Source organism: Lysobacter sp. Root667 (assembly GCF_001427715.1).
Lineage (GTDB): Bacteria > Pseudomonadota > Gammaproteobacteria > Xanthomonadales > Xanthomonadaceae > Lysobacter.
The window spans coordinates 1-54,712 of record NZ_LMHF01000005.1; the positions used below are offsets into that span (position 1 = coordinate 1).

A 54,712-nucleotide genomic window follows, 5' to 3' on the forward strand; every position below is an offset into this window, starting at 1 on the left:
AAGGGTAAATTCGAGCGCACCAAGCCGCACGTGAACGTGGGCACCATCGGCCACGTGGACCACGGCAAGACGACGCTGACCGCAGCGCTGACCAAGGTGGGCGCGGAGCGTTTCGGCGGCGAGTTCAAGGCGTACGACGCGATCGACGCGGCGCCGGAAGAGAAGGCTCGCGGCATCACGATTTCGACCGCGCACGTGGARTACGAATCGGCGAACCGCCACTACGCCCACGTGGACTGCCCGGGCCACGCCGACTACGTGAAGAACATGATCACGGGTGCGGCGCAGATGGACGGCGCGATTCTGGTGTGCTCGGCCGCTGACGGCCCGATGCCGCAGACCCGCGAGCACATCCTGCTGTCGCGTCAGGTCGGCGTGCCGTACATCGTCGTGTTCCTGAACAAGGCCGACATGGTGGACGACGCCGAGCTGCTCGAGCTGGTCGAGATGGAAGTGCGCGAGCTGCTGACCAAGTACGAGTTCCCGGGCGACGACACCCCGATCATTCACGGTTCGGCGCGTCTGGCGCTGGAAGGCGACCAGTCGGAGATCGGCGTGCCGTCGATCCTGCGTYTGGTCGAGGCGCTGGATACGTTCATYCCGCAGCCGGAGCGTGCGATCGACAAGCCGTTCCTGATGCCGGTGGAAGACGTGTTCTCGATCTCGGGCCGCGGCACCGTGGTGACCGGCCGTATCGAGCGCGGCATCATCAAGGTGGGCGACGAAATCGAAATCGTCGGTATCCGTCCGACCCAGAAGACCACGGTCACGGGCGTSGARATGTTCCGCAAGCTGCTGGACCAGGGTCAGGCGGGCGACAACGCCGGTCTGCTGCTGCGCGGCACCAAGCGTGACGACGTCGAGCGCGGCCAGGTGCTGGCCAAGCCGGGTTCGATCACCCCGCACACCGAGTTCGAAGCCGAAGTCTACGTTCTGTCGAAGGACGARGGCGGCCGTCACACCCCGTTCTTCAAGGGTTACCGTCCGCAGTTCTACTTCCGCACGACCGACATCACCGGTGCGGTGACGCTGCCGGACGGCGTGGAAATGGTCATGCCGGGCGACAACATCAAGATGGTRGTGAGCCTGATCAACCCGGTGGCGATGGACGAAGGCCTGCGTTTCGCGATTCGCGAAGGCGGCCGTACCGTCGGCGCCGGCGTGGTGGCCAAGATCATCAAGTAAGATGTGAGCCTGATCAACCCGGTGGCGATGGACGAAGGCCTGCGTTTCGCGATTCGCGAAGGCGGCCGTACCGTCGGCGCCGGCGTGGTGGCCAAGATCATCAAGTAAGAGACGGAGTCCGGGGTTCGCGCCCCGTTTCCGGGTCCTCCGGGCCGGCCCTTTGAAGAGGTGTCGGCCCGGGCATCGACCGGTCGGGGCGGGGCGCTTGCGTCCACCCCGGCAATACGGTTAGAATGCGCGACCACCGTGCCAGTCCTGCTTATTTGGGCCGGCACGACCAGCGAAATGAGGAGCAGGAAGCGCCTCGTATTCGCCAGACAGGGACATGTCGCACGGCAGCGCTCCGTACGTTCCGGGCCCCGAACTGCAAAGTTCAAGGCTTCCAAGGAACGCTACACGGGGCCCTTCGTGCGTTCCACTCCGTCTGGGCGGGCCGGGTAACCGGTCTGCCTTAGTTTTTTCCAGGCAAGGAAGCTCCGGGGCAAGGGTGCTGCTCTGGAGTGTTTGCGTTTTCGTGGGGTTCGGCACACCCAGAGGCCGGCCCGTCGCTCTTTTAACCAAGGAATTCCGTCATGGCGGACCAAAAGATCCGGATTCGGCTGAAGGCGTACGATCATCGTTTGATCGACCGTTCGGCCAGCGAGATCGTCGAGACGGCTAAGCGGACCGGCGCGCAAGTGCGCGGCCCGATCCCGCTGCCGACCAAGATCGAGCGCTACACCATTCTCGTTTCCCCGCACGTCGACAAGGACGCGCGCGACCAGTACGAGACCCGCACGCATAAGCGCGTGCTCGACATCGTCGACCCCAACGACAAGACCGTGGACGCGCTGATGAAGCTCGAACTCGCGGCTGGCGTTGATGTGCAGATCAAGCTGACCTGAGGCCACCACTATGACCGCGAAGAAATATTCGTTGGGCATCGTCGGTCGCAAGGCCGGCATGAGCCGCTTCTTCACTGAAGACGGCAAGTCGATTCCGGTGACCCTCATCGAGGCGACCCCGAACCGCATTACCCAGATCAAGACCACCGATACCGACGGCTACAGCGCCGTGCAGGTGACGGTCGGCGTGCGCCGCGCTGCGCTCGTCAACAAGCCGGAAGCCGGTCACCTCGCCAAGGCGAAGGTCGAAGCCGGTCGCGGCCTGTGGGAGCTGCGCGTGGAAGCCGACCAGATCGGTGCTTTCGAAGTGGGCGGCGAGATCAAGGCCGACATCTTCGAGGCCGGCCAGATCGTCGACGTCCAGGGCATCACCAAGGGCAAGGGCTTCCAGGGCACGATCAAGCGCTGGAACTTCCGCATGGGCGATGCGACGCACGGTAACTCGCTGTCGCACCGCTCGCCGGGTTCTATCGGCCAGCGCCAGACGCCGGGTCGCGTTTTCCCGGGCAAGAAGATGTCCGGTCACATGGGTGCCGTCCAGCAGAGCACGCAGGGCCTGGAAGTGGTCAAGGTCGACGCCGAGCGCGGCCTGATCGCCATCAAGGGCGCAGTGCCGGGCGCGCCGGGCGGCGACGTGATCGTCCGTCCGACGACCAAGGGAGCATAACGATGGAACTTGCCATCAACGGTAGCGACAAGAAGCTGTCGGTTTCCGACGCCATCTTCGATCGCGAATTCAGCGAAGACCTGGTCCACCAGGTTGTTGTGGCCTACCGCAACGCGGGCCGCGCCGGCACCAAGGCGCAGAAGACGCGTTCGGAAGTCAACGGCACCACCAAGAAGTCGAAGAAGCAGAAGGGCGGCGGTGCGCGTCATGGCGCGCTGACGGCTCCGATCTTCGTCGGCGGCGGCGTGACCTTTGCGGCCAAGCCGCGCAGCTTCGCGCAGAAGGTCAACCGCAAGATGTACCGCGCAGCGATGGCTGCGATCCTGTCGGAATTGAACCGTCAGGGCCGCATCACCGTCGTCGAGACGCTGGACATCGACTCGCCGAAGACCTCGGGCATGGTCGCCAAGCTGAAGTCGCTTGAGATGGGCCGTCGTCCGCTGCTCGTCACCGAGGAAGCGTCCGAGAATCTGTACCTCTCGGCGCGCAACCTGCCTTACGTTGAAGTCCGCGACGTGCAGGGACTCGATCCGGTTGCCCTCGTCGGCGCCGATTCGATCGTGTTCACGACCGATGCGGTCAAGAAGATCGAGGAGTGGCTGGCATGAACGACGCCAAGCTCTACAGCATCATCCGTGCGCCGCGCGTGTCCGAAAAGACCGCGCGTCTGCAGGAAGTTTCCAACCAATACGTCTTCGAAGTCGCGACGGACGCTACCAAGGCCGACATCAAGGTCGCCGTGGAAAAGCTGTTCGACGTGAAGGTCGAGGCGGTGAATGTGGTCAACGTGAAGGGCAAGAGCAAAGCCTTCAAGTTCCGCATGGGCCGTCGCGCCGACTGGCGTAAGGCGTACGTGAAGCTGGCCGCTGGCCAGTCGATCGACGTGATTGCCAAGCCCTGAGGAAAGACCCATGGCATTGATGACTTTCAAGCCCACTTCCCCCGGCCGCCGTAGCGCGGTCCGCGTGGTGACGCCGGGCCTGCATAAGGGCGCGCCGCACGCGGCGTTGGTCGAAAAGCAGAGCAAGAGCGGCGGCCGTAACCACCACGGTCGCATCACCACCCGCCACATCGGCGGTGGTCACAAGCAGCATTACCGCATCATCGACTTCAAGCGCGACAAGGTCGGTATCCCCGCCCGCGTCGAGCGGATCGAATACGATCCCAACCGCACCGCGCACATCGCGCTGCTGTGCTACGTCGATGGCGAGCGCCGTTACATCATCGCCCCCAAGGGCCTGAAGGACGGCGACCAGGTGATCGCGGGCCGCGACGCCCCGATCCGCGTCGGCAACACCCTGCCGCTGAGCAACATCCCGGTCGGCACCACCGTGTGCTGCGTCGAGATGAAGCCGGGCAAGGGCGCCCAGCTGGCCCGTGCGGCCGGCGCCAGCGCCTACCTGGTGGCTCGCGAACAGGGTTACGCCACGCTGCGTCTTCGCTCCGGCGAAATGCGCAAGGTGCCGTCGGAATGCGGCGCCACGATCGGCGAAGTCGGCAACGACGAGCACAGCCTCGAGAAGCTCGGCAAGGCCGGTGCGAAGCGCTGGCGCGGTATCAAGCCGACCGTTCGCGGTGCGGCGATGAACCCCGTCGACCATCCGCACGGCGGTGGTGAGGCCAAGGCTGGCCAGGGCAACCCGCATCCGGTCACGCCGTGGGGCGTGCCGACCAAGGGTTACAAGACGCGTAAGAACAAGCGTACGCAGCAGTTCATCGTTCGCGATCGCAGGAGCTAATCGGCCATGGCACGTTCACTGAAGAAAGGCCCGTTCGTCGACCACCATCTGATGAAGAAGGTGGAAACCGCGGGTAACAACAAGAAGCCGATCAAGACCTGGTCGCGTCGCTCGATGGTGCTGCCGGACATGGTGGGTTTCACCATTGCCGTGCACAACGGCAAGAACCACATCCCGGTGTTGGTCAACGAAAATATGGTTGGCCACAAGCTTGGCGAATTCGCCCTGACCCGTACGTTTAAGGGTCACGGCGGCGACAAGAAGTCGGGCAAGTAAGGAGATGACCATGGAAGCGAAAGCCATCCTGCGCACCGCGCGCATCTCCCCGCAGAAGGCCCGCCTGGTCGCCGACCAGGTGCGTGGTCTGTCCGCCGAGCGCGCCGTCAACCTGCTGAAGTTCTCGGACAAGAAGGCTGCTGCACTGATCCGCAAGGTCGTGGAGTCCGCCATCGCCAACGCCGAGAACAACCAGGGCGCCGACGTCGACGATCTCAAGGTCAAGACCATCATGGTGGACGAGGGTCCCGCACTGAAGCGCTTCATGGCGCGTGCGAAGGGCCGCGGCACCCGCATCCTCAAGCGCACCAGCCACATTACTGTGGTTGTGGGCGCGGGCAAGTAAGGCGGAGTCAGACAATGGGTCATAAAGTACATCCGACCGGTATCCGCCTTGGTATCTCCAAGGACTGGAACTCCAAGTGGTTCGCCGGCAAGAAGCAGTACGCCGAGTACCTGGCTGCCGACCTCAAGGTCCGCGAGATGCTTCGCAAGAAGCTCGCGCAGGCCGGTATCTCGAAGATCTTCATCGAGCGCCCGGCCAACAACGCCCGCGTCACGATCCACACCGCCCGTCCGGGCGTGGTGATCGGCAAGCGTGGTGAGGACATCGAGAAGCTGCGCAAGGAAGTGAGCACGCTGATGGGCGTTCCGGCGCACATCAACGTGACCGAGGTCCGCAAGCCGGAACTCGACGCGCAGCTGGTCGCCGAGTCGATCGCTCAGCAGCTCGAGCGCCGCATCATGTTCCGTCGCGCGATGAAGCGCGCTGTGGGCAACGCGATGCGCCTTGGCGCCCTGGGCATCAAGGTCAACGTCGCCGGCCGCCTGAACGGTGCCGAGATCGCGCGTTCGGAGTGGTACCGCGAAGGTCGCGTGCCGCTGCACACCCTGCGCGCCGACATCGACTATGGCTTCGCTGAAGCCAAGACGACGTACGGCATCATCGGTATCAAAGTCTGGGTCTACCGCGGCGAAATCTTCGATTTCTCGCACGTCGGCCAGGAAAAGCAGGACGATTCGCCGCGCAGCGATCGTGGTGACCGCGGCGACCGCGGTGATCGTAACGACCGCCCGGGCCGTCCTGCCCGCGAACAGAGGTAATCCGCCATGTTGCAACCCAAGCGAACCAAGTACCGCAAGGTACACAAGGGCCGCAATGAGGGCCTGAGCTGGAACGGCAATGCCGTCAGCTTCGGCGAGTACGGCCTCAAGGCGACCGCACACGGTCAGCTGACCGCGCGTCAGATCGAAGCGGCCCGCCGCTCGATCAGCCGCTACGTCAAGCGCGGCGGCAAGATGTGGATCCGCGTGTTCCCCGACAAGCCGATCACCAAGAAGCCGATCGAAGTCCGAATGGGCTCCGGTAAGGGCAACGTCGAGTACTGGGTCGCTCAGATCCAGCCCGGTCGCATGATTTACGAGATCGAAGGTGTTGCTGAAGACGTCGCGCGTGAAGCGTTCCGTCTGGCGGCCGCCAAGCTCTCGGTGACCACCACTTTCGTTACCCGGACGGTGCGCTAATGGAACTCAAGCAACTGCGCGACAAGTCGGCTGACGAGCTCAAGGCTCACCTGGTCGACCTGCACAAGGAGAGCTTCGCTCTGCGCATGCAGAAGGCCACCGGCCAGCTCGCCAAGACCCATGAGGCCCGCCGTGTTCGCCGCGAGATCGCTCGCGTGAACACGTTGCTGGGTCAGAAGAAGTAAGGACCCGCCATGACCGACAACAACACAGAGAAGGCGCTGCGCACGGTTGAAGGCCGGGTCGTCAGCAACAAGATGGACAAGACCGTCACCGTGCTCGTCGAGCGTCAGGTCAAGCACGCGCTGTACGGCAAGTACATCCGTCGCTCGACCAAGCTCCACGCCCACGACGCCGAGAACGCTTGCAAAGAAGGCGATATCGTGCGAGTGAAGGAAATTGCGCCGATGTCGAAGACCAAGAACTGGAGCGTGGTTGAGATCGTCAGCCGCGTGGCCGAATAAGAGGAGGCTGAACCATGATCCAGATGCAAAGCTACCTCGGAGTGGCCGATAACTCCGGTGCGAAAGAAGTGATGTGCATCAAGGTGCTCGGCGGCTCCAAGCGCCGTTACGCGCACATTGGCGACATCATCAAGGTCACCGTCAAGGACGCGATTCCGCGCGGCAAGGTCAAGAAGGGCGACGTCTATGACGCCGTCGTGGTCCGCACCCGCAAGGGCGTTCGCCGCCCGGACGGCTCGCTGATCCGCTTCGATGGCAACGCTGCGGTGTTGCTCAACAACAAGCATGAGCCGATCGGCACCCGTATCTTCGGGCCCGTGACTCGCGAGCTGCGCTCGGAGAAGTTCATGAAGATCGTCTCGCTCGCGCCTGAAGTGCTCTGAGCGGAGGAACTAGACCATGAACCGTATCAAGAAGGGCGATCAAGTGATCGTCACCGCCGGCAAGGACAAGGGCAAGAAGGGCGATGTGGTGCGCGTACTCGGCGAGAAAGTCGTCGTGTCGAACATCAACATCATCAAGCGCCACACCAAGCCGAATCCGCAGGCCAACCAGCCGGGCGGCGTGATCGAGCGCGAAGCGCCGATTCACATTTCCAACGTCATGCTGTTCAACCCGGCCACCGGCAAGGGCGAACGCATCGGTATCAAGGTGCTGGAGGATGGACGCAAACTGCGTGTGTTCCGCTCCAGCGGTGAGGCGGTTGACGCCTGAGGAATGCTGAAATGACCACCCGGCTCGAAGAGTTTTACAAGAAAGAAGTGGTTCCTGCCCTGACCGAGAAGTTCGGTTACAAGAACCCGATGCAAGTGCCGCGCCTGTCCAAGATCACGCTGAACATGGGCGTGGGCGAGGCTGCGACCAACAAGAAGATCCTGGAAAATGCCGTCGCCGACATGACCAAGATCGCCGGCCAGAAGCCGATCGTGACGAAGACCCGCGTGTCGGTCGCTTCGTTCAAGATCCGCGACGGTTGGCCGATCGGCGCCAAGGTCACCCTGCGCCGCGCCAAGATGTACGAGTTCCTGGACCGCCTGGTCAACATCTCGCTGCCGCGCGTGCGCGACTTCCGCGGTGTGTCGGGTCGTTCGTTCGACGGCCGTGGCAACTACAACATGGGCGTCAAGGAACAGATCATCTTCCCGGAAATCGATTTCGACCAGGTCGACGCGCTGCGCGGCATGGACATCGCGATCACCACGACCGCGAAGACCGATGCCGAGGCCAAGGCCCTGCTCGAAGCCTTCCGCTTCCCGTTCCGCAACTGAGTCTAGGATTGCACAATGGCTAAGACCTCCATGGTCAACCGCGACATCAAGCGGACCAAGCTGGCGAAGAAGTACGCCGGCAAGCGCGATGCGCTGAAGAAGATCATCGCCAACGACAGCTCCTCGTACGAGGAGAAGCTGGAAGCGGCCGTCAAGCTGCAGAAGCTGCCGCGCGACTCTTCGCCGTGCCGTCAGCGCAACCGCTGCGTCCTGACCGGCCGTTCGCGCGGCGTCTACAGCAAGTTCGGCCTGGGCCGCAACAAGCTGCGCGAAGCCACCATGCGCGGCGACGTGCCTGGTCTTCGCAAGGCAAGCTGGTAACATAGTCGGCTCTCCTGCTGTACCGCCGCGGCCCTCGGGTCGCGGCGGCGCTGTTGAAGAAAGTGTAAGTCGTTGTATCTATTACTGAAATTCGCAATCCCGCGGATATCGGTGCTACTCATAGGTGATATTCAATGAGCATGACTGATCCCATCGCCGACATGCTGGTCCGCATCAAGAATGCGGCCGCGGTTCGGAAGCAGACGGTGAAGATGCCGTCGTCCAAGGTGAAGGTGGCCATCGCCGCCGTGCTGAAGGACGAGGGTTACATCCTGGACTCGCGCGTGACCCAGACCGGTCCGGGCAAGGCCGAACTCGAAATTTCGCTGAAGTACTACGAAGGCAAGCCGGTGATCGAGCGCCTCCAGCGCTACTCCCGTTCGGGCCTGCGCCAGTACCGCGGCAAGGACGCGCTGCCCAAGGTCCTCGGTGGCCTGGGCGTCGCCATCATCTCCACCTCGAAAGGCATCATGACCGATGCGCAGGCGCGCCAGCAGGGCGTCGGCGGTGAAGTCCTGTGCTTCGTGGCCTAAGGGAGTAACCGCAATGTCCCGAGTTGCCAAGAAGCCGGTCGCCCTCCCGAAGGGCGTCGAACTGAATATCCAGGCCGACCACGTCAGCGCCAAGGGCCCGAAGGGCACCCTGTCGATCGCGAAGCCGGCCGCCATCAACCTGCAGATCGAAAACGGCGAAGCCGTGTTCACCACCGAGGACGCCGCGCTGATCCCGTTGACGGGTACCCTGCGCGCCATCCTCGCGAACATGGTCAAGGGCGTCTCCGAAGGCTTCGAGCGCAAGCTCGAGCTGGTCGGCGTCGGCTACCGTGCCTCGATGCAGGGCCAGGACCTGAACCTGGCGCTGGGTTTCTCGCACCCGGTGCTGTTCAAGGCCCCGGAAGGCATCACCATCGCTACCCCCACCCAGACCGAGATCCTGGTCCAGGGCGCGGACAAGCAGCGCGTCGGTGAAGTCGCCGCCAAGATTCGTGGTTTCCGTCCGCCGGAGCCCTACAAGGGCAAGGGCGTGAAGTACGCCGGCGAAGTCATCATCCGCAAGGAAGCCAAGAAGGCCTAAGGAACGCAACGGCCCCAGCGGGCCCTGCCGACCATCCTTCAGCTTTCGGAGATCAGAACATGAACAAGAACATTGCCCGTCTGCGTCGCGCCAAGTCCACCCGCGCGCACATCCGCGAACTCGGCGTGCCGCGCCTGTCGGTGCTGCGCACCGGTCAGCATCTGTACGCCCAGGTCTTCACCGCCGACGGTTCCAAGGTCCTGGCTGCCGCCTCGACCGTCCAGGCCGACGTCAAGGAAGGCCTGAAGAACGGCAAGAACGCCGACGCCGCCGTCAAGGTCGGTCACGCGATCGCCGCCAAGGCCAAGGCCGCCGGCATCGAGAAGGTCGCGTTCGACCGTTCGGGTTACCGCTACCACGGTCGCATCAAGGCCCTGGCCGATGCGGCTCGCGAAGGCGGCCTGCAGTTCTAAGCTTGAAGGCGAGGGGATGCGTCCCCACGCCTGAATGAGACAGCTGCCGGCGCGGTTTGCGCCGGGCGCCAGGACGGGTTCCCGTCCTGGTCGCGTCACCCGATCCATATCACAACCATAAGCGGCGACGCCGCAAATCCCATAAATCAACGAGATATCGAAATGGCTGAAGAACAGCGTGCACCGCGGGGTCGTGATCGCGACCGTAACCGCGAAGAGATCGACGACGGCATGATCGAGAAGCTGATCGCGGTCAACCGCGTCAGCAAGACCGTCAAGGGCGGTCGCCAGTTCACCTTCACCGCACTGACGGTGGTGGGCGACGGCAACGGCAAGGTCGGCTTCGGCTACGGCAAGGCGCGCGAAGTGCCGGTCGCCATCCAGAAGTCGATGGAATACGCCCGCAAGGCGATGAACAACGTCGATCTGAACAACGGCACCTTGTGGCACGCCGTGAAGTCGGGCCACGGCGCGGCGCATGTGTTCATGCAGCCGGCGTCGGAAGGTACCGGCGTGATCGCCGGCGGCGCGATGCGCGCCGTGCTCGAAGCGGTCGGTGTCAAGAACGTGCTGGCCAAGGCCACCGGTTCGCGTAACCCGATCAACCTGGTTCGCGCCACGCTGAAGGGTCTGACCGGCATGCATTCGCCGGCCAAGATCGCTGCCAAGCGCGGCAAGAAGGTGGAGGATCTCAACCATGGCTAAGGCTGAGAACAAGCCCGTCGAAGGCGGCACGGTCACCGTGCGCCTGGTCAAGGGTCTGCGTGGCTGTCAGTCGCGTCACCGCCTGTCGGTGAAGGCGCTCGGCCTGAACAAGCTCAACGACGTGCGGACGCTGAAAGACAGCCCGCAGGTTCGTGGCCTGATCAACACGGTCCACTACCTGGTTCAGGTCGAGGGCTAAGGAGAACATCATGCGTCTCAATACACTCAAGCCGGCTGACGGCGCCCGCGAAGACCGCAAGCGCGTCGGTCGCGGTATCGGTTCGGGCCTCGGCAAGACCGCGGGCCGCGGCCACAAGGGTTCGTTCGCTCGTTCGGGCAAGGGCAAGATCAAGGCCGGCTTCGAAGGCGGCCAGACCCCGATGCAGCGTCGTCTGCCGAAGATCGGCTTCCGCTCCAAGACCGCCAAGGACACCGCCGAAGTGCTGTCCTACCAGCTGGACAAGCTGGAAGCCGGTGAGATCGATTTCGCCAAGCTGCTCGCGGCCAAGCTGGTTCCGACCACGGCCAAGCAGGCGAAGATCGTCAAGAAGGGCGAGCTGAACAAGGCGTTCGTGCTCAAGGGCGTGCTGGCCACGGCCGGTGCGAAGGCCGCGATCGAAGCGGCCGGCGGCAAGGTCGAGGAGTAAGCGATACATGGCGCGGAGCAGCAACGCGATGGCCGGTCTCGGCGGCGGACTCGGTAAATTCACCGAGCTTCGCCAACGTCTGCTGTTCGTAGTCGGCGCATTGATCGTCTATCGCATCGGTTGCTACATCCCGGTGCCGGGCGTCAATCCCGAAGCGATGCTCAAGCTCATGGAGTCGCAGAAGGGCACGATCGTGGACATGTTCAACATGTTCTCGGGCGGCGCCCTTCACCGTTTCAGCCTGTTCGCGTTGAACGTGATGCCGTACATCTCGGCGTCGATCATCGTGCAGCTGCTGGTGCAGATCGTGCCCAGCCTGAAAGCCATCCAGAAGGAAGGCGAGTCGGGCCGGCGCAAGATCAACCAGTGGTCGCGCATGGGTGCGATCCCCCTGGCCGTGTTCCAGGCCTGGGGTATCGCGACGGCCTTGCAGGCCGGCGGCGCGAGCCAGGGCATTCCGGTGGTCTATAACCCGGGTCCGGGCTTCATCCTGACCGCGGTGCTCGCGTTGACCGCGGGCACCATGTTCCTGATGTGGATCGGCGAGCAGGTGACCGAGCGCGGTATCGGCAACGGCGTGTCCTTGATCATCTTCGCCGGCATCGTCGCGGGCCTGCCTGCCGCGGTGGTGACGATGTTCACCCAGATCAACGACGGCACCATGAACCCCATGACCGCGATCGCGGTGGTGGCTATCGTCCTGGTGTTCACCTACCTTGTGGTGTTCGTCGAGCGCGGACAGCGCCGGATCACGGTGAACTACGCCCGCCGTCAGGGCGGTCGTAACGCCTACATGAACCAGTCCTCGTTCCTGCCCCTGAAGCTGAACATGTCGGGCGTGATCCCGGCCATCTTCGCCTCGAGCATCGTGATGTTCCCGGCGACGGCGGCGACCTGGTTCAGCCAGAGCAGCTCGGCGACCTGGTTGCAGCGGGTCAGCCAGTGGCTGAATCCGGGCGAGCCGCTGCACATGATCCTGTACGCGGCCCTGATCATCGGCTTCGCCTTCTTCTACACGGCGCTGGTGTTCAACTCGCAGGAAACGGCCGACAATCTGAAGAAGTCGGGCGCGCTGATTCCGGGCATCCGTCCGGGCAAGGCGACGGCCGACTATGTCGACGGCGTACTGACCCGCCTCACGGCGGCCGGTGCGGCTTATCTGGTGATCGTCTGTCTCCTCCCGGAGATCATGCGCACCCAACTGGGCACCTCGTTCTACTTCGGCGGCACCTCGTTGCTGATCGTCGTGGTCGTGGTGATGGATTTCATCGCTCAAATCCAGGCTCATCTGATGTCCCATCAGTACGAGAGCCTGTTGAAGAAGGCGAACTTGAAGGGCGGCTCGCGCGGCGGTCTCGCGCGCGGGTGAGCCAGGACCATTCCGCGCGCCAGAGTAGCGCGCGGGGCGAGTAGGGCGGGATCGCCCTATTCAGCCAGTCCTGGTTCGTCGCCGGAGCATGGGCACACTCCCCATGCCGTGGTTCCGTGGCGTCCCTGACGCCGCGGGGCTTCCTATTAACCCGAGACCTTGTTAAAATTTCCAGTTCACTCGCCGGGGTTAATCCGCCCTGGCCGCCAAACTCAGTTGGAGATCGCGTTATGGCGCGTATTGCGGGCGTCAACTTGCCTGCCCAGAAGCATGTCTGGGTCGGGTTGCAAAGCATTTACGGCATCGGCCGTACTCGTTCGAAGAAGGTCTGCGATGCCGCGGGCGTGAATTCTTCGACGAAGATTCGTGACCTGTCCGAACCGGAAGTCGAGCGCTTGCGCGCCGAAGTCGGTAAGTACGTGGTTGAAGGCGACCTGCGTCGCGAGGTCGGTATCGCTATCAAGCGTCTGATGGACCTGGGCTGCTACCGCGGCCTGCGTCACCGCCGCGGCTTGCCGCTGCGCGGTCAGCGCACGCGTACCAATGCACGTACCCGCAAGGGTCCGCGTAAGGCCATCAGGAAGTAAGGGGTCAAACCATGGCTAAGCCGGCAGCTGCAAAAACCAAGAAGAAGATCAAGCGCGTCGTCACCGACGGCATCGCCCACGTCCACGCTTCTTTCAACAACACGATCATCACGATCACCGACCGCCAGGGCAATGCGCTCTCGTGGGCGACTTCGGGCGGCGCGGGTTTCCGCGGCTCGCGTAAGTCGACCCCGTTCGCAGCCCAGGTTGCCGCCGAAAAGGCCGGCCGTGCTGCGCTCGACTACGGCGTGAAGTCGCTGGAAGTGCGCATCAAGGGCCCGGGTCCGGGTCGTGAGTCCGCCGTTCGTTCGCTGAACAACGTCGGTTACAAGATCATGAACATCATCGACGTGACGCCTATCCCGCACAACGGGTGCCGTCCGCCGAAGAAGCGTCGCGTCTGAGGAGCTGAAGAAAAATGGCTCGTTATATTGGTCCCACCTGTAAGCTCGCTCGTCGCGAAGGCGCCGACCTCGGCTTGAAGTCGTCCGCTCGTGCACTCGATTCGAAGTGCAAGCTCGAGCAGAAGCCCGGCCAACACGGCCCCACCGCCCGCAAGGGCAAGCTGTCCGACTACGCCACCCAGCTTCGCGAGAAGCAGAAGGTCAAGCGTATCTACGGCCTGCTGGAACGCCAGTTCCGCAACTACTACAAGAAGGCCTCGACCAAGAAGGGCAACACCGGCGAGAACCTGCTTCAGCTCCTGGAGACGCGTCTCGACAACGTGATCTACCGCATGGGCTTCGCAGTGACCCGTCCGGCCGCCCGTCAGCTGGTCTCGCACCGCGGCGTCACGGTCAACGGCAAGTCCGTCAACCTGCCGTCCTACCAGGTCAAGGCCGGCGACGCGATCGCGCTGTCCGAGCGTGCCCAGAAGCAGCTGCGCGTGCAGGAATCCCTGACCGTGGCTTCGCAGATGGATCTCTCGCCGTCGTGGGTCGAGGTCGACAGCAAGAAGTTCAGCGGTGTGTTCAAGGCTGTGCCGGATCGTGCCGATCTGCCGGCCGATATCAACGAAGCGCTGATCGTCGAGCTGTACTCGAAGTAATTATCTTTTGAAGCCCCGGTCCGCCGGGGCCTCGCAGGAGACACCGAAACATGACGGTTACCGCCAACCAGGTACTGCGTCCGCGCGGTCCCCAGATCGAACGCCTTGCCGGCAATCGCGCCAAGGTCGTGATCGAGCCGCTGGAACGCGGCTACGGCCACACCCTCGGCAATGCGCTGCGCCGTGTGCTGCTGTCTTCGATCCCGGGTTTCGCCATCACCGAAGTCGAAATCGACGGCGTGCTCCACGAATACACCACCGTTGAAGGTCTCGAAGAGGACGTGCTCGAAGTCCTGTTGAACCTCAAGGACGTCGCCATCCGCATGCACACCGGCGACGCGTCCACCCTGTCGCTGGCCAAGCAGGGCCCGGGCATCGTGACCGCGGGTGATATCAAGACCGACCACAACGTCGAGATCCTGAACACCGAGCACGTGATCTGCCACCTGACCAAGGATACGGCGATCAACATGCGTCTGAAGATCGAGCGTGGTTTCGGCTACCAGCCGGCCGCCGCGCGTCGTCGTCCGGACGAAGAAACCCGCACCATCGGCCGCCTGATGCTGGATGCCAGCTTCTCGCCGGTCCGTCGCGTCGCCTATGCCGTCGAAGCCGCGCGCGTCGAACAGCGTACCGACCTCGACAAGTTGGTGCTGGACATCGAAACCAACGGCACGATCGACGCTGAGGAAGCCGTGCGCACCGCCGCCGACATCCTCACCGACCAGCTGTCGGTGTTCGGCGATTTCACCCACCGCGACCGCGGTGCGGCGAAGCCGGCCACCAGCGGCATCGATCCGATCCTGCTGCGTCCGATCGACGATCTCGAGCTCACCGTTCGTTCGGCCAACTGCCTCAAGGCCGAGAGCATCTACTACGTCGGCGATCTGATCCAGAAGACCGAAGTCGAGCTGCTCAAGACCCCGAACCTGGGCAAGAAGTCGCTCACCGAGATCAAGGAAGTGCTGGCTCAGCGCGGCCTGTCCCTCGGCATGAAGCTGGAAAACTGGCCGCCGGCCGGCATCGCCCAGCACGGCATGATGGGGTGAATCTCAGCCTCGCCTGCGCGGCACTGCCGCGCGGCTGGGGCGAACGCCCGGCGCGCTGCGCCGGGCAGGGGAACGCAGAGAGTCCACGCCGAAGCTAGCCGAAGCGTGGCCTCTCGATCCATCGGCAAGGTTCGCATCACCGCAATACGCAACGCCGCAACACACACGTCGACGCGCCCGAAGGCTCGCGACGATGCCCGATCAGGACGACCGGGCTCGGACCAACCGCAGTCCATGCAACAACGCCATGAAGGCGACAGCGAATCTCAATAGCGACAGCATTCATTAGGAATCACGACCATGCGCCACCAGAAGTCCGGACGTAAGTTCAGCCGCACCAGTGCCCATCGCGATGCGATGTTCACCAACATGGCTGCGTCCCTCATCAAGCACGGCCTCATCCGCACCACCCTGCCCAAGGCCAAGGAACTCCGTCGCGTTGCCGAGCCGCTGATCACGCTCGCCAAGACCGACGGCGTCGCCAACCGCCGCCTGGCTTTCTCGCGCCTGCGCGACAAGGAAGCCGTGGGCACGCTGTTCACGACCCTGGGTCCGCGCTACCAGTCGCGTCCGGGCGGTTACCTGCGCATCCTCAAGTGCGGTTTCCGCGCTGGCGACAACGCGCCGATGGCCTACGTCGAGCTGGTCGATCGCCCGGAAGCCGCCGAGTAATCGACGGCCCGATCCATCGCAATAAGCCGCACCGTCGCGCAAGCGGCGGCGCGCGTGAAAGCCCCGGCCCAGGCCGGGGTTTTTGCATTTTGGGGACGGTTACGACGGCAACGGTTTCGCGGGCAACGACCCAGGCAACTTTCGCCGCCTGTCGGAGTCTTCTGTCGTCATAACCGAACCGGCGCCGCTGCGGCTAGGCACGGCGCTGCCCACGACGTAAGGTGATAACCATGACCGCCAGTCCGCTGTCCGCCTCGTTCCGCCGCCAGTACCTGCTGGGCTTCCTCGCCTGCGCCGGGCTACTGGGCTATGCGTTCTACCTGCAACTGCACGACGGCCTGGAGCCGTGCCCGCTGTGCATCTTCCAGCGCGTGGCGTTCTTCGCCCTGGGCCTGGTGTTCCTGGTCGGCGCGATCCACGGTCCCAAGACCGCGCGCGCCCGCAAGACCTACGGCGTGTTCTCGCTGCTGGCCGCGCTGGGCGGGATCCTCGTCGCCGGCAACCACGTGCGCCTGCAGCACCTGCCGCCGGACCAGGTGCCCGCCTGCGGCCCCGGCCTGGACTACATGCTCGAGGCCATGCCGATCACCGGCGTGATCCGCAAGGTCATGACCGGCTCGGGCGAATGCGCGGCGGTCGACTGGACTTTCCTGGGCCTGGCGATGCCGGCCTGGAGCCTGATCTGCTTCCTCGTGCTGGCCGCCTGGGCGGCCTACGCTTCGTTTCGCAAGCGCGCCGCCGCCTAAGCGCCGCCGCGCCGTTCGCGAAACCCTCCCGCACTTTCGCCCCGCAACCACTGGATCCAAGGAAATGAGCGCCACCGACCGCAACCTCCGAGCCGTCAATCTGCCCGCCAACTGGACCCCGACGTCCTGGCGCGAGCGCACCGCGCTGCAGTTGCCGACCTATCCGGACGCGGCCGAGCTGTCCGACGCTCTGCAGGAGCTGCGCAACCTGCCGCCGCTGGTGACCTCGTGGGAGATCCTCGCGCTCAAGCAGCAGCTGGCCGAGGCCCAGGAAGGCAAGCGCTTCCTGCTCCAGGGCGGCGACTGCGCAGAGAGTTTCGACCAGTGCTCCTCGGACGTGATCTCCAACCGGCTCAAGGTGCTGCTGCAGATGAGCCTGGTGCTGGTGCACGGCATGCGCAAGCCGGTGGTGCGGGTCGGGCGTTTCGCCGGCCAGTACGCCAAGCCGCGTTCGGCCGACACCGAGACCATCGGCGAGGTGACCCTGCCCAGCTACCGCGGCGACATGGTCAACGCGCCGGCCTTTACCGAGGCCGCGCGCCGTCCCGATCCGCGCCGCATGATCAAGGCCCACGCGCGCTCGGCGATGACGATGAATTTCGTCCGCGCCCTGATCGACGGCGGCTTCGCCGACCTGCACCATCCCGAGTACTGGAACCTGAGCTGGGTCGGCCACTCGCCGCTGGCCGACGAGTACCGGCGCATGGTCAACGCGATCGGCGACGCGGTGCGCTTCATGGAGACGCTGTCGGGCTCGGAGGTGCACAACCTCAACCGGGTCGACTTCTACACCTCGCACGAAGCGCTGCTGCTGCCCTACGAGGAGTCGCTGACCCGGCAGGTGCCGCGTCACTGGGGCTACTTCAATCTCAGCACCCACTACCCGTGGATCGGCATGCGCACCGCCGCGGCCGATGGCGCCCACGCCGAGTACTTCCGCGGCATCCGCAATCCGATTGCGCTCAAGGTCGGTCCGTCGGTCACCCCGGACCAGCTGCTGCGCACCATCGACCTGCTCAATCCCGAGGACGAGCCGGGCCGGCTGAGCTTCATCCATCGCATGGGCGCGAGCACGATCGCCGACAAGCTGCCGCCGCTGCTGGACGCGGTGCGCCGCGATGGTCGCCGCGTGCTGTGGGTCTGCGACCCGATGCACGGCAATACCGAAAGCACCAGCAACGGTTACAAGACCCGCCGTTTCCGCAACATCCGCAGCGAGATCGAGCAGGCCTTCGAACTGCACGCCGCGGCCGGCACCCGTCTGGGCGGCGTGCATCTGGAACTGACGGGCGAAGACGTGACCGAATGCCTGGGCGGTGCGCGCGAGATCACCGAGAGCGATCTGGAACGCGCCTACCACTCCACCGTCGATCCGCGCCTGAACTACGAGCAAGCGCTGGAAGTGGCGATGCTGATCGTGCGCAAGCAGGCTCAGATCGCCGCGCCGGCTTGATCGCTCGATGAAGCGGTAATGCGAAGCCCGCCGATCGGCGGGCTTCGTGTTTGTGGCGTCCGAAAATGCCGGCTTGCGCTACGCCGTCGCCGCGAAACTCCGGCATTCAGACCGGCCGGGCCCAATCGCGCAAGACGCGCGCGCCGGCATCGGTGACGTCGAGGCTGCGCGAGTTGCGCCGCCGACGCAGCAGTCCCTGGGCCAGACAGGCATCGAGCAGATTGGTGCCGAGTTGTCCGCCGATGTGCGGGCGGCGTTCGCTCCAATCCAGGCAAGCGCGCAGGCCAGGACGGCGTCGATTCGGATCGGGTAGGGCGATGCCGAGGCGTGCGATCCGTTCGCCGCCGGCGGGCGTCAAGGTCCAGCCTTGCGCTTGCGCGGCGATCCAGCCGTTGCGTTGCCAGGCATCGGCCACGGCCACCGCGAGTTCGCCGGCCAGATGGTCGTAGCAACTGCGCGCGTGACGCAATGCAGCGTCCTTGGGGCCGAGCGCGATCGCGCCAGATTGCCGAGCGGTCAGATTTCCGCTCAGGCCCAGCAGGGCTTCGACCGCATCGGCGACTTCGCTGGACGCGAGCCGGTGATAGCGGTGCCGGCCCTGTTTTTCCGTGTCGATCAGCGCCGCCGCGGCGAGCCGGGCGAGGTGGGTGCTGGCGGTCTGCGGCGCGACGCCAGCAGCGGCGGCCAGTTCGCCCGCGCTGCGGCTGCGGCCGTCGAGCAAGGTCACCAGCATCGATGCGCGCGCCGGGTCGCCGATCGCGGCGGCGATCTCGGCCAAAGCCTGCTCGGATCTGGCGTGTTCGGATGTGGCCTGCGCCATGGCGGCGGGACGTGCTCGCATGGTTCGATGTTGGTCGAAGCGTTGCCGTGGCGCAAGTGCGCACAATCGCGGCACTTCCCGAGGCGGTGGCTACGATGAAACGACGCGATTTGATGCGCTTGCCGATGCTGGCGATGGCGATGTCGGCGCTACCGGGCGCGGCCGCCGGCGTACCCGCGCGCCGCGAACGCTGCTCGGTCGATTGGATTCACGACGGCCGCACGCTGCGCTTATCGCTGCTGCGCCAGTCGGCCGCCGGTCCTGTGGCGCTGTATGTGCACGGCGCGACGTTCCCTTGCGATTTATCGGTCGGTTGGCGGATGCAGGGCGTATCGTGGCTGGATCATCTGCAGGCGCAAGGCTTCGACGCCTGGGGTTTGGACTTCGCCGGTTATGGCGAATCCGAGCGGCCGCCGGTGTTCGGCGCCGATCCGCACTCGGCGCCGCCTTGGGGCGACTACCGCATGGCCGCCGCGCAGATCGCGGCGGCGATCGCCGCGATCCGCCGGCAACGTCCGCGCGCGCCGATCCATTTGATCGCCCATTCCTGGGGCACGCTGCCGGCGCGGCAGGCGGCGATCGAGCATCCCGAGGCGGTGAGCAAACTGGTGTTGTTCGGCCCGGTGGCGACCCGCGAAGGGCCGCGAGAAGAAGCGGCCGCGCCGGCCTGGGCGCTGATGGGCTCGGCGGAGCAACGGCCGCGTCAGCGCTCCGGGCTGCCGGCGGACGCGCCCACACCGGTGAGCGCGGAGGAGATCGAACGCTGGTGCGCGGCGTATCTGGCCACCGATCCGGAATCGGCCACGCCCAGCCCGCCGTCGGTGCGGATTCCGAATGCGCCGATCGCCGATATCGACCGGCTGTGGGCCGGCGAGAATCTGGTCGACAACGCCCGCGTGCGCCAGCCGATCTTGATCGTGCGAGGCGAGTGGGACCACGTCACCACCGATGCCGATGCGGCTCGTTTGTTCGCCGAGCTCAGCGGCGCGGCCGAACGCCGCGACGTGAAGATTTCCGGCGGCAATCACTGGCTGCATCTGCAGCCACGGCGGACCGCGTTGTGGTCGACGACCAGCGCGTTCTTGCGCGACTGATCGCCGCGAACCCGGCGCTCACGGGCTAAGCGTCGACCGATAACGCGGCGGCGTGCGTGCCTGGGTGGCTTGTTCGAAGGCGTAACCCAGCGACAGCAAGCGCGCGTCGCTCCAACGCGGGCCCATGAACACCAGCCCGAGCGGCAGGCCCTGCGCGTCGCCCATCGGCACGGTCAGGCTGGGATAACCGGCGACCGCGGCCGCGCCGTAGCCGGCCCCATTGAAATGATCGCCGTTGATCGGGTCGACGATGAAGCTCGGGCCGGTGGCGGGCGCGATCAGCGCGTCCAGCTTATGCCGCTTGAGCACGGCGTCGATGCCCTCCGCTCCGGCCAGCCGGCGCGCCTTGGCGGCGGCCTGGCGATAGCGCGCGTCGCTCAGCGGGCCGCGCTTGGCCGCGCGTTCGAAATGCTCCTGGCCGAAGTAGTGCAACTCCCGATCGGCGTGGGCACGGTTGAACGCGATCACTTCGTCCAGGCTGCGCAGCGGTGCGTTGCTGTCGCGCAGATAGCGCTGCAGGCCGTCCTTGAATTCGTACAGCAGCACTTCGTACTCGGCCTCGTCCCATTGCCCGGCGGTCGGGATCTCGACGTCGATGACGGTGGCGCCGGCCTTGCGCAGGGTCGCGATCGCGCGTTCCAGCGCGGCGTTGAGTTCGCGCTGGTAGCCGACGCCGGACTCGTGCAGGAAGCCGATGCGCGCGCCCTTGAGCGCGCCGGGATCGAGCGCGCTGGTGTAGTCGTCCAGTCGATGCCCGCTCGCGGCTTTCGCAGCCGCATCGCCGCCGGCGTCGGCCGCGGCCATCACGCTGAGCAAGCGCGCGGCGTCGGCGACGCTGCGGGTCATCGGGCCGGGGGTGTCCTGACTGGCCGAGATCGGAATGATGCCGGCGCGGCTGATCAGGCCCACGCTGGGCTTGAGGCCGACCAGGCCGTTCATGGCCGCGGGGCAGAGGATGCTGCCGTCGGTCTCGGTGCCGACGCCGACCGCGGCCAGGCTGGCGGCGATCGCCGAGCCGGTGCCGCTGCTGGAGCCGCAGGCGCTGCGGTCCAGCGCGTAAGGGTTGCGGGTCAGGCCGCCGCGCGCGCTCCAGCCCGACATCGAATGGGTGGAGCGGAAGTTGGCCCATTCGCTGAGGTTGGTCTTGCCCAGGATCACCGCGCCGGCGCTGCGCAGCGCGACGACCAGCGGCGCGTCGGTCTTGGGCCGGTGCTCGGCCAGGGCCAGCGAGCCGGCCGAATTGACCATCGGGGTGGCGTCGATGTTGTCCTTGATCAGCACCGGGATGCCGTGCAGCGGCCCGCGCAACTTGCCGGCCTTGCGTTCGGCGTCGAGGCGGCCGGCTTCGAGCAGGGCGTTGGGGTTGAGTTCGATCACCGCGTTGAGCGTGGGCCCGGCGTCGTCGAGCGCGGCGATGCGGTCGAGGTAGGCCTGGGTCAGCTGGACGCTGCTCAATTTGCCGTCGCGTTGCAGGGCGGCGAGCTGCTCGATGTCGGCTTCGGCGATGCCGTGCGGATCGGCGACGACGCTGGTCGCGACGGCTTGGTCGGCCGCGGATTCAGCGGGAGCGAGGTTGCCCGCGGCCGGCGCCATCGCGCAGGCGCTCAGTACCAGCGCCAGGGTCGGCGCGGCGAGTCTCGACAAGAACGGCATCGGCATTCCCCAGCCCTGGACTGGGCGGAGTATGCCCGAGCGCGGGCAGCGTGCGGCTTTGGGGGGAAGGCGAGGGCGCCGCTTCAGTGGCGGCGTTTGAACAGGTCGCGGCCCAGCACCCAGACCACGATCAGGTTGATCGCCAGCACCGCCACCGCGATCCAGCCGGGGTGCTTGTACAGGGCGTAGAGGTCGAAAGGCAGATAGGCGGCGGCGCCGATGCAACCCAGCCACGAGGCCCAGGCCTTGGCGCGCCATAGGCCCCAGGCTTCGACCACGTGCAGCGCGCCGTAGGCCAGCACCACCGCCGCGGCCAGGTGCACCGAGTGCGGACTGATCGCATCGGCGAACTTGGCCAGTCCACCGTGTTCGGGATTGAGGTGGAAGCGCGCGATCAGTTCGTGGATCCAGCGCTGCAGCGGCGCCGGACCCAGCAGTTCCAGGCCGCTCGCGGCGAGCAGCGCCAGCAGTCCCTTGCCGGCTTCGACCAGGGCGATCACGTGCAGGCCCGGGTGGGCCTGCGGTCGCGGGTCGTAGTGCGTTTCTTCGCTCACGCGGTGCGTTCGGTTGCGCCGCCTGGCCGCGATCAGGCCGCGCGCGAAGCGCGCTTGCGATCGCTTTCGGTGAGGAACTTCTTGCGCAGGCGGATTTCCTTCGGGGTGACTTCGACCAGCTCGTCGTCCTCGATGAAGTCCAGGGCCTGTTCCAGCGTGTATTTGATTGCCGGGGTCAGCTTGATCGCGTCGTCCTTGCCCGAGGCGCGCATGTTGGTCAGCGGCTTGGGCTTGATCGCGTTGACGGTCAGGTCGTTGTCCTTGGAGTGGATGCCGACCAGCTGGCCTTCGTACACCTGGTCGCCTTCGGCGGCGAACAGGCGGCCGCGCTCTTCCAGCGGTCCGAGCGAGTAGGCCGGGGTGGTGCCGGCGGCATTGGCGATCATCACGCCGTTGATGCGCTTGGCGATCGCGCCGGTTTCCTTCGGACCGTAATGGTCGAACACGTGGAACAGCAGGCCCGAACCCTGGGTCAGGGTGCGGAACTCGTTCTGGAAGCCGATCAGACCGCGGGCCGGGATCATGTAATCCAGACGCACGCGACCCTTGCCGTCGGACTCCATGTTCTTGAGCTGGCCCTTGCGGACGCCGAGCTTCTCCATGACGCCGCCCTGGTGCTGCTCTTCGATGTCGACCACCAGTTGCTCGACCGGCTCCATCAGCTGGCCGTCGATTTCCTTGATGATGACTTCCGGGCGCGACACCGCCAGCTCGAAGCCTTCGCGGCGCATGTTCTCGATCAGCACCGACAGGTGCAGCTCGCCGCGGCCGGAGACCAGGAACTTGTCCGGATCGGAACCTTCCTCGACCTTCAGCGCCACGTTGTGCAGGGTTTCGCGCTCCAGGCGCTCGCGCAGCTGGCGGCTGGTGAGGAACTTGCCGCCGCTGAGCTCCTTGTGGCCGGCGAACGGCGAGTTGTTCACCTGGAAGGTCATGCTGATCGTCGGCTCGTCCACGGTCAGCGCCGGCAGCGCCTCCGGAGTGTCGAGCGCGCAAACGGTGTCGGAGATGCTCAGGTCGGCCACGCCGGAGATCGCGACGATGTCGCCGGCCTCGGCTTCCTCGGTCTCGATGCGTTCCAGGCCCATGAAGCCGAGCACCTGCAGGACCTTGCCCTGGCGCTTCTTGCCTTCGCGGTCGACCACGCTGACCGGCATGTTGCGGCGGACCTTGCCGCGCTGGATGCGGCCGATGCCGATCAGGCCGACGAAGTTGCTGTAGTCCAGCTGGCTGATGCGCATCTGGAACGGACCGTCGAGGTCGACCTGCGGCGGCGCCACGTGCTTCATGATCGCTTCGTACAGCGGGGTCATGTCGCCGTCGCGGGCGCTGTCGTCCAGGCTGGCGTAGCCGTGCAGGGCCGAGGCGTAGACGATCGGGAAGTCGAGCTGCTCGTTGGTCGCGCCGAGCTTGTCGAACAGGTCGAACACCTGGTCGATGACCCAGTCCGGACGCGCGCCCGGGCGGTCGATCTTGTTGACCACCACGATCGGCTTGAAGCCCATCGCGAAGGCCTTCTGGGTGACGAAGCGGGTCTGCGGCATCGGGCCGTCCATCGCGTCGACCAGGATCAGCACCGAGTCGACCATCGACAGCACGCGCTCGACCTCGCCGCCGAAGTCGGCGTGTCCCGGGGTGTCGACGATGTTGATGCGGTTGCCCTGCCAGGTGATGGCGGTGTTCTTGGCCAGGATCGTGATGCCACGTTCCTTTTCCTGGTCGTTGCTGTCCATCGCGCGTTCGGCCAAAACCGTACGTTCCGACAGGGTCCCCGACTGCTTGAGCAGGCAGTCGACGAGCGTGGTCTTGCCATGGTCGACGTGAGCGACGATGGCGATATTGCGAAGGTTTTGGATGGACATGCGAAGAGCGCTCTTTGTGAAGAGCGTGAAGGCCGGAAGAAGCCGACCATTATACCTGTCTATAGCTAAAGCTGCCCATTCAGCTGAACGGGGTGGGGTATGCTTGGGAATTGGCCGGTCCGTCGCCATGTCGGCGGCAGGTTTCCGGACCCGACACCCCCATCCACTGCCCAGGAGACGGCTATGAGCCTGATCGCCACTTTCGACACCGACCGCGGCCCGATCCGCATCGAGCTCGCCGCCGACAAGGCGCCGCTGACCGTCGCCAACTTCGTCAATCTGGCCCAGCGCGGCTTCTACGACGGCCTGAACTTCCATCGCGTGATCGCCGACTTCATGGTCCAGGGCGGCTGCCCGCAGGGCACCGGCACCGGCGGCCCCGGCTACCGCTTCGAAGACGAGACCCGCAACGGCCTGCCCCACGAGCGCGGCGTTCTGTCCATGGCCAACGCCGGCCCGGGCACCAACGGCAGCCAGTTCTTCATCACCCACATCGCCTGCCCGTGGCTGGACGGCAAGCACACCGTGTTCGGCAAAGTCGTCGAAGGCCTGGACGTGGTCGACGCCGTCAAGCAGGGCGACAAGATCAATTCGGTGAAGATCGAGGGCGATGCCGCCGCCGCGCTGGCCGCCAAGGCCGACCGCGTCGCCGAGTGGAACAAGATCCTGTCGGCCTGATCTGACGGGCCTGATCTGACGGGCCTGATCCTACTGGCCTGATTCGACGGGCCTGATTCGACGGGCCAGATCTTGCCGGTTCGCCAGTATCTTGAGGCACCAGGCCCCGCGGTCGATCCGGCCGCGGCGGCCCGCCGGCACCGCCCGGCTTCCTGTGGGAGCGGCGTAAGCCGCGATCGAGGCCCCAGGGCGGGTCGAATCGCGGCTTACGCCGCTCCCACAGTGTTTTCCACCGCGGCGCAGTCTCACCGCGGCCGCGAGTGGAGTTTCCGCGCCGTCCCGCACCGATAAGCGGTCGAGTCCCGCCGGCACCCACGCAGGCACCGTCGCCGCTGGCGTCGCCAGCCCGCGCCGGCCGGCGCGCGGATGCCGCTGTGCTACCATTTTGGGGCTCGATTCCGGTGGTTCCGGATGCATTCGGACACCGAACGCAGCTCGTTCGTTCGCACCCCTCCCCGCATCCGTCGTACACCACCCCACGAGGTTTCACGATGCCCCAGCTTGCCCGGCGCATCGGTCGCGCCAAGCCCAGCGCGATCATGCAGGTCGCCGAAAAGGCCAAGCGGCTCAAGTCCGAAGGCCGCGACATCATCAGCTTCTCGATCGGCGTTCCCAACTTCCTGCCCGGCGAGCACGTCTACGCCGCCGTGCGCGAGGCGCTGAGCAAGGACAGCGGCCAGTACGGCAGCAACCGCGGCGCCGACGCGCTGCTCGACGCCTTCCTGGAGCACATCGGCAAGATCGGCCTGACCGGCTACGGCCGCGTCAACGTCGCCACCGGCATCGGCGCCAAGCACGTGATCTACAACATCGCCGAGGCGCTGTTGGACGAAGGCGACACCATCGTCTTCCCGACCCCGTACTGGACCAGCTATCTCGACATCGCCGAGATCGTCAACGCCAAGATCGATCTGCTGCCGTGCCCGGCCGAGCAGGACTACAAGCTCACCCCCGCGCAGCTCGACGCCGCGCTGGCGCGCAAGCCCAGGGTGTTCCTGTTCAACAACCCGTCCAACCCGACCGGCATGGTCTACGGCAAGGACGAGATCGACGCGCTGGCCGATGTGCTGGTGAAGTATCCGGACACCTGGGTCATCACCGACGACATCTACAACCGCATGGTGTTCGACGGCGTGGGCTACCACAACTTCGTGCACGCGCGCCCCGAGCTGCGCGACCGCGTGATCTTCCTCGACTCGCTGTCCAAGACCTACGGCATGCCGGGTTGGCGCGTGGGCTTCATGGCCGGTCCGGAGTCCGTGGCCCAGGCTCTGACCACGATGAATTCCAACCACATCACCAACATCCCGGAGATGGTCACCGCGGCCGCGGTCGCGGCGCTGAACGGTCCGCAGGACATCCCGACCCAGAAGTGCGCGGAGTTCCAGGCCAAGCGCGACCAGGTCATGGCGGTGATGAACGCGATCCCGGGCGTGGTCTGCCCGCGTCCGCAAGGCGCGTTCTACGTGTTCCCGGACATCAGCGTCGCGTTCGGCAAGACCCACGCGCCCAGCGGCCTGAAGATCGGCAACGACATGGACTTGTGCAACGCGCTGCTGGAAACCAAGGGCGTGGCCTGCGTACCGGGTTCGGCGTTCGGCGAGCCGCGCGCGCTGCGCATCAGCTACACCTGTCCGACGCCGCAGCTGGCGCCGGGCCTGCAGCGCTTCCAGGAGTTCTTCGCCGAACTCGTCTGAGTCCGGCGCGGAACCGTCAGCGGCGATCGAAGAAGGAATTCCGGCATGCGCGTGGTCACCGTCCTGTGGATCGCCGGCGCGCTCGCGCTCGGCGTGGTCGGTTACAAGGCGCTGGGCGGCGACGTCGCGGCGATGCTCGGCGCCGGACCGCAGCAGCTGCATCCGGACGACCCGCGCCAGCTCACCGGACAGACCAAGATCGTGATGCTGGCGGCGGAATGGTGCGGCTACTGCCGCAAGCAGCAGAAGGACTTCGAGCAGGCGAACGTGCGTTATCGCGTGCTCGACGTCGATACACCGGAAGGCGAGCGCGCGGCGCGTGCGCTCGGCTCGAACGGCGTGCCGGTGACCGTGATCGGCCAGGACGTGATCCACGGCTACCAGACCGACGCGCTCAAGGAAAAACTGACCCCTCTGGGTTACTCCATTTACTGAAGCGGGTTCGCCCGCATCTCACTCCAGCGTAAGGAACCACCCCCATGAAGACTCCCGTCCGCGTTGCCGTCACCGGTGCTGCCGGCCAGATCGGCTACTCGCTGCTGTTCCGCATCGCCTCCGGCGAAATGCTGGGCAAGGACCAGCCCGTGATCCTGCAGCTGCTGGAGCTGCCGCTGGACAAGGCCCAGGCCGCGCTCAAGGGCGTGATGATGGAGCTGGAAGACTGCGCGTTCCCGCTGCTGGCCGGCATGGTCGGCACCGACGACGCCGAAGTCGCATTCAAGGACGCCGACATCGCCCTGCTGGTCGGCGCGCGTCCGCGCGGCCCAGGCATGGAGCGCAAGGACCTGCTGCTGGAGAACGCCAAGATCTTCACCGCCCAGGGCGCCGCGCTGAACAAGGTCGCTTCGCGCAACGTCAAGGTGCTGGTGGTCGGCAACCCGGCCAACACCAACGCCTACATCGCCATGAAGTCGGCGCCGGACCTGCCGGCCAAGAATTTCACCGCGATGCTGCGCCTGGACCACAACCGCGCGCTGAGCCAGCTCGCCGCCAAGGCCGGCGTCGCCGTGGGCGACATCGAAAACCTGATCGTGTGGGGCAACCACAGCCCGACCATGTACCCGGACTACCGCTTCGCCACGGTCAACGGCCAGTCGCTGAAGGACAAGATCGGCGACGCCGATTGGAACGCCAACACCTTCATCCCGCAGGTCGGCAAGCGCGGCGCGGCGATCATCGAAGCGCGCGGCCTGTCCTCGGCCGCTTCGGCCGCCAATGCCGCGATCGACCACATCCGCGACTGGGTGCTGGGCAGCAACGGCAAGTGGGTGACCATGGGCGTGCCGTCCGACGGCAGCTACGGCATCCCGGAGACGGTGATGTACGGCGTGCCGGTGATCACCGCCAACGGCGAGTACACCCGCGTCGAGGGCCTCGAAGTCGATGCCTTCAGCCGCGCCGCCATGGACAAGACCCTGGCCGAGCTCGAAGAAGAGCGCGCCGGCGTCGCCCACCTGCTGGGCTGATCCTGCGGACCGGTTCCACCGCAACATCGCGACATCGCAGGGCGGCTTCGGCCGCCCTGTTTTTTTGCGCGCCGCGCAGCCCCTGCGGCGGCCGGCGTGTAGGATCGGACTGCGCCGAGCGGGCGCGCGGAACCACCCACCGATGGACACCAGCCTGCGCCTGCTGATCGCCGACGACCACCCGATGTTCCGGGCGGCGTTGCGGCACGCGCTGGCCGCGATCGCGCACGGCGCGCAGATCGCCGAAGTCGCCAGCCGCAGCGCGCTGGAAGCCGCGGTCGCCGGCGGCGAGCCCTTCGATCTGGCGATGCTGGACCTGACCATGCCCGGCGCGATGGGGTTTTCCTCGCTGGTCTACCTGCGCGGCGAACGCCCGGAGGTGCCGGTGCTGATCGTGTCCTCCGACGACCACCCGCGTACGATCCGCCGCGCCCAGCAGTTCGGCGCCGCCGGTTTCGTGTCCAAATCCGCGCCGGCCGAAGCCCTGCACGAAGCCGTGACCACGGTGCTGGCCGGCGGCCTGTGGTTTCCGCCGCAGCAGGCCGAGCGCAACGAGGCCGATGCGCAGCTCGCCGAACGCCTGGCCCAGCTCACGCCGCAGCAGTTGCGGGTGCTGATGCGCATGGCCGACGGCCTGCTCAACAAGCAGATCGCGCACGAACTGTCGCTGGCCGAGAACACGGTCAAGATCCACGTCACCGCGGTGCTGCGCAAACTCGGCTGCCATTCGCGTACGCAGGCGGCGGTGCTGGTGAAGGGGCTGTCGCTGGAGAGCGGGGCAGGGGCGTCGGATGACGACGTCAGTGGATAAGGGAATTACTCGCGCGGCCCACGCATCGCCAATGCGCGTGTGATCAAGGCCCGCAATGCCGCCGGCCGCAGCGGCTTGGGCAGGAAGCTCCAGCCCAGTTCTTCCGCGCGTTGCCGCAGGCCCGGGTCGGCGTCGCCCGACATCAGCACGATCGCCGGCAGCGCCTGCCAGGCGCGGTGCAGGCGCGGCGCCAGGGCCATGCCGGTGTCCTCGCCGAGGCGGTAGTCGAGCAACAGCAGTTCCGGCATCGGCGCGATCCGCGCCTGCATCTCCGCATCCGCGGCCGAACGCGCCGAAGTCACCGCGCAGCCCCAGTCCGTGAGCAGGCGCGTGGCGGCGTCGCGCGAGGCCGGATCGTCGTCGACGACCCAGACCCGGCGGCCCAGCAGCGGCGAATCGTTCGCTTCCGCGCTCGGCTGCGGCGCGGCGACCGCCGCCGCATCGCCGTAGGGCAGCTCGACCGAGAACACGCTGCCGCGTCCCGGCCAGGAGCGCACGCGCACCGGGTGTTCGAGCAGCAGCGCGATGCGGTGCACGATCGCCAGGCCCAGGCCGGCGCCGCGCGCGGGCGCATCCATGCCGGTGTCCAGGCGCTGGAACTCCTCGAAGATGGTTTCGAGCTTGCTTTCCGGAATGCCGGTACCGCTGTCCCATACTTCCACTCGCACACCGGTGGACGTGCGGCGCGCGCCCAGCACGATGCGGCCGCCGCGCGGAGTGAACTGCAGCGCGTTGGAGACGAAGTTCTGCACGATCCGGCGCAGCAGCGCTTCGTCGCTGTCGACCACGGCGCGGCTGGCGAGCACATGTAGGCGCAGGCCGCGGGCCTGGGCCAGGATCCGGAACGGGCCCTCGATGGCCGCGAACAAGTGCGCCAGCGGGAACGCGCCGCGCCGTACCTGCAGCGCGCCGGACTCCAGACGCGCGATGTCGAGCAGGCTGGCCAGGATGTCGTCCTGCGCCGACAGCGCCGCATCGATATGCTCGATCACCTCTGCGCTCTCGGCGTCGACGCGCCGGCGCAACGAAGACAGGTACATGCGCGCGGCGTTCAGCGGTTGCAGCAGATCGTGCACCGCGGCGGCGACGAAGCGGGTCTTGGAGCGATTGGCGCGCTCGGCTTCGCCCTTGGCCTCGCGCAGATCGCCGGTGCGCTCCTCGATCCGGCGTTCCAGGCTGTCGGCGAGCGTGCGCAGATCGCGTGCGGCCTGCTTGTAGGCGGTGATGTCGGCATAGCTGGTGACGAAGCCGCCGCCGGGCATGGGGTTGCCGCGGATCTCGATCACCGTGCCGTCGGCACGCTCGCGCTCGTGCAGATACGGTTGAGCGCGTTGCAGGTGTTCGAGCCTGCGCCGGATCGCGTCTTCCGGATCGTCGCCGAGCAGGCCACGGCGCGCGTTGTAGCGGATCAGGTCCTCGATCGGCCGCCCGACCTGGAGCAGATCCGGCGGGTAGCGGAACAGTTCGGCGTAGCGTTGGTTCCAGGCCACCAGGCGCAGTTGCGCATCGACCACGCTCACGCCTTGCGGCAGATGCTCCAGGCTCTGGCCTTCGCCGATGCTGGCGCGGTGCGCGGCCTGGACCACGCCGTCCTGGGCGGTGCGTAGCGCCTGGGTGTGCTGTTCGACCAACTGCTCGAGTTCCTGCCGGCTGCGCAGGCGCAGGCGCGCGATGCGGTGGCGCTGCCACAGCAGCAAGGCCAGCGAGACCAGCAGCAGCCAGGCGCCGGCGGCGACCGCGCGTGCGATCCAGGCCGCGCGCACGCTCGGGCCGGCGTCGCGCAGCAGGTGCAGGGTCCAGCCTTCGCGCGCCAGCTTCAGCGATTGCCAGACAAGGTCGCGGCCGCCGCCGAGCTCGCGCACGCGCACCACGCGCGCGTCCGCGCCCAGCGCGCGCTGCTGCGTCACCGCGACCGGCTGCAGGCGTTGGCCCAGATACTGCTGGGTGCGTCGCAGTTGTTCGCGTTGCGCAGCGTTCAAGGGCGCGAGCATGCGGTAGCGCCATTCCGGGCGCCCGGTCAGGAACACGATGCCGTTGGCATCGCTGAGCAGGACCAGGTCGCCGCGTTCGCTCCAATCGGACTGGATGTCGTCCAGCACCACTTTCACCGCGACCGCGCCGATGGCCTTGCCCTGAGAGTCGCGGATCGCGCGCGCGATGAAGTGGCCCGGGCGCTGGGTGGTGACGCCGATCGCGTAGAACTCGCCGCTGCCGCGCGCCATCGCCTGCTGGAAGTAGGGGCGGAACGCGTAGGAGTGGCCGACGTTGCTGCTGGGCAGGGTCCAGTTGCTCGCGGCGATACCGACGCCGTCGCGATCGATCAGGGTCAGCGTGCTGGTGCGGTTGGCGAAGTTCAGCTGGACCAGGCGCTCATTGGCGCGCTGGTGCTGGGCCTGGTCCTGCGGGTCGAGCAAGGTCGCCTTGAGCTGCGGATCCAGCGACAGCACCGCCGGCATGATGCGGTAGCGGTCGATGTGCTGTTCCAGGGCCTGCGCGCGCTGGACCAGCAAGGCGCGCGCTTCCGCGGCCTGCGCCTGCAGGGCGCGCTCGTAAGCGATGCGGCCGGCGACCAGCATCGACAGCAGCATGACGGCCAGGATCAGGGCGATCCACAGGGCGGTGTGCAGTTGGCGGCGGCGCGGGATCACGGTCGGCGTTGGTCGGTGGCGGCCCTGGGCCAAGACTAGCGGCTTTTGCGCGCGGCTTTTGCCCGCGAATCCCGGCCCGGTCCTCGCCTCAGAAGTTGAGCTGCGCGCGCAGCTCCAGCACGCGCGGATCGGCCGCCAGCACGCCGCGTTCGGCGGCCACCCGCACGTAGTTGGCCTGGAACTTGAAATGCGTGCTCACGTACCAGTTCAGGCCCAGGGTGAGATCGCGCTGGTGGCCGCCGGCGATGCCGGCATGGTCGAGGTCGAGTTCGCCGTAGCGCAGCAGCGCTTCGACCGCGCCGTAGCGGTGCTCGGGTTTGACGTTGCCGACGTTGCCGGCCGCGTAAGGCCGGGTCTCCCCGGTCAGCACCCAGCTGCCGGTGGCGTAGTAGCCCGAGGCGCTGTAGTCGGCCAGTCCGTTCTCGCGCTCGGCCGTCGCGTGCAGGTATTCGGCCTGCAGCGACAGCGGTCCGTCGATCCACAGCGCTTCCAGGCCGTTGCGCACGATGCGGTCGACGCCGCCCAGGGTGCCGCTGTCGACCAGCCGCGTCGTCGTCAGTCCGGCCAGCGGCCGCGCGCGGAAACGCGCCGACGGCCCGAACCAGACATCGCGCCCGTCGCGATGCCCATGCGGGTTCTCGACCGAGCCCGACATGGCCAGATGCACGACGCGGTCCTTGTCCTTGATCGGCGTCCAGATCGCGCGCATCGCGGCGGTGGTGCCGGGGTTGTCGCCCTGCAGGTCCTTGCCGAAAAAGTAGGCGGCGCTGAGGCCGTAGCGCGGCCGGTCCAGCGACCATTCCACGCCGGTGCGGCGGCCTTCGTAGATCGCCTGCGAGGCGGCCGAGGCTTCCAGCATGCTGGAGGCGCGCGAAGCGGCGATGCTTTCCATGCTGACCGGGGTCTTGAAGTAGCCGATGCGGATCTTGCCGTAGTCGCGATCGAACAAGGCGCGCGTCTCCATGCGCAGGGCCACGTCCAGCCAGAGCTTGGACTGGAAATCCATGACCGCGGTGAAGTCGTAGACGTCCTTCTTCTTGACCACGATCCCGAACTCCTTGCGCCGGTTCGTGTGCGCATCCTCGAGCGAGGTCGCGGCGGTGCCGTAGCCGTCGTCGCCGGAGAAATCGTTGAGGTCCCAGGCGTAGTTCATCGTGCCCGACACTTCGGTGCCGTCGTCCAGCGCGAACTTGGTCGGCCAGTCGTCGCCGGCGTGGGCGGCGCCGGCGGCGAATGCGAAGACGAGCAGGCAGGCGCGGCGGGGCAGGATCGTCATGGTCGGTCTCCGATGCGCGGCGCGCAGGCGCGCGCCGCCGACGGGCGTGGCGACGCCCGGGCTTGCGGGTGGGTGGTGAGGGCGCGGGCCGGGCCCGCGCGGATGGATCGGGCTAGACGGCGCAGCCTTGAAGTGCGCGCATCAGCTGCCGGTTTCGGGTGCGCGCACGCTGCGCTCCAGGGCGAGATCGTCGTCGAGATCGGCGACGCTGGGCGGATTGAGCAGTTCGCTCTGCAGGCGGTCGCGATCGAGCTCGTTTTCCCAGCGCGCGACCACGATGGTGGCGACGCCGTTGCCGATGATGTTGGTCAGTGCGCGCGCTTCGCTCATGAACCGGTCGATGCCCAGGATCAGCGCCAATCCGGCCACCGGTACCGAGGGCACCACGGTCAGGGTCGCGGCCAGGGTGATGAAGCCGGCGCCGGTCACGCCCGAGGCGCCTTTGGAGGTCAGCATCGCCACCGCGAGCAGGGTCAGTTCCTGGGCCAGGGTGAGATCGACGTTGAGCGCCTGGGCGACGAAGATCGCGGCCATGGTCAGGTAGATGTTGGTGCCGTCGAGATTGAACGAATAACCGCTGGGCACGACCAGGCCGACCACCGGCTTGGAGCAGCCCAGGCGCTCGAGCTTGCGCATCAGCGGCACCAGCGCCGACTCCGAGGACGAGGTGCCCAGCACCAGCAGCAGCTCGTCGCGGATGTAGCGGATGAAGCGCAGGATGCTGAAGCCGGTGAAACGCGCGATCAGGCCCAGCACCACCAGTACGAACAGCGCGCAGGTCAGGTAGAAACTGCCCATCAGCTTGAGCAGCGGCCCGAGCGAATCGATGCCGAACTTTCCGATGGTGAAGGCCATCGCCGCGCCGGCGCCGATCGGGGCCAGCTTCATGATCATGCTCATGATGCCGAAAAAGGCTTTCGACAGCGTCTCGAACAGGTCCATGACCTTCTCGCCGGCCTTGCCCATGTGCAGCAGGGCGAAGCCGAACAGCACCGCCAGCAGCAGCACCTGCAGCAGGCTGCCTTCGCCGGTGAAGGCGTCGGTGAAGGTCTTGGGAATGATGTGGAGCAGGAAATCGACCGTGCTTTGCTCTTCGGCCTTGTGTGCGTAGCCGATGGCCTCGGCGACCTTCTTGGGGTCGAGATCGGCCACGTTGGCGTTGAAACCGGCGCCGGGCTTGAGCGTATTGACCACGATCAGGCCGATCACCAGGGCGAAGGTCGACACCACCTCGAAATAGAGAATGGCCTTCGCGCCGACACGGCCGACCTTCTTGACGTCGGCCACGCCGGCGATGCCCAGCACCACGGTCAGGAAGATGATCGGCGCGATCAGCATCTTGATCAGGCCGATGAAACCGTCGCCCAGCGGCTTGAGCTTGACGCCGAAGTCGGGGAAGAAGTGGCCGATGACGCCGCCCAGCACGATCGCGCCGAGCACCCAGAGATAGAAACGCGAGCCGGGAGATTTCATGGACGAGGGTTCCGAGGCGTGGGCGGGTTCAGTCGCGGTCGATGTGCGAGGTCTTGCGGGTGTCGGGCATCAGCGCGTAGACCAGCAGCGAGCAGGCGATGCAGGCGCTGACGTACCAGAAGAAGCCGCTTTCCATGCCGAGTTGCTTGAATCGGATCGCGATGGGCTCGGCGGTGCCGCCGAACAAGGCCACCGTCAGCGCGTAGGGCAGGCCCACGCCGAGCGCGCGGATCTCGACCGGGAACAGTTCGGCCTTCACCACCGCGTTGATCGCGGTATAGCCGCTGACCGCGCTGAGCAGGATCATGATCAGCCAGAACGCCTGCATCGGCGTCTGCGCGCTCTGGATCAGGTGCATCACCGGCACGGTCAGCACCGAGCCGAGTACGCCGAACGCGATCAGCAGCGGGCGCCGGCCGATGCGGTCGGACAGGGCGCCGACCAGCGGTTGCATCAGCATGTAGACGAACAGGCTGCCGGCGTTGATCAGCGAGGCGGTTTCCTTGTCGAAACCGGCGCTGAGGGTGAGGTACTTCAGCATGTAGTTGGTGTAGGTGTAGAACGCCAGCGTGCCGCCCATGGTCAGGCCGACCACGGTCAGCACCGCATGCGGATGCCGCATCAGCGTGCGCAGCGAGCCCTCGCGCGACTTGGCCGCGGCGTTGCCCTGGAGCTTGGTGAAGGATTCGGTTTCCTGCATGTTGCGGCGCAGGTAGAGCGCGATGATCGCGGCCATGGCGCCGATCGCGAACGGGATGCGCCAGCCCCAGGCCTTGAGCTGGGCCTCGTCGAGCACGAACTGCTGCAGCACGATCAGCACCAGCAGAGCCAGCAGCTGGCCCATGATCAGGGTCACGTACAGGAAGCTGGACCAGAAGCCGCGGTTCTTGCGCGTGGCCATCTCGCTCAGATAGGTCGCCGAGCTGCCGTACTCGCCGCCGACGCTCAGGCCCTGCAGCAGGCGCGCCAGCACCAGCAGGATCGGCGCGAGCACGCCGATGGTCTCGTAGCCCGGGGTGAAGGTGATGATCAGCGAGCCGCCGCACATCAGCAGCACCGACAGCATCAGCGCGGCCTTGCGGCCGTGGCGGTCGGCGTAGCGGCCGAACACCCAGCCGCCCAGGGGCCGCATCAGGAAGCCGACGGCGAAGATCGCCGCGGTGTTCAGGGCCTGCGACAGGCTGTCGCCCGCCGGGAAGAAGGTCTTGGCGAAGTACAGCGAAAACGCGGTGTAGACGTACCAGTCGTAGTACTCGACCAGGTTGCCGATCGAACCGCTGAAGATCGACTTCAAACGCTGCCCCGCGCTCATCGGCACGGCCTGGGGGAGGGCTGGCTCGGCGGTGCTGATGGCGCTCAAGGAGGGCTCCTGCTCGGTTGCGGGCGGGCGGACCGGGCCCAACGCCGGGGACGATGGTGGACGCTGGGGGCAGGGCGGCCAATAGCACCTTAAGGCTAGCCGGAACGGCTTAGTAGGCAATGGGGCGCGGATTGCGGGGCTGGGCTTCCCTAGACCAAGGTCGTAACGCGCCCTTGCGCGCCCTGGTCTAGCCTGCCGCTGGACCCGAGCGTAAAGGCGCCGTATGAGCTACGAGGACTTCTACCGCCGCTCGATCGAGGAGCCCGAAGCCTTCTGGGCCGAACAGGCGCACGCGATCCACTGGCACAAGCCGCCCGAGCGCATCCTCGACTACGGCCGCCCGCCGTTCCGGCACTGGTTCGCCGGCGGCGAAACCAACCTTTGCTACAACGCCCTCGACCGCCATCTGGACGAACGCGGCGACCAGCTCGCGCTGGCGACCGTCTCCAGCGAGACCGGGCAGACCCGCGAGTTCAGCTACCGCGAACTGCATCGCGAAGTGAACGTGTTCGCCGCGGTGCTGAAGTCGCTGGAGGTCGACCGCGGCGACCGCGTGGTGATCTACATGCCGAACATGGCCGAGGCGGTGTTCGCGATGCTGGCCTGCGCGCGCATCGGCGCGGTGCATTCGGTGGTGTTCGGCGGTTTCGCTGCGCACAACCTGGCGCTGCGCATCGACGACGCGACCCCGAAGCTGCTGATCTGCGCCGACGCCGGCATGCGCGGCGGCAAGGTGATCGCCTACAAACCGCTGGTCGATGCGGCCTGCGCCGAAGCCGCGTCGCCGCCGCCGCGGGTGCTGGTGGTCGATCGCGGCCTGGACCCGGATCTGGCGCTGATCGCCGGCCGCGATCTCGACTACGCCGCCCTGCGCGCGCAGCACGAGGGCGCCACGGTCGAGGTCGAATGGCTGGAGTCGAACGAGCCCAGCTACCTGCTCTACACCTCCGGCACCACCGGCAAGCCCAAGGGCGTGCAGCGCGACGTCGGCGGTTATGCGGTCGCTCTGGCCCTGTCGATGTGGTCGATCTACGACGTGCGCGCCGGCCAGGTGATGTTCTCGACCTCGGACGTGGGCTGGGCGGTGGGCCATTCCTACAACGTCTACGGGCCGCTGATCGCCGGTGCGACCTCGGTGCTGTACGAGGGCCTGCCGACCAATCCCGACCCCGGCATCTGGTGGCGCATCTGCGAGCGCTACGGCGTGCGCACCATGTTCTCCTCGCCGACCGGCATCCGCGTGCTCAAGAAACAGGACGCGGCCTGGTTGAAGAAGCACGACCTGTCGCGGCTGCACTGGCTGTTCCTGGCCGGCGAGCCGCTGGACGAGCCGACCGCGCACTGGATCACCGACGGCATCGGCAAGCCCATCATCGACAACTATTGGCAGACCGAGACCGGCTGGCCGGTGCTGGCGCTGATGCCGGGACTGGAGATGAAGCCGATCAAGTTCGGCTCGCCCGGACTGCCCACGCCGGGCTATCGCCTGCGCGTGATAGACGAAGCCACCGGGCGGGACGTCGGCGCCGGCGAGAAGGGCGTGCTGGTGATCGTGCCGCCGCTGCCGCCGGGTTGCATGACCACAGTCTGGAACGACGACGCGCGCTTCCTGTCCAGTTACTTCGGCCACTTCAAGGAACTGCTGTACAGCTCGCTGGATTGGGCGATCCGCGACGAGGACGGCTACACCTTCATCCTCGGCCGCACCGACGACGTGATCAACGTCGCCGGGCATCGCCTGGGCACGCGCGAAATCGAGGAATCGGTGGCCTCGCACCCGGCGGTGGCCGAGGCCGCGGTGATCGGCGTGCGCGACGAGCTCAAGGGTCAGGTGCCGGTGGTGTTCGCCACCCTCAAGCAGGCCGGCGATCAGGACCCCGCGCGCGCCGCGGCCGGGATGCGCCAATGCGTGGTCGACCAACTGGGCGCGGTGGCGCGGCCGGCGCGGGTGTACGTGGTGGCCGCGCTGCCCAAGACGCGCTCGGGCAAGCTGTTGAGGCGCTCGATCCAGGCCCTGGCGGAAAGCCGCGACCCCGGCGATCTGTCGACCCTGGACGATCCGGCCGCCCTGGACGAAGTGCAGCGTGCGCTGGAGCGCGGTGCCGATGCCTGAGGCCGGCCACGGCACGGCGGATTGAGCAAAACCGGCGGGCGGGGCCGGTCGCGTAGCGCTTGACAGCGCCTTTCACCGCGCTCCGCTACCATGAACGCCCCTTTGGGACGGAGCGGGAGCGACGATGGAGCGCCAAGAGGATCAGGCACCTGGCTGGGACGCGATCGACCGCGCCCTGGCGCCGCTGTACGCCGAGCAGGAGCCGCGCCACTACGGCACGCTGATCAAGCGCTCGCTGGGCGGCAACGATCCGCTCGACGGCATCAGCGCCTACAAGCGCGAGGAGCCGGTGCCGCACTGGCATTTCGTCACCTACGGCCTGTCCGAGCTCTACGCCAAGGAATCCGACGATCCCGGGCACAGCGGCTGGGGCTTCGAGCTGACCTTCCGCCTGCGCGACGACAGCGATGCGACCGAGCCGCCGGTCTGGGCCTTGAACTTCCTGCAGAACCTGGCGCGTTACGTGTTCGACAGCGGCAACGCCTTCGCCGACGGTCATTACCTCAACGCCAACGGCCCGATCGCCGCCGACAGCGACACCCGTATCCGCTCGGTCGCCTTCGTGCGCGACCCCGAACTGGAACCGGTCGACAGCGCCCACGGCCGGGTCGAGTTCCTGCAGGTGGTCGGCCTGACCAACGAGGAAGAACTCGCGCTCAAGCGCTGGTCGACGCGCAAGGTGCTGCAGGCCTTCGAGCCGCACATGCCGCTGTGGATCACCGACCTGGAACGCGCTTCGCTGATGCAGGAATCGGAGATCGCCGCCGAGATCGCCGCCGGCACCGCCAGCGAGGGCTCCGACACCGGCTTCGTGTTCGTCGACGGCCTGTCCTGGGAACAGCAGGCGCGGCGTTGGCGCAAGCCGCTGACTACGGTCGTGCTGGGCGCGCGCCAGGTCGGCGAGCTGATGGCGCTGCTGCCGCTGCGGCTGCCGTTCGACAAACCGTTCTCGTTGATCGGCGCGGAGAGCCGGGTGCTGTTCGCGAGCGGCCGCCGCAACGCCGTCCAGGCCGACGGCGAGGACCTGCGCCTGACCCTGACCGCCGAGACCCTGCGCGAGCTGATCGCCACCCTGCAGGCGCGCGAGGGCCATTACGTCCTGCGCAGCTTCGACATCCTGGGATTCACCGTGCGCAAGAGCCAGATCAAGGACGCCGACGGCCGCGTGGTCCAGACCATAGGCTGAGGCGGCCGGGCCGGACGGGTGGGGTAAAATGGCCGGATCGCCCCTGAGTCCCGGGGCCGATCACAACGGAGCCAGCATGAGCCATCCTTCCGCCGGCGCGCAGTTCCGCGCCGCTCTAGCCGCCGAATCGCCGTTGCAGGTGATGGGCGCGATCACCGCCTATGCCGGCCTGATGGCCAAGCGCACCGGTTACAAGGCCCTGTACCTGTCCGGCGGCGGCGTCGCCGCCAATTCGCTGGGCGTGCCCGACCTGGGCATCAGCACCATGGAAGACGTGCTCACCGACGCGCGCCGCATCGTCGACGCCACCGGCCTGCCGCTGCTGGTCGACATCGACACCGGCTGGGGCGGCGCGTTCAACATCGGCCGCACCATCCGTTCCTTCATCAACGTCGGCGTTGCCGCCGTGCACATGGAGGACCAGGTCGGTCAGAAGCGCTGCGGCCACCGTCCGGGCAAGGAAGTGGTGAGCAAGCAGGAGATGGTGGACCGGGTGAAGTCCGCGGTCGATGCGCGCACCGACGAGCAGTTCGTGATCATGGCGCGCACCGACGCCGCCGCGGTCGAGGGCATCGACTCGGCGATCGAGCGCGCAGTGGCATACGTCGAGGCCGGCGCCGACATGATCTTCCCCGAAGCCATGAACACGCTCGACGACTACCGCCGCTTCAAGGCCGCGGTGAAGGTGCCGATCCTGGCCAACCTGACCGAATTCGGCTCAACCCCGTTCTTCACCACCGACGAGCTGCGCGACGCCGGCGTCGACATCGCCCTGTACTGCTGCGGCGCCTACCGTGCCATGAACAAGGCCGCGCTGAACTTCTACGAGACCGTGCGCCGCGAAGGCACCCAGAAGAACATCGTCGACACCCTGCAGACCCGCGCGCAGCTGTACGACTTCCTCAATTATCACGCGTACGAAGACAAGCTCGACCAGCTCTTCGCGCAGGACAAATAACAAGGAATTCCGATGAGCGACAACACCACCCAAGTGCTACCCAAGGCCAAGAAGTCGGTCGCCCTCAGCGGCACGGCGGCCGGCAACACCGCGCTGTGCACGGTCGGCCGCAGCGGCAACGACCTGCATTACCGCGGCTACGACATCCACGATCTGGCGACCAAGTCGACCTTCGAGGAGGTCGCGCATCTGCTGGTCCACGGCGCGCTGCCGACCGCTTCGCAGCTCAAGGCCTACAAGCTCAAGCTCAAGCGCCTGCGCGGCTTGCCGGCGATCGTGACCGAGGCGCTGGAACTGGTGCCGGCCAACGCCCACCCGATGGACGTGATGCGCACCGGTTGCTCGGTGCTGGGCACGGTGCTGCCCGAGCGCGAAGGCCATCCGGCTAGCGAAGCGCGCGACATCGCCGACCGCCTGATCGCCAGCTTCGGCTCGATGCTGCTGTACTGGTGGCACTTCACCCGCAACGGCCGCCGCATCGACTGCGAGACCGACGACGACAGCGTCGCCGCGCACTTCCTGCACCTGCTGCACGGCGAGGAGCCCAGCGCGCTGCACGCCGACTCGCTGGACAAGTCGCTGATCCTGTACGCCGAGCACGAGTTCAACGCCTCGACCTTCACCGCGCGCGTGATCGCCGGTACCGGTTCGGACCTGCATTCGTGCATCACCGGCGCGATCGGCGCGCTGCGTGGCCCCAAGCACGGCGGCGCCAACGAAGTCGCGATGGACATCATCTCGCGCTACTCCAGTGCCGACGAAGCCGAAGCCGACATCCGCGCACGGGTGGAGCGCAAGGAGATCGTGATCGGCTTCGGCCACCCGGTCTACACCATCGGCGACCCGCGTAATCCGATCATCAAGGAGCTGTCGCGCGCGCTGTGCAAGGACGGCGGCAACCAGGTCCTGTTCGATGTCAGCGAGCGCATCGAGACGCTGATGTGGGACCTGAAGAAGATGTTCCCGAACCTGGATTGGTACTCGGCCTCGGCCTATCACATGATGGGCATCCCGACCCCGATGTTCACGCCGCTGTTCGTGATCGCGCGCACCACCGGCTGGGCCGCGCACGTGATCGAGCAGCGCGAGGACGGCAAGATCATCCGTCCCAGCGCCAACTACACCGGCCCGGAAGATCGCGCCTACGTGCCGATCGAGCAGCGCTGAACGGCGCGGCCCCCGCGCCGCGCACCGCAGCCTGAACAGGCCGCGCTCATGCGCGGCCTGTTCCGTTTTGAGAGGTACGTCTGAGAGGTACGTCTGAGAGGTACGTCTGAGAGGTACGTCTGAGAGGTACGTCTGAGAGGTACGTCTGAGAGGTACGTCTGAGGTACGTCTGAGAGGTACGTCTGAGAGGTACGTCTGAGAGGTGCGTCTGAGAGGTGCGTCTGAGAGGTGCGTCTGAGAGGTGCGTTTGAGAGGTACGTTTGCGAGGTGCGTTTGTCAGGTGCATCTGCGAGATGCATCTGTGAGGTGCATCAGCGAAGCGCGATGGCACCTAGGCGGGCTCCAGCCCATCATCCCGAACCTCCCGCTCCCGCCCTCCGCACCTGCCCGGCGCAGGAGGCGCCTCGTACTTTGGTCTAAGCCGGCGCCGGCGGACGCGGCGGCGGCGCAGGCGCATGGCATAGTCGGGTAGACGCCCGGAAATCGCGAACCGCATCGCATCGCGGGCGCGCCGATCGGCGTAGCGTCGAGGGGCGGCCGGCCGTTGCCGGCCCTGCCGATGCGTGCCGGAGGGGGCCATGCGCGAAGACGACATCCTGAGCAAGACCGAGGCCGGGCGCGAGGAGATCGAGCGCCGCACCCGCAAGTTGCCGACGGTGCTGCGCTCGCTGCTGCTGGTGGTCGACGGGCAGCGCGACGTGGCCCAGCTGCGCGCGGTCGCGGCGGGCCTGCACGGGCCGCCGGATGCGCTGGAGCAACTGGTCGGCTTGGGTTTGATCGGTGTGGGCGGGCAGGCGTCCGTGTCCGCGCCGGTGCGCGCCGCGGCGCCGGTGGCGGCTACGCCCGCCGCGCCCGTGTCACTGCCCGGCGTGGGCGACGCGTCCAGTCGCTACGGCGTGCTCTATGCCCTGATGTCGGATGCGGTGCGCGAGCAGTTGGGGCTGCGCGGGTATTTCCTGCAACTCAAGATCGAGCGCTCGGCGGACTTGGCGGAGCTGGCGCAGCTGTTGCCGGATCTGCGTGCGGCGGTCGCCAAGGCGCGTGATGTGGCGTTGGCGGATGAGTTGGATCGGAGGTTGCGGATGGCGGCGCAGTTGTAGCGGGGGAGGTTGGTGTCCGCTTCGTCTTCTGCTTTCTGTAGGAGCGGCGTGAGCCGCGACCGCGAACATCGCCTGCCGACGGAGGCTCCGCTTTCTGCTTTCTGTGGGAGCGGCGTGAGCCGCGATTGCGAACTCCGAGGGTCGGCGATGGATTCGTTTTCTCTTGCCACTCGCCTTGGGGTAGGAGCGGCGTGAGCCGCGACCGCGACCTCGGGCTACTACGCAGATTTCGATAGGGATCGGCTCCGCTTTCTGTGGGAGCAGCGTGAGCCGCGATCGCGAATTCCGTTTGCTGCGTTGGTTTCGTGCTTAAGCAACAGCTTCCGCCCGCTGCGCGTGCGAGTCACTTTCTCTTGCCACTCGCCTTGGGGTAGGAGCGGCGTGAGCCGCGACCGCGACCTTCGGCTGCTGCGCGAGTTTCGATGCGGATCGGCTTCGCTTTCTGCTTTCTGTGGGAGCGGCGTAAGCCGCGATCTCGAATTCCGTTTGCTGCGTTGGTTTCGTTCTTAAGCAACGGCTTCCGCCCGCTGCGCGTGCGGGTCACTTTCTCTTGCTAGCCCAAGAGAAAGTAACCAAAGAGAAGGGCTTGCCTAGACAACCCTCCCGTGCGAGATCGGAGGAAGGAACATCCTGTTCCTCGAAAAACGGCGCGCGTCCTGCGCGCCGCCCTTCGGGTCTACGGTTGTTCGTCGTGGTGCGGCTCAATGGATTTCAATGCAACAGCAACAGCAACAGCAACAGCAACAGCAACAGCAACAGCAACAGCAACAGCAACAGCAGTGGCAACAGCAGTGGCAACAGCAACGGCAACGGCAACGGCATGGCTTTTGCCGTCATCCCGGTGCAGGCGGGGATCACATGCTTCAGCGCGTTTGCGCGATGTGCAGCATCGTTCAGCCGTGGCCGTATCGAGCGCGCAACAGCCTCAGGCCAAACCTTCCGCCTGCAACGCCTTGCGCACGCCCTCATCGGTCTCCATCCGCCGCTTGAACGCAGCCAGATTGTCCAGCCCGCCGAGGTCGATCTTCTGCCCGTCGGCCCAGCGCAGGGTGATGTAGAGATAAGGGTCGGCATAGCTGCGGAAACCGGCCAGCCACTGCTTGCCTTCGAGTTGGCGGTCGGCGCTTTCGAACAGCGCGCGCAGGCGTTTGTGCGCGGCTTCCTTCAGTGCGGCGTGGTCGCTCGTGTCTTCGGAGAAGCGCGCCGGTGCGAACAGCGGCAGGAACGCGGGGTGCAGGTCGGAGTTCACGAACGCGAGCCAGCGCGCGGCGGTCGCGCGTTGCTGCGGGCTGCCGTCGCCGGCGAGTTGCGCGGCCGGATAGTTGTCGGCGATGTAGCCCATGATCGCGGCGTTTTGGGTGAGCACGAAGTCGCCGTCTTCGATCGCAGGCACCGCGCCGGCCGGATTGATCGCGAGGAACGCGGGCGCCTTCATCGCGTCGCGCGTCATCACCTGCACTTCGAACGGTTGCCCGGTCCATTGCAGCGCGATGTGGTCGGCGGTCGAACACGCGCCGGGCTTGGTGTAGAGCTTCATGGGCGGACTCCGGATACGAAAACAAGCCGGCGACTATCGCCGACCTGCGCTCTATCCTCAATCAGGAGTCCGCAACGCAGCGTCACGACGCTGCGTATTGCTACGGCCGCGCCTCAGGACTTGCGTGGCTTGAGCTTCTGCACCTGGTAGAAGGTGTGGTCGCCGATGGTCGCGACCTGGTAAGCGTTGCGCCAGCTCGGGCTGGCGATCGCATGGGCGGCGAAGTGGCTGGCGCCCGGCACGATTTCCTTGCGCTGACCGGCGGGCAGGGCCCAGTTGCGTTCGGCTTCTAGGGCGATCTGCACCGACTCGGCCCAGGCCTCGGTGTTGTTCAGGCGCGTGCCCGGCGAGACCAGGGTCGGCGCGAACTGCTTGCGGGCGGTGACCACCTCGCAGACGGAGTCTCCCCACAGACCGCTGTCGCGGCGACGCAGGGCGACTTCGGCGACGGCCTTCTGGCCGCGGATGGACTGGTCGCGGGCTTCCAGATAGACGGTGGTGCTCAGGCACAGCGAATCGGCGGGTTGCGGCGGAAGCACAGAGGCCAGCCACAGGATCCAGGCGAGTTTCATATTGACTCCTTGCTCCGTTGCGCCGGACCGCACTGGGACCTCCGTCTCCTCCTATCGGAAGACGGCTGACACGGCATGGACCGGCATGGCGTACTGGGGAGGGCAGCGGCTCTGCGGCGCGCTTTTGCCCCGTGCCGTGGACCGCGTGGACGACGCGGGCGGCGAGGGTTGCCACCTGAAGCGGCGGCGTGAAAGTTGGCGCACGGTAGCCGCGGTTAACTAAACGCCCGCTGAATCTCAAAACCTAAGTGCGCGAAAAAACTCAAGTTTTTACTCTGAATAGGCGCTAAGGCCTTGCCAGTTAAGGGTATCTGCCGGGCGCGAGACGCTGCGGCGAACGTGACGCGCAACACTGTTCAGGTTCGCTGAAAACGCTTTACAGCGCCGCCGCGACCCGGCTGCCCTGGGCGATGGCGCGCTTGGCGTCCAGTTCGGCGGCCACGTCGGCGCCGCCGATCACGTGCACCGGGCGGCCGTTGCCGGCCAATTGCGCGGCCAGCGGCTTGAACGGCTCCTGGCCGGCGCAGATCACCACGTGGTCGACCGCCAGGACCTGCTCGCTGCCGTCGACGCGGATGCGGAAGCCTTCGTCGTCGACGCCGAGGTACTCGACCCCGCCCAGCATGCGCACCTGCTTGGCCTTGAGGGTGGCGCGGTGGATCCAGCCGGTGGTCTTGCCCAGGCGCGCGCCGGGCTTGCCGGCGCTGCGCTGGAGCAGCCAGACCTGGCGTGCGGGCGGTTCCGGCCGCGCTTCGGCCAGGCCGCCGCGGTTGTCGCCGTAGCCCAGGTCCACGCCCCATTCGGCGCGCCAGCGCGCCGGGTCCAGGCTGGAGCTGGCGTGGCCGGCCGGGTGCACGAGGTATTCGGCGACGTCGAAGCCGATGCCGCCGGCGCCGACGATCGCGACCTTGGCGCCCGCCACCACGCCGCCGCGCAGCACGTCGAGGTAGCTCAGCACCTTGGGGTGGTCGGCGCCGGGGAAATCGACTGCGCGCGGGGCGATGCCGGTGGCCAGCACGACCTCGTCGTAGCCGGCCAGCGCGGCCGCGTCGGCGCGGGTGTTCAGGAGCAGCTCGACGCCGCTGGTTTCGATCTTGCGGGCGAAGTAGCGCAGGGTCTCGTGGAACTCTTCCTTGCCCGGAATCCGCTTGGCCAGATTGAACTGGCCGCCGATCTCATGGGCGGCATCGAACAAGGTGACACGATGGCCGCGTTCGGCCGCGACCGTGGCGCAGGCCAGGCCGGCGGGGCCGGCGCCGACCACCGCCACGCGCTTGGGCGCCGCGGCCGGGGTGTAGTTGAGTTCGGTCTCGGCGCAGGCGCGCGGGTTGACCAGGCAGCTGGCGTGCTTGTTCTCGAACACGTGGTCCAGGCAGGCCTGGTTGCAGGCGATGCAGGTGTTGATCTCGTCGCTGCGGCGGTCGCGGGCCTTGGCGACCCAGGCCGGGTCGGCCAGCAGCGGCCGCGCCATCGACACCATGTCGGCCTCGCCCTCGCGCAGGATGCGTTCGGCGACGTCGGGCATGTTGATGCGGTTGGTGGTGATCAGCGGCAGGCCGACGTGCGGCTTGAGTCGCGCGGTGATGCCGGTGAAGGCCGCGCGCGGCACCGAGGTGGCGATGGTCGGGATGCGCGCCTCGTGCCAGCCGATGCCGGTGTTGATCAGGGTCGCGCCCGCGGCCTCGACCGCCTTGGCCTGGGCGATCACGTCCTCCCAGGTCGAGCCGCCGTCGACCAGGTCGATCATCGACAGCCGGTAGACGATGATGAAGTCGGGGCCGCAGGCCTCGCGGATGCCGCGCACGATCTGGGTCACGAAGGCGATCCGGCGCGCGGCGTCGCCGCCCCAGGCGTCGTCGCGCTTGTTGGTGCGCGGCACCGTGAACTGGTTGAGCAGGTAGCCTTCCGAGCCCATCACCTCGACGCCGTCGTAACCGGCTTCGCGCGCGAGTCTGGCGCTGTTGACGAAGGCGCGGATCTGCGAGCGCACCCCGAAGCCGGACAGGGCGCGCGGGGTGAACGGGTTGATCGGCGCCTTGAGCCTGGACGGCGCGACCTGCAGCGGGTGGTAGCCGTAGCGGCCGGCGTGCAGGAGCTGCAAACAGATGCGGCCGCCGTGTGCGTGCACGGCCTGGGTCACCTGGCGGTGCTTGCCGACTTCCCAGCGCCAGCTCAGCTTGCCGCCGAAGGGCTTGAGCCAGCCGACGATGTTGGGGGCGAAGCCGCCGGTCACGATCAGGCCGACGCCGCCGGCCGCGCGCTCGCCGAAATAGGCCGCCAGCTTGGGGAAGTCGGCGGCCTTGTCCTCCAGCCCGGTGTGCATCGAGCCCATCAGCACGCGGTTGGGCAGGGTGCAGAAACCCAGGTCCAGCGGCTCGAACAGCTTCGGATACATCGGGTGCGGAGCGGCGGGGCTTGCGGGCGGGGAGCTGGCGGCCGTCATGCTGGAATACGCTGGCGTATGGAGCGCGCACGATGCCGGGAAATCGGCGGCGATACAACCATAGCGGCTCCCGTCCCCTCGGCAGCAGGCCGGCGCGGGCGTATCCGGGCCGCAACGCAGTGTCCCGGGCGGCACGCCGGCGCGGCCATTGACTCCGATCCGGCCGCCCCTACTCTATGTCCACCACACACCCGGCCCAGCCGCCCATGACGCAGTTCCCGCTCCTGATATTGCAGCATGCCCAACGCGAGAGCGTGGGCCGGGTGCGCCTGCCTCCTGTGATTCGCGGTGCCGCGTCGAGCTGATTCGACCGGCCGCGGCCACACCGATACAGAGCACCCGCAAGGGTGCTTTTTTATTGCCCGCGTTTTATCCAGCCTCCGGCGCATCGCCGCCGCCGCCTTCCACCGCAGTCCCGGAAACCGAAGGAGCACGTGTCGTGAATACCACGGAAGACACTCAAGCCTAGCCGCGCGCCTTGTCGCCAACAGGGGCGCGCGGCCTCCCGTGTTGGCAACCAAGAAAGCGAATCCGTATGAACACCACCACTGTTTCCCGCTGGCGCAACCTCGGCATCATTGCCCACGTCGATGCGGGCAAAACCACCCTGACCGAACGTCTGTTGTGGAAAACCGGCGCGATCCATCGCACCGGCGAAGTCCACGACGGCGCCGCCACCACCGACTTCAACCCGATCGAGCAGGACCGCGGCATCACCATCGGCGCCGCGGCCGTGCAGACGCGCTGGACGCCGCAGGGTCAGGCCGAGCACCGGCTGACCGTGATCGACACCCCGGGCCACATCGACTTCGCGATCGAGGTCGAGCGCTCGCTGCGTGTGCTCGACGGTGCGGTCGCCGTGTTCAGCGCGGTTGACGGCGTGCAGCCGCAATCGGAAACCGTGTGGCGCCAGGCGCGCCGGCACGGCGTGCCGCTGATCGCGTTCGCCAACAAGATGGACCGGGTCGGCGCCTCGCTGGAGCTGGTGCTCGCGCAGATGCGCGACAAGCTCGACGCGGTGCCGTGGCCGCTGGGTCACGCCTTGGGCGCGGAAAGCGAGCTGCACGGCTGGGTCGACTACGTGGCGCGCGAGATCGTGCTGTGGGATGCGGCCGACGTGATGTCGCGCCGGCCCTGGAGCGCCGAGGAAGCGCGCGAGTACGAACCCTTGCGCCAGCGCCTGGTCGAAGCCGTCGCCGATCACGACGACGAACTCGCCCAGGCCTATCTGGAGGCGCGCGCGATCGATGCCGGGGCGCTCAAGGCGGCCCTGCGTCGCGGCACGCTCAGCGGCGCCGGCACGCCGGTGCTGGGCGGTTCCGCGTTCAAGAACAAGGGCGTGGAAACCTTGCTGGACGCGATCGTCGACTACCTGCCGTCGCCCTTGGACCGGCCCTGGGTGCGCGCCGAAAGCGAGCACGGCGAGGTCGCGCTGGCGCCCGACGCTGCGGGTCCGCTGGCGGCGCTGGTGTTCAAGATCGCGCACCAGGAACACGGCGCGCTCTCGTTCGTGCGCCTGTACTCGGGCACGTTGCGGGTCGGCGACACGGTGTGGGCCTCGCGGCGCGGCAAGCCGCAGCGGGTCGGACGCCTGGTCGTGGTCCAGGCCAATCGTGGCCGCGATGTCGAGGTGGCGTACGCCGGCGAGATCGTCGCGGTGCAGGGTTGGAAGGACGCGGTCAGCGGCGAGACCCTCAGCGGCAGCGACCGCAAGCTGGTGCTGGACGCGATCCAGGCCCAGCCGGCGGTGTTGTCGTGGCGCCTGACCGCGGCCAAGGCCGGCGACCTGATCCGTCTCGGCCAGGGCTTGGCGAGTCTGGCCCAGGAGGATCCGTCGTTCCGCGTCGGCAGCGACCAGGACACCGGCGAGACCCTGGTGTGGGGCATGGGCGAGCTGCACCTGGACGTGATGGTCGAGCGCCTGCGTCAGGAGTGGAACGTCGAAGTCCGCACCGGCTCGCCGCGCGTGGCCTACCAGGAAACCCCGAGCCGCGCGGTAACGCGCGTCGAGGGCAAGCTGTCGAAGCAGAACGGCGGCAGCGGCCAGTTCGCGCGCGTGCTGATCGATGTCGAGCCGCGCGAGGACGGAGGTTTCGAGTTCGTCGACCGCACCACTGGCGGCGTGGTCCCGCGCAACTTCGTCTCCGCGACGGAGAAAGGGCTGCGCGCCGCGCTCACGGAAGGCCCGCGCGGCTATCCGGTGGTCGGGCTCACGGTGAGCCTGGTCGACGGCGAGACGCATGCGGTGGATTCGTCCGAACTCGCGTTCCAACGCGCGGCGGGCGAGGCCCTGAAGGCGGCGCTGGCGCTCAGCGGCACGACGCTGCTGGAGCCGGTGATGGCGCTGGTCGTGGACACGCCCGCCGGCAACGTCGGCGACGTGGTCGGCGATCTGCAGCGGCGTTCCGGCCGGGTCGTGGCGATCGACGACAAGGGCACGCGCGCCGATGTCAGTGCGCGCGCGCCGTTGGCGCAGTTGTCGGGCTACACGACCGCGCTGCGTTCGCTGACCCAGGGACGGGCTTCGGCGTCGGTGGTCTTCAACGGCTACGAGGCCGCGCGCGACGCCTGAGTGGGCAACAACTGAGTACGCAACACCTGAGTGCGCAACACGCAGGGGAAAACCGAGGGGCCGGCATTGCCGGCCCCTTTTTTTGTCTCGTCGCCCGCTTTGCTCAGACCGCGGCCGGCCGCAGCCGCAGCAGGCCCACGCCCATCGCCGCGAAGCCCGTGCCCAGCGCGCGGTTGAGCCAGCGCGCGCGGCGCGGTTGCGCGAACCAGCGCCGCAGCACCCGCGCCAGCGCGACGTAACACAGATGCGAGAGCACCGTGCAGGCGGCGAAGCTCAGGGTCAGGGCGAAGAACTGCGGCAGCAGGGGCGCGTCGGCGCGCATGAACTGCGGCAGCAGGGCGGTGAAGAACAGGATGCTCTTGGGGTTGGTTGCGGCCACCAGCAGGCCCTGCAGGAACAGGCGTCGCGGCGAACTCACGGCGGCCGGTGCGGGCGCGCGCGCGAACAGATCGTCGCGCGCGCGCCATTGGCGGATGCCGAGCCAGATCAGGTAGGCCGCGCCGGCCAGCTTGAGCGCGCCGAACAGCCAGGCCGAGGTCTTCAGCAAAGCGCCCAGGCCCAGCATCGCCGTGGCCGCGACCAGGAACACGCCCAAGGCGTTGCCGGCCGAGCCGAGCAGGGCGCGGCGCGCGCCGTGGGTGGCAGCGTTGGACACCGCCAGCAGGACCGCAGGCCCGGGGCTGAACGCGGTCAGCAGCGCCAGCGAGCAGAACAACAGCCAGGAAGTTGCGCTCATCTCTGGGTTTCCCTATGGCTTACCAGCCGGCCAGAGTCAGCTTGCCCACGGTCGTTCCCGACTCCAGACGGCGATGCGCCTCGCGCAGATTGGCCGCGTCGATCTTGCCCAGGGTTTCGCTGTGGGTGCCGCGCAGTTCGCCGGCGTCGATCAGCTTGGCGACGCGGTCGAGGATGCGCGCCTGTTCGACCATGTCGCCGGTCTGGAAGCGCGGCCGCGCGAACATCATTTCCCAATGGATGCCGATGCACTTGGCCTTGTACGGGTCGCCGATCCGCAGCGCGCCGCTGGGTTCGACGATCAGGCCGACATGGCCCTGCGGCGCCAGCAGTTCGCCGATCGCCTCCCAATAGCGGTCGGTGTCGGCCAGGTTCAGCACCGCCTCGACCTGAGCGTGGCCCAGCGCCTGCAACTGCGGCAGCAGCGGCTGGCGATGGTCGACGACGTGGTGCGCGCCCATTGCGCGGCACCAATCGACGGTCTCCGGGCGCGAGGCGGTGGCGATCACGTTGAAGCCGGCGCGGCGCGCGAGCTGGATCGCGATCGAGCCGACGCCGCCGGCGCCGGCGATCACCAGCACGGTCTTGCCGACGCCGCCCTTGTCGGCGTCGAAGGGCATGCGCTGGAACAACAGCTCCCAGGCGGTGATCGCGGTCAGCGGCAGGGCCGCGGCCTGGGCCGCGTCCAGGGACTGCGGCGCGTGACCGGTCACGCGTTCGTCCACCAGCTGCAACTGCGCATTGCTGCCCGGGCGGGTGATGTCGCCGGCGTAGTAGACGCGGTCGCCGACCTTGAAACGGGTGACCGCCTCGCCGACCGCGACGATCGTGCCGGCCGCGTCGTAGCCCAGCACGCGCGGCTGCGCTTCGACGCTGGGCTTGGGCGCGCGCACCTTGGTGTCGACCGGATTCACCGACACCGCTTCGACCTGCACCAGCAGGTCGTGGCCCTTGGGCGCGGCAGGGTCGGGCAGCTCGACGTCGAGTAGAGACTCGGGATCGTCGATGGGGAGATAGCGGGTGAGGGCGACGGCTTTCATGGTGCGGCTCCGGGAATCTGGGACGTAGTGTGAGGCGGGCGACGGATACGGATCAGAACGCGGACAGCACCAGGCCGCCCTCGGCGCGTATCGCCGAGCCGTTGACGACCGAGGCGGCGGGGCTGGCGACGAAAGCGACCACGCGCGCGATCTCGGCCGGCTCGGCGAAGCGGCGCAGCAGCGAGGTCGGGCGCGCGGTGTCGAAGAACTGCTTTTCGAACTCGGCCGTGCTGACGCCCTGTTGCTGTGCCAGCTGTTCGACGAACACGCCCACGCCCTCCGAACGGGTCGGCCCGGCCAGCACCGAGTTCACCGTCACCTCGGTGCCGGTGGTCAGCTGGGCCATGCCGCGCGCCAGCGCGATCTGCGCGGCCTTGGTCACGCCGTAATGGATCATCTCGGCCGGAATCTGCAGGCCCGACTCGCTGGACAGGAACACCACCCGGCCGCGGTTGCGCTGGAGCATGCCGCCGAAGTAATGCCGCGACAGGCGCACGCCGCTCATCACGTTGGCGTCCCACAGGCGCTGCCATTCCTCGTCGCCGATGTCGGCGAAGTCGGTGGGAACGAAGATGCCGAGGTTGTTGATCAGGATGTCGGTCTGCGGCACCGCGGCGATGAACTCGGCCGCGCCCTGCGCGCTGGCCAGATCGGCGGCGACGCCGCGCAACTGCGCGTCGGGCAGGGTGGCGCGCAGCGAGGCCAGCGCGGCGTCGACGCGGGCCTGGCTGCGGCCGTTGACGACGACGGCGGCGCCGGCGCGCGCGAGTTCTTCGGCGATGGCGTAGCCGATGCCGGCGGTGGAGCCGGTGACGACGGCGGTGGAACCGGAAAGGGTAGCGGTCATGTCGGTACTCGCGATGCGTGGGAGGGGCGGGAGCGGTCGATTCAGGCCAGCACGATTCAAACTAGCGCGGGTCAAGCCAGTGCGGGTCAGACCGGCGCGGGCGTGCGCTCGGCGAACATGCCGTTCCAATACGGGTAGTAGGGATAAGGCGGTGTGACGCGGCTGGCCTGGTCGAGCAGGGCGACGTGTTCGGCGCTGAGGTTCCAGCCGATCGCGCCCAGGTTCTGGCGCAGCTGTTCCTCGTTGCGCGCGCCGATCAGCACGCTGGACACGGTCGGGCGCTGCAGCAGCCAGTTCAGGGCGATCTGCGGGATCGTCTTGCCGGTGTCGGCGGCGACCGCGTCCAGCGCGTCGACGATGCGGTACAGGCGCTCCTCGTCGACCGGCGGGGCGAAGCCGGCGGTGTCGTGCAGGCGGCTGCCCTCGGGCAAGGGCTGGCCGCGGCGGATCTTGCCGGTCAGGCGGCCCCAGCCCAGCGGGCTCCAGACCACCGCGCCCACGCCCTGGTCCTGGGCCAGCGGCATCAGTTCCCATTCGTAGTCGCGGCCGACCAGCGAGTAGTAGGTCTGGTTGGCGACGAAGCGCGAATAGCCGTAGCGGTCGGCGACCGCCTGCGACTTCATCAGCTGCCAGCCGGAGTAGTTGGACACGCCCAGGTAGCGCAGCTTGCCGGCGCGGACCAGGTCGTCGAGCGTGGACATGACCTGCTCGACCGGGGTCTGCGCATCGAAGTGGTGCAGCTGCAGCAGGTCGATGTAGTCGGTGCCCAGGCGCTGCAGGGCGCGGTCGACGCCGCGGATGAGGTTATGACGCGAAGCGCCGACATCGTTGGGACCGTCGCCGGCGCGCAGGCTGAGCTTGGTCGACAGGATCGCCCGGTCGCGGCGGCCCTGCAGCGCGGCGCCGAGGATGGATTCGGAGGCGCCGTCGGAATACACGTCGGCGGTGTCGAACAGGTTCACGCCGGCGTCGAGGCAGATGTCGATCAGGCGCTGGGCTTCGGCGACATCGGTATTGCCCCAGGCGCTGAACAGCGGGCCTTTGCCGCCGAAGGTGCCGGCGCCGAAGCCCAGCACCGGGACCTTGAAGCCGGAATTGCCGAGAAAGCGGGTGTCCATGGCGTGTTCCTTAGATTGAATGAAAGACGCGCGCCGGCTTGTGCCGCACGCTGCGATTGGGAAAGGATCAGCCGGCCGGGCAGGTCGCCGTGTCGCTCAATACCGGCGCGCGCGGCGCATCCAGGCGTGCCGCCCACACCGCCAGCACGATGCCCGACACCGTGACCAGGGCCGCGACCCAGGTCACCGCGCCCAGGCCGAGGCCGACGTCGATGACTGCGCCGCCGAGCCAGGCGCCCAGCGCATTGCCGAGGTTGAACGCGCCGATGTTGAGGCTGGAGGCGAGGTTGCGACCGGCGCTGTCGGTCTTCTGCAGCACCCACAGCTGGATCGGCGAGACCGTGGCGAACGCGGCGATGCCGAGCAGGGCCACGAAGATCACCGCCGCGATCTTGCTGTGCAGGGCGAAGGTCATCAGGCCCAGCACCACCGCCAACGCGACCAGGGTGCCGATCAGCGCCGGCGCCAGGCGGCGGTCGGCGAGGCGGCCGCCGAGCAGGTTGCCGGCGATCAGGCCGACGCCGAACACCAGCAGGATCGGCGACACCGCGTTTTCGGCGAAACCGGTGACCTGGGTCAGGATCGGCTGGATGTAGGTGAACACGGTGAACACGCCGGCGAAGCCGAGCACGGTCATGGCCAGGCCCAGCAGCACCTGCGGGTGGGTCACGGCCTTGATCTCGTCGCGCAGCGCGGCGTTTTCCTGATTGCCCTGGTCCTTGGGCACCAGGGTGGCGATCACGACGGTGGCGATCACGCCGATCGCGGCCACCGCCCAGAAGGTCGCGCGCCAGCCCAGGTGCAGGCCCAGCCAGGCGCCGGCGGGCACGCCGAGCAGGGTGGCCACGGTCAGGCCGACGAACATGATCGAAATCGCCGAGGCCTTGCGGTCCTCCGAGACCAGGCCGGTCGCGACCACCGCGCCGACGCCGAAGAAGGTGCCGTGGGCGAGCGAGGTGACCACGCGCGCGATCATCAAGGCGGTGTAGTTGGGCGCGATCGCGCAGGCGATGTTGCCGAGGGTGAAGATCAGCATCAGCGCGACCAGCACGGTCTTGCGCGGCAGGCGTCGGGTCGCGGTGGTCAGCAGCGGCGCGCCGACGAACACGCCCAGGGCGTAGCCGGAGATCAGCAGGCCGGCCGCGGCGATGCTCACGTGCAGGTCGGCGGCGACCTGCATCAGCAGGCCCATGATCACGAATTCGGTGGTGCCGATGCCGAAGGCGCCGGCGGTGAGGGCGTATAAGGCCACGGGCATGCGCTGCTTGGCGGCGGGGAGAGCAGGCGCGTTCAGTCGATGCCCTGTCGGCTCCGACTGCCCGGCTTGGGGCGGCCGGGCCGGGCTATCCGAAGCGGGCGCGGTCGCGCCATGGACGGCATCGGCGTTGGGGCGGGAATCGCGATTCATGACGGCGAACCTGACGAGAGGAGGCGCGCAGTCTGGAAGCTTGCATCTTCTGCAAAAACCACCAAGATGGCTAATCAGTTTCAACGAATACTTGATAAACGGCCATGGACCGAGTCGGCGACCTTGCCCTGTTCCTGCGCGTGCTCGATCTGGGCTCGATCAGCGCGGCCGCGCGCAGCCTGGACCTGTCGGTCGCGGTCGCCAGCCAGCGCTTGAAGCGGCTGGAACGCGACCTGGGCGTGCGCCTGCTGCACCGGACCACGCGCCAGCTCCACGCCACCCCCGAGGGCGCCGCTTTGGCCGAACAGGGCCGGGCCCTGGTCGAGGACCTGGAAGCCCTGACCGGCGGCCTGCGCCAGGCCGCGAGCGAAGTCGCCGGCACCCTGCGCCTGACCGCCTCGGCCTCGTTCGGGCGCCAGTACCTGTCGCCGCT

Annotated in this window: 58 protein-coding genes and 1 pseudogene (1 of these 59 cut by a window edge); 43 read left to right on the plus strand and 16 right to left on the minus strand. The window is 67.2% G+C overall.

Features of this window, described 5'->3' with window-relative positions; all coding sequences use genetic code 11:
* The 30 genes and pseudogenes from tuf to ASD78_RS03260 all read left to right on the plus strand — a co-directional run.
* Positions 1-1,293 (plus strand): annotated as a pseudogene (tuf, locus tag ASD78_RS03115) (elongation factor Tu); the annotation flags it as partial.
* Positions 1,294-1,757: 464 nt separating this feature from the next.
* Positions 1,758-2,069, plus strand: coding sequence for a 30S ribosomal protein S10 (gene rpsJ, locus ASD78_RS03120; protein WP_027070119.1), 312 nt, complete (start codon positions 1,758-1,760; stop codon positions 2,067-2,069).
* A gap of 10 nt (positions 2,070-2,079) precedes the next feature.
* Positions 2,080-2,736, plus strand: coding sequence for a 50S ribosomal protein L3 (rplC, locus tag ASD78_RS03125; protein ID WP_056098373.1), 657 nt, complete (start codon positions 2,080-2,082; stop codon positions 2,734-2,736).
* 2 nt (positions 2,737-2,738) lie between these two features.
* Positions 2,739-3,344 carry a 50S ribosomal protein L4 gene (rplD, locus tag ASD78_RS03130; RefSeq protein WP_055902318.1) on the plus strand — a complete coding sequence of 202 codons (606 nt, stop codon included), beginning with the start codon at positions 2,739-2,741 and terminating at the stop codon, positions 3,342-3,344.
* The gene (gene rplW / locus ASD78_RS03135) at positions 3,341-3,637 is read left to right on the plus strand and encodes a 50S ribosomal protein L23 (protein WP_055902321.1); all 297 of its coding nucleotides are present in this window, start codon (positions 3,341-3,343) and stop codon (positions 3,635-3,637) included. Before rplD ends, rplW begins: the two co-directional genes overlap by 4 nt.
* A gap of 10 nt (positions 3,638-3,647) precedes the next feature.
* Positions 3,648-4,475: a 50S ribosomal protein L2 gene (gene rplB, locus ASD78_RS03140; protein WP_055902324.1), complete on the plus strand. Its 828-nt coding sequence runs from the start codon at positions 3,648-3,650 to the stop codon at positions 4,473-4,475.
* 6 nt (positions 4,476-4,481) lie between these two features.
* Complete coding sequence (rpsS, locus tag ASD78_RS03145; protein WP_055902327.1) at positions 4,482-4,751, plus strand: 30S ribosomal protein S19; 270 nt, start codon at positions 4,482-4,484, stop codon at positions 4,749-4,751.
* Between the two features lie 10 nt (positions 4,752-4,761).
* Positions 4,762-5,097 carry a 50S ribosomal protein L22 gene (gene rplV / locus ASD78_RS03150; RefSeq protein ID WP_055902442.1) on the plus strand — a complete coding sequence of 112 codons (336 nt, stop codon included), beginning with the start codon at positions 4,762-4,764 and terminating at the stop codon, positions 5,095-5,097.
* A gap of 14 nt (positions 5,098-5,111) precedes the next feature.
* Positions 5,112-5,855, plus strand: a complete 744-nt coding sequence (rpsC, locus tag ASD78_RS03155) for a 30S ribosomal protein S3 (protein ID WP_055902331.1) — start codon at positions 5,112-5,114, stop codon at positions 5,853-5,855.
* 6 nt (positions 5,856-5,861) lie between these two features.
* The gene (gene rplP / locus ASD78_RS03160; RefSeq protein WP_055902334.1) at positions 5,862-6,275 is read left to right on the plus strand and encodes a 50S ribosomal protein L16; all 414 of its coding nucleotides are present in this window, start codon (positions 5,862-5,864) and stop codon (positions 6,273-6,275) included.
* Complete coding sequence (gene rpmC / locus ASD78_RS03165; protein ID WP_055902338.1) at positions 6,275-6,460, plus strand: 50S ribosomal protein L29; 186 nt, start codon at positions 6,275-6,277, stop codon at positions 6,458-6,460. Before rplP ends, rpmC begins: the two co-directional genes overlap by 1 nt.
* 9 nt (positions 6,461-6,469) lie before the next feature.
* On the plus strand, positions 6,470-6,739 hold the full coding sequence (rpsQ, locus tag ASD78_RS03170) for a 30S ribosomal protein S17 (protein ID WP_055902341.1): 270 nt from the start codon (positions 6,470-6,472) through the stop codon (positions 6,737-6,739).
* A 14-nt stretch (positions 6,740-6,753) separates the two neighbouring features.
* Entirely contained in the window at positions 6,754-7,122 is a 369-nt protein-coding gene (gene rplN, locus ASD78_RS03175; protein WP_031373826.1) for a 50S ribosomal protein L14, read from the plus strand.
* 16 nt (positions 7,123-7,138) lie between these two features.
* Complete coding sequence (gene rplX / locus ASD78_RS03180) at positions 7,139-7,453, plus strand: 50S ribosomal protein L24 (RefSeq protein ID WP_055902343.1); 315 nt, start codon at positions 7,139-7,141, stop codon at positions 7,451-7,453.
* Between the two features lie 11 nt (positions 7,454-7,464).
* The gene (gene rplE / locus ASD78_RS03185) at positions 7,465-8,007 is read left to right on the plus strand and encodes a 50S ribosomal protein L5 (protein ID WP_055902350.1); all 543 of its coding nucleotides are present in this window, start codon (positions 7,465-7,467) and stop codon (positions 8,005-8,007) included.
* A gap of 15 nt (positions 8,008-8,022) precedes the next feature.
* Positions 8,023-8,328: a 30S ribosomal protein S14 gene (gene rpsN, locus ASD78_RS03190; RefSeq protein ID WP_055902352.1), complete on the plus strand. Its 306-nt coding sequence runs from the start codon at positions 8,023-8,025 to the stop codon at positions 8,326-8,328.
* 134 nt (positions 8,329-8,462) lie between these two features.
* Positions 8,463-8,861 carry a 30S ribosomal protein S8 gene (rpsH, locus tag ASD78_RS03195; RefSeq protein WP_055902354.1) on the plus strand — a complete coding sequence of 133 codons (399 nt, stop codon included), beginning with the start codon at positions 8,463-8,465 and terminating at the stop codon, positions 8,859-8,861.
* Between the two features lie 13 nt (positions 8,862-8,874).
* The gene (gene rplF, locus ASD78_RS03200; protein WP_055902356.1) at positions 8,875-9,402 is read left to right on the plus strand and encodes a 50S ribosomal protein L6; all 528 of its coding nucleotides are present in this window, start codon (positions 8,875-8,877) and stop codon (positions 9,400-9,402) included.
* A gap of 59 nt (positions 9,403-9,461) precedes the next feature.
* Complete coding sequence (rplR, locus tag ASD78_RS03205) at positions 9,462-9,815, plus strand: 50S ribosomal protein L18 (protein WP_055902359.1); 354 nt, start codon at positions 9,462-9,464, stop codon at positions 9,813-9,815.
* 162 nt (positions 9,816-9,977) lie between these two features.
* A complete protein-coding gene (rpsE, locus tag ASD78_RS03210) occupies positions 9,978-10,520 on the plus strand; it encodes a 30S ribosomal protein S5 (RefSeq protein WP_055902361.1) in 543 nt (180 codons plus the stop codon).
* Positions 10,513-10,719 carry a 50S ribosomal protein L30 gene (gene rpmD, locus ASD78_RS03215; protein WP_055902363.1) on the plus strand — a complete coding sequence of 69 codons (207 nt, stop codon included), beginning with the start codon at positions 10,513-10,515 and terminating at the stop codon, positions 10,717-10,719. The genes rpsE and rpmD overlap by 8 nt, the downstream gene beginning before the upstream one ends.
* Before the next feature lie 10 nt (positions 10,720-10,729).
* Positions 10,730-11,167, plus strand: coding sequence for a 50S ribosomal protein L15 (gene rplO / locus ASD78_RS03220; protein ID WP_055902365.1), 438 nt, complete (start codon positions 10,730-10,732; stop codon positions 11,165-11,167).
* A 7-nt stretch (positions 11,168-11,174) separates the two neighbouring features.
* The gene (gene secY, locus ASD78_RS03225) at positions 11,175-12,536 is read left to right on the plus strand and encodes a preprotein translocase subunit SecY (RefSeq protein WP_055902366.1); all 1,362 of its coding nucleotides are present in this window, start codon (positions 11,175-11,177) and stop codon (positions 12,534-12,536) included.
* Between the two features lie 230 nt (positions 12,537-12,766).
* A complete protein-coding gene (rpsM, locus tag ASD78_RS03230) occupies positions 12,767-13,123 on the plus strand; it encodes a 30S ribosomal protein S13 (protein ID WP_055902367.1) in 357 nt (118 codons plus the stop codon).
* A gap of 11 nt (positions 13,124-13,134) precedes the next feature.
* Positions 13,135-13,527 (plus strand): 30S ribosomal protein S11, encoded by a 393-nt coding sequence (rpsK, locus tag ASD78_RS03235; protein WP_055902370.1) that lies wholly within the window; start codon positions 13,135-13,137, stop codon positions 13,525-13,527.
* Positions 13,528-13,541: 14 nt separating this feature from the next.
* Positions 13,542-14,171 carry a 30S ribosomal protein S4 gene (rpsD, locus tag ASD78_RS03240; protein ID WP_055902372.1) on the plus strand — a complete coding sequence of 210 codons (630 nt, stop codon included), beginning with the start codon at positions 13,542-13,544 and terminating at the stop codon, positions 14,169-14,171.
* A gap of 50 nt (positions 14,172-14,221) precedes the next feature.
* On the plus strand, positions 14,222-15,220 hold the full coding sequence (gene rpoA, locus ASD78_RS03245) for a DNA-directed RNA polymerase subunit alpha (RefSeq protein WP_055902375.1): 999 nt from the start codon (positions 14,222-14,224) through the stop codon (positions 15,218-15,220).
* A gap of 300 nt (positions 15,221-15,520) precedes the next feature.
* Positions 15,521-15,892: a 50S ribosomal protein L17 gene (rplQ, locus tag ASD78_RS03250; protein ID WP_055902377.1), complete on the plus strand. Its 372-nt coding sequence runs from the start codon at positions 15,521-15,523 to the stop codon at positions 15,890-15,892.
* A gap of 230 nt (positions 15,893-16,122) precedes the next feature.
* Positions 16,123-16,638: a disulfide bond formation protein B gene (locus tag ASD78_RS03255; RefSeq protein ID WP_055902379.1), complete on the plus strand. Its 516-nt coding sequence runs from the start codon at positions 16,123-16,125 to the stop codon at positions 16,636-16,638.
* A gap of 64 nt (positions 16,639-16,702) precedes the next feature.
* Positions 16,703-18,091, plus strand: a complete 1,389-nt coding sequence (locus ASD78_RS03260) for a 3-deoxy-7-phosphoheptulonate synthase class II (protein ID WP_056098375.1) — start codon at positions 16,703-16,705, stop codon at positions 18,089-18,091.
* 106 nt (positions 18,092-18,197) lie between these two features.
* Here the strand turns inward: ASD78_RS03260 and ASD78_RS03265 are convergent, their stop codons facing one another.
* Positions 18,198-18,932, minus strand: coding sequence for a helix-turn-helix transcriptional regulator (locus tag ASD78_RS03265; RefSeq protein ID WP_200944120.1), 735 nt, complete (start codon positions 18,930-18,932; stop codon positions 18,198-18,200).
* A gap of 74 nt (positions 18,933-19,006) precedes the next feature.
* On the opposite strand from ASD78_RS03265, the gene ASD78_RS03270 reads away from it, so the two are divergent.
* Positions 19,007-20,005, plus strand: a complete 999-nt coding sequence (locus ASD78_RS03270; RefSeq protein WP_056098377.1) for an alpha/beta fold hydrolase — start codon at positions 19,007-19,009, stop codon at positions 20,003-20,005.
* 18 nt (positions 20,006-20,023) lie between these two features.
* On the opposite strand, the gene ASD78_RS03275 is transcribed toward ASD78_RS03270, so the two are convergent.
* The 3 genes from ASD78_RS03275 to typA form a co-directional block, all read right to left on the minus strand.
* A complete protein-coding gene (locus tag ASD78_RS03275) occupies positions 20,024-21,598 on the minus strand; it encodes an amidase (RefSeq protein WP_056098411.1) in 1,575 nt (524 codons plus the stop codon).
* A 143-nt stretch (positions 21,599-21,741) separates the two neighbouring features.
* Positions 21,742-22,212: a DUF2127 domain-containing protein gene (locus ASD78_RS03280; RefSeq protein WP_055902389.1), complete on the minus strand. Its 471-nt coding sequence runs from the start codon at positions 22,210-22,212 to the stop codon at positions 21,742-21,744.
* A gap of 32 nt (positions 22,213-22,244) precedes the next feature.
* Positions 22,245-24,074: a translational GTPase TypA gene (gene typA, locus ASD78_RS03285; RefSeq protein WP_055902391.1), complete on the minus strand. Its 1,830-nt coding sequence runs from the start codon at positions 24,072-24,074 to the stop codon at positions 22,245-22,247.
* 183 nt (positions 24,075-24,257) lie between these two features.
* Here typA and ASD78_RS03290 point away from each other — a divergent pair, with 183 nt between their 5' ends.
* The 5 genes from ASD78_RS03290 to ASD78_RS03310 all read left to right on the plus strand — a co-directional run bounded on the left by ASD78_RS03290 (position 24,258) and on the right by ASD78_RS03310 (position 28,726).
* Positions 24,258-24,752: a peptidylprolyl isomerase gene (locus ASD78_RS03290; protein WP_056098378.1), complete on the plus strand. Its 495-nt coding sequence runs from the start codon at positions 24,258-24,260 to the stop codon at positions 24,750-24,752.
* 491 nt (positions 24,753-25,243) lie between these two features.
* Positions 25,244-26,449: a pyridoxal phosphate-dependent aminotransferase gene (locus ASD78_RS03295; RefSeq protein ID WP_055902395.1), complete on the plus strand. Its 1,206-nt coding sequence runs from the start codon at positions 25,244-25,246 to the stop codon at positions 26,447-26,449.
* A gap of 45 nt (positions 26,450-26,494) precedes the next feature.
* Entirely contained in the window at positions 26,495-26,884 is a 390-nt protein-coding gene (locus tag ASD78_RS03300; protein WP_055902397.1) for a glutaredoxin domain-containing protein, read from the plus strand.
* 44 nt (positions 26,885-26,928) lie between these two features.
* A complete protein-coding gene (locus tag ASD78_RS03305; protein ID WP_056098381.1) occupies positions 26,929-27,915 on the plus strand; it encodes a malate dehydrogenase in 987 nt (328 codons plus the stop codon).
* Between the two features lie 142 nt (positions 27,916-28,057).
* On the plus strand, positions 28,058-28,726 hold the full coding sequence (locus ASD78_RS03310) for a response regulator transcription factor (protein ID WP_056098383.1): 669 nt from the start codon (positions 28,058-28,060) through the stop codon (positions 28,724-28,726).
* 5 nt (positions 28,727-28,731) lie between these two features.
* Here the strand turns inward: ASD78_RS03310 and ASD78_RS03315 are convergent, their stop codons facing one another.
* From ASD78_RS03315 to ASD78_RS03330, 4 genes are all read right to left on the minus strand, one after another.
* Positions 28,732-31,314 (minus strand): hybrid sensor histidine kinase/response regulator, encoded by a 2,583-nt coding sequence (locus ASD78_RS03315; protein WP_082575410.1) that lies wholly within the window; start codon positions 31,312-31,314, stop codon positions 28,732-28,734.
* A gap of 148 nt (positions 31,315-31,462) precedes the next feature.
* Positions 31,463-32,650, minus strand: coding sequence for a porin (locus ASD78_RS03320; protein WP_056098386.1), 1,188 nt, complete (start codon positions 32,648-32,650; stop codon positions 31,463-31,465).
* 141 nt (positions 32,651-32,791) lie between these two features.
* On the minus strand, positions 32,792-34,123 hold the full coding sequence (locus ASD78_RS03325; RefSeq protein WP_082575409.1) for a dicarboxylate/amino acid:cation symporter: 1,332 nt from the start codon (positions 34,121-34,123) through the stop codon (positions 32,792-32,794).
* Between the two features lie 28 nt (positions 34,124-34,151).
* Positions 34,152-35,483 (minus strand): MFS transporter, encoded by a 1,332-nt coding sequence (locus ASD78_RS03330; RefSeq protein WP_235566436.1) that lies wholly within the window; start codon positions 35,481-35,483, stop codon positions 34,152-34,154.
* A gap of 223 nt (positions 35,484-35,706) precedes the next feature.
* On the opposite strand from ASD78_RS03330, the gene prpE reads away from it, so the two are divergent.
* The 5 genes from prpE (at position 35,707) to ASD78_RS03355 (ending at position 42,007) form a co-directional block, all read left to right on the plus strand.
* Positions 35,707-37,596 carry a propionate--CoA ligase gene (gene prpE / locus ASD78_RS03335; protein ID WP_056098389.1) on the plus strand — a complete coding sequence of 630 codons (1,890 nt, stop codon included), beginning with the start codon at positions 35,707-35,709 and terminating at the stop codon, positions 37,594-37,596.
* Positions 37,597-37,720: 124 nt separating this feature from the next.
* The gene (locus tag ASD78_RS03340; protein ID WP_056098391.1) at positions 37,721-38,782 is read left to right on the plus strand and encodes a suppressor of fused domain protein; all 1,062 of its coding nucleotides are present in this window, start codon (positions 37,721-37,723) and stop codon (positions 38,780-38,782) included.
* 76 nt (positions 38,783-38,858) lie between these two features.
* Positions 38,859-39,740 carry a methylisocitrate lyase gene (gene prpB / locus ASD78_RS03345; RefSeq protein WP_055902412.1) on the plus strand — a complete coding sequence of 294 codons (882 nt, stop codon included), beginning with the start codon at positions 38,859-38,861 and terminating at the stop codon, positions 39,738-39,740.
* Positions 39,741-39,752: 12 nt separating this feature from the next.
* Positions 39,753-40,907 (plus strand): 2-methylcitrate synthase, encoded by a 1,155-nt coding sequence (gene prpC, locus ASD78_RS03350; RefSeq protein ID WP_055902414.1) that lies wholly within the window; start codon positions 39,753-39,755, stop codon positions 40,905-40,907.
* A gap of 578 nt (positions 40,908-41,485) precedes the next feature.
* Positions 41,486-42,007, plus strand: a complete 522-nt coding sequence (locus ASD78_RS03355) for a hypothetical protein (RefSeq protein WP_055902416.1) — start codon at positions 41,486-41,488, stop codon at positions 42,005-42,007.
* Between the two features lie 925 nt (positions 42,008-42,932).
* Here ASD78_RS03355 and ASD78_RS03360 read toward each other — a convergent pair.
* The 3 genes from ASD78_RS03360 to ASD78_RS03370 form a co-directional block, all read right to left on the minus strand.
* Positions 42,933-43,544 (minus strand): glutathione S-transferase N-terminal domain-containing protein, encoded by a 612-nt coding sequence (locus tag ASD78_RS03360; protein WP_056098392.1) that lies wholly within the window; start codon positions 43,542-43,544, stop codon positions 42,933-42,935.
* A 113-nt stretch (positions 43,545-43,657) separates the two neighbouring features.
* Positions 43,658-44,116, minus strand: coding sequence for a cell wall hydrolase (locus ASD78_RS03365; RefSeq protein WP_055902420.1), 459 nt, complete (start codon positions 44,114-44,116; stop codon positions 43,658-43,660).
* A 376-nt stretch (positions 44,117-44,492) separates the two neighbouring features.
* Positions 44,493-46,559: an NADPH-dependent 2,4-dienoyl-CoA reductase gene (locus tag ASD78_RS03370; RefSeq protein WP_056098394.1), complete on the minus strand. Its 2,067-nt coding sequence runs from the start codon at positions 46,557-46,559 to the stop codon at positions 44,493-44,495.
* Positions 46,560-47,094: 535 nt separating this feature from the next.
* Here ASD78_RS03370 and fusA point away from each other — a divergent pair.
* Complete coding sequence (gene fusA / locus ASD78_RS03375) at positions 47,095-49,131, plus strand: elongation factor G (RefSeq protein WP_056098396.1); 2,037 nt, start codon at positions 47,095-47,097, stop codon at positions 49,129-49,131.
* A gap of 103 nt (positions 49,132-49,234) precedes the next feature.
* Here fusA and ASD78_RS03380 read toward each other — a convergent pair whose 3' ends face one another.
* From ASD78_RS03380 to ASD78_RS03400, 5 genes are all read right to left on the minus strand, one after another.
* A complete protein-coding gene (locus ASD78_RS03380; RefSeq protein WP_056098399.1) occupies positions 49,235-49,867 on the minus strand; it encodes a LysE family translocator in 633 nt (210 codons plus the stop codon).
* Positions 49,868-49,886: 19 nt separating this feature from the next.
* Positions 49,887-50,906 carry a zinc-binding alcohol dehydrogenase family protein gene (locus ASD78_RS03385; RefSeq protein ID WP_055902428.1) on the minus strand — a complete coding sequence of 340 codons (1,020 nt, stop codon included), beginning with the start codon at positions 50,904-50,906 and terminating at the stop codon, positions 49,887-49,889.
* A 52-nt stretch (positions 50,907-50,958) separates the two neighbouring features.
* Positions 50,959-51,753, minus strand: a complete 795-nt coding sequence (locus ASD78_RS03390) for an SDR family oxidoreductase (protein ID WP_056098401.1) — start codon at positions 51,751-51,753, stop codon at positions 50,959-50,961.
* Positions 51,754-51,839: 86 nt separating this feature from the next.
* Positions 51,840-52,871 (minus strand): aldo/keto reductase, encoded by a 1,032-nt coding sequence (locus tag ASD78_RS03395; protein WP_056098403.1) that lies wholly within the window; start codon positions 52,869-52,871, stop codon positions 51,840-51,842.
* 67 nt (positions 52,872-52,938) lie between these two features.
* On the minus strand, positions 52,939-54,129 hold the full coding sequence (locus ASD78_RS03400) for an MFS transporter (protein WP_056098405.1): 1,191 nt from the start codon (positions 54,127-54,129) through the stop codon (positions 52,939-52,941).
* 254 nt (positions 54,130-54,383) lie between these two features.
* Here ASD78_RS03400 and ASD78_RS03405 point away from each other — a divergent pair, with 254 nt between their 5' ends.
* Positions 54,384-54,712, plus strand: the start of a protein-coding gene (locus ASD78_RS03405) for a LysR family transcriptional regulator (protein WP_055902436.1). 598 nt of this gene lie beyond the right edge of the window; only the first 329 of its 927 coding nucleotides appear in the window; it begins with the start codon at positions 54,384-54,386; its stop codon lies off the right edge, out of view.

What these genes read in the sequence shown, in the direction of transcription:
- ASD78_RS03260 (WP_056098375.1), top strand. Translation starts at nt 16,703, where the DNA reads ATGAGCGCCACCGACCGCAACCTCCGAGCCGTCAATCTGCCCGCCAAC.
- rpsE (WP_055902361.1), top strand. Translation starts at nt 9,978, where the DNA reads ATGGCTGAAGAACAGCGTGCACCGCGGGGTCGTGATCGCGACCGTAAC.
- ASD78_RS03385 (WP_055902428.1), bottom strand. Translation starts at nt 50,906, where the DNA reads ATGAAAGCCGTCGCCCTCACCCGCTATCTCCCCATCGACGATCCCGAG.
- ASD78_RS03305 (WP_056098381.1), top strand. Translation starts at nt 26,929, where the DNA reads ATGAAGACTCCCGTCCGCGTTGCCGTCACCGGTGCTGCCGGCCAGATC.
- ASD78_RS03320 (WP_056098386.1), bottom strand. Translation starts at nt 32,650, where the DNA reads ATGACGATCCTGCCCCGCCGCGCCTGCCTGCTCGTCTTCGCATTCGCC.
- prpE (WP_056098389.1), top strand. Translation starts at nt 35,707, where the DNA reads ATGAGCTACGAGGACTTCTACCGCCGCTCGATCGAGGAGCCCGAAGCC.
- ASD78_RS03265 (WP_200944120.1), bottom strand. Translation starts at nt 18,932, where the DNA reads ATGCGAGCACGTCCCGCCGCCATGGCGCAGGCCACATCCGAACACGCC.
- ASD78_RS03400 (WP_056098405.1), bottom strand. Translation starts at nt 54,129, where the DNA reads ATGCCCGTGGCCTTATACGCCCTCACCGCCGGCGCCTTCGGCATCGGC.
- ASD78_RS03365 (WP_055902420.1), bottom strand. Translation starts at nt 44,116, where the DNA reads ATGAAACTCGCCTGGATCCTGTGGCTGGCCTCTGTGCTTCCGCCGCAA.
- rplQ (WP_055902377.1), top strand. Translation starts at nt 15,521, where the DNA reads ATGCGCCACCAGAAGTCCGGACGTAAGTTCAGCCGCACCAGTGCCCAT.
- rplD (WP_055902318.1), top strand. Translation starts at nt 2,739, where the DNA reads ATGGAACTTGCCATCAACGGTAGCGACAAGAAGCTGTCGGTTTCCGAC.
- rpmC (WP_055902338.1), top strand. Translation starts at nt 6,275, where the DNA reads ATGGAACTCAAGCAACTGCGCGACAAGTCGGCTGACGAGCTCAAGGCT.
- rpmD (WP_055902363.1), top strand. Translation starts at nt 10,513, where the DNA reads ATGGCTAAGGCTGAGAACAAGCCCGTCGAAGGCGGCACGGTCACCGTG.
- rplW (WP_055902321.1), top strand. Translation starts at nt 3,341, where the DNA reads ATGAACGACGCCAAGCTCTACAGCATCATCCGTGCGCCGCGCGTGTCC.
- rplF (WP_055902356.1), top strand. Translation starts at nt 8,875, where the DNA reads ATGTCCCGAGTTGCCAAGAAGCCGGTCGCCCTCCCGAAGGGCGTCGAA.
- ASD78_RS03370 (WP_056098394.1), bottom strand. Translation starts at nt 46,559, where the DNA reads ATGACGGCCGCCAGCTCCCCGCCCGCAAGCCCCGCCGCTCCGCACCCG.
- ASD78_RS03270 (WP_056098377.1), top strand. Translation starts at nt 19,007, where the DNA reads ATGAAACGACGCGATTTGATGCGCTTGCCGATGCTGGCGATGGCGATG.
- ASD78_RS03315 (WP_082575410.1), bottom strand. Translation starts at nt 31,314, where the DNA reads ATGCTGCTGTCGATGCTGGTCGCCGGCCGCATCGCTTACGAGCGCGCC.
- rpsN (WP_055902352.1), top strand. Translation starts at nt 8,023, where the DNA reads ATGGCTAAGACCTCCATGGTCAACCGCGACATCAAGCGGACCAAGCTG.
- rplC (WP_056098373.1), top strand. Translation starts at nt 2,080, where the DNA reads ATGACCGCGAAGAAATATTCGTTGGGCATCGTCGGTCGCAAGGCCGGC.
- rplB (WP_055902324.1), top strand. Translation starts at nt 3,648, where the DNA reads ATGGCATTGATGACTTTCAAGCCCACTTCCCCCGGCCGCCGTAGCGCG.
- rpoA (WP_055902375.1), top strand. Translation starts at nt 14,222, where the DNA reads ATGACGGTTACCGCCAACCAGGTACTGCGTCCGCGCGGTCCCCAGATC.
- rpsQ (WP_055902341.1), top strand. Translation starts at nt 6,470, where the DNA reads ATGACCGACAACAACACAGAGAAGGCGCTGCGCACGGTTGAAGGCCGG.
- ASD78_RS03390 (WP_056098401.1), bottom strand. Translation starts at nt 51,753, where the DNA reads ATGACCGCTACCCTTTCCGGTTCCACCGCCGTCGTCACCGGCTCCACC.
- rplX (WP_055902343.1), top strand. Translation starts at nt 7,139, where the DNA reads ATGAACCGTATCAAGAAGGGCGATCAAGTGATCGTCACCGCCGGCAAG.
- fusA (WP_056098396.1), top strand. Translation starts at nt 47,095, where the DNA reads ATGAACACCACCACTGTTTCCCGCTGGCGCAACCTCGGCATCATTGCC.
- ASD78_RS03290 (WP_056098378.1), top strand. Translation starts at nt 24,258, where the DNA reads ATGAGCCTGATCGCCACTTTCGACACCGACCGCGGCCCGATCCGCATC.
- ASD78_RS03355 (WP_055902416.1), top strand. Translation starts at nt 41,486, where the DNA reads ATGCGCGAAGACGACATCCTGAGCAAGACCGAGGCCGGGCGCGAGGAG.
- ASD78_RS03380 (WP_056098399.1), bottom strand. Translation starts at nt 49,867, where the DNA reads ATGAGCGCAACTTCCTGGCTGTTGTTCTGCTCGCTGGCGCTGCTGACC.
- rplP (WP_055902334.1), top strand. Translation starts at nt 5,862, where the DNA reads ATGTTGCAACCCAAGCGAACCAAGTACCGCAAGGTACACAAGGGCCGC.
- rpsC (WP_055902331.1), top strand. Translation starts at nt 5,112, where the DNA reads ATGGGTCATAAAGTACATCCGACCGGTATCCGCCTTGGTATCTCCAAG.
- rpsK (WP_055902370.1), top strand. Translation starts at nt 13,135, where the DNA reads ATGGCTAAGCCGGCAGCTGCAAAAACCAAGAAGAAGATCAAGCGCGTC.
- rplE (WP_055902350.1), top strand. Translation starts at nt 7,465, where the DNA reads ATGACCACCCGGCTCGAAGAGTTTTACAAGAAAGAAGTGGTTCCTGCC.
- rpsD (WP_055902372.1), top strand. Translation starts at nt 13,542, where the DNA reads ATGGCTCGTTATATTGGTCCCACCTGTAAGCTCGCTCGTCGCGAAGGC.
- ASD78_RS03360 (WP_056098392.1), bottom strand. Translation starts at nt 43,544, where the DNA reads ATGAAGCTCTACACCAAGCCCGGCGCGTGTTCGACCGCCGACCACATC.
- ASD78_RS03395 (WP_056098403.1), bottom strand. Translation starts at nt 52,871, where the DNA reads ATGGACACCCGCTTTCTCGGCAATTCCGGCTTCAAGGTCCCGGTGCTG.
- ASD78_RS03275 (WP_056098411.1), bottom strand. Translation starts at nt 21,598, where the DNA reads ATGGCGCCGGCCGCGGGCAACCTCGCTCCCGCTGAATCCGCGGCCGAC.
- ASD78_RS03310 (WP_056098383.1), top strand. Translation starts at nt 28,058, where the DNA reads ATGGACACCAGCCTGCGCCTGCTGATCGCCGACGACCACCCGATGTTC.
- rplV (WP_055902442.1), top strand. Translation starts at nt 4,762, where the DNA reads ATGGAAGCGAAAGCCATCCTGCGCACCGCGCGCATCTCCCCGCAGAAG.
- ASD78_RS03295 (WP_055902395.1), top strand. Translation starts at nt 25,244, where the DNA reads ATGCCCCAGCTTGCCCGGCGCATCGGTCGCGCCAAGCCCAGCGCGATC.
- rpsS (WP_055902327.1), top strand. Translation starts at nt 4,482, where the DNA reads ATGGCACGTTCACTGAAGAAAGGCCCGTTCGTCGACCACCATCTGATG.
- ASD78_RS03255 (WP_055902379.1), top strand. Translation starts at nt 16,123, where the DNA reads ATGACCGCCAGTCCGCTGTCCGCCTCGTTCCGCCGCCAGTACCTGCTG.
- ASD78_RS03325 (WP_082575409.1), bottom strand. Translation starts at nt 34,123, where the DNA reads ATGAAATCTCCCGGCTCGCGTTTCTATCTCTGGGTGCTCGGCGCGATC.
- rpsH (WP_055902354.1), top strand. Translation starts at nt 8,463, where the DNA reads ATGAGCATGACTGATCCCATCGCCGACATGCTGGTCCGCATCAAGAAT.
- typA (WP_055902391.1), bottom strand. Translation starts at nt 24,074, where the DNA reads ATGTCCATCCAAAACCTTCGCAATATCGCCATCGTCGCTCACGTCGAC.
- rplR (WP_055902359.1), top strand. Translation starts at nt 9,462, where the DNA reads ATGAACAAGAACATTGCCCGTCTGCGTCGCGCCAAGTCCACCCGCGCG.
- ASD78_RS03340 (WP_056098391.1), top strand. Translation starts at nt 37,721, where the DNA reads ATGGAGCGCCAAGAGGATCAGGCACCTGGCTGGGACGCGATCGACCGC.
- prpC (WP_055902414.1), top strand. Translation starts at nt 39,753, where the DNA reads ATGAGCGACAACACCACCCAAGTGCTACCCAAGGCCAAGAAGTCGGTC.
- prpB (WP_055902412.1), top strand. Translation starts at nt 38,859, where the DNA reads ATGAGCCATCCTTCCGCCGGCGCGCAGTTCCGCGCCGCTCTAGCCGCC.
- rplN (WP_031373826.1), top strand. Translation starts at nt 6,754, where the DNA reads ATGATCCAGATGCAAAGCTACCTCGGAGTGGCCGATAACTCCGGTGCG.
- rpsJ (WP_027070119.1), top strand. Translation starts at nt 1,758, where the DNA reads ATGGCGGACCAAAAGATCCGGATTCGGCTGAAGGCGTACGATCATCGT.
- rpsM (WP_055902367.1), top strand. Translation starts at nt 12,767, where the DNA reads ATGGCGCGTATTGCGGGCGTCAACTTGCCTGCCCAGAAGCATGTCTGG.
- ASD78_RS03300 (WP_055902397.1), top strand. Translation starts at nt 26,495, where the DNA reads ATGCGCGTGGTCACCGTCCTGTGGATCGCCGGCGCGCTCGCGCTCGGC.
- rplO (WP_055902365.1), top strand. Translation starts at nt 10,730, where the DNA reads ATGCGTCTCAATACACTCAAGCCGGCTGACGGCGCCCGCGAAGACCGC.
- secY (WP_055902366.1), top strand. Translation starts at nt 11,175, where the DNA reads ATGGCGCGGAGCAGCAACGCGATGGCCGGTCTCGGCGGCGGACTCGGT.